We start from the raw sequence: 57,028 nt of genomic DNA, 5'->3' as shown, positions 1-57,028 counted from the left end.
AGCGTGGCATCACCCGGTGCAAGCAGATGCTCCCGCCGGACGTGTCCGAGTAGCGAGAGCCTTCCCCCGCGTCCGCTTACGGTGGCGTGGCTCCAGGAGGGTCACGAACCGGAGCGGACCGGAGGCTCGCGCGACGTCAGCGCGCGGAGCAACGACTACTCAATCGGGTTGCAGCCCGGGATGCAGTGACGCACGTTGATGAGCGTCTTCGTCCCGGCGATGTTCGACTGACAGGCCGCGTACAGCGTGGCCGGCTGGCCCGCAACGCGCGTCGTGCCGCACTTCGGGGCGCAGGCCTGCACGTTCTCCGTCCAGTAGAGGAGCGAGTCGCCGCTCGCGCAGACCGGCGGAATGCCGATGCCCTGCTCCACGCTGCTCACGGGGGCCTGCGTCTCGGCGGCCTCCGAGGTGGGCTCGCCGCCTCCACAGGCCAGGAGGGACAAGGAGAAGCAGGCGGTCAGCGCGACGAGGATACGGGGAGCCTTCATCGGAAACTCCAGGGCCAGAGGTGGAACTCCCGCATCATGCCCAAGGCCCGAATTCCGGTGAAGCTCCCTCCACGTCCGTAATCTGCTGACACATGTATCGGCTGTATCAATTCGGACGCGCCCGGAAGTCGCCTCCCGAGCGCCGGGCTCGCTCACCCGCCGACAGACGTCGTGGGCTTCGCGTCGCGCGACAGCCTGGCGTGCACCTGCGAGAGCAGCTCGTAGGAGCGCAGTCGCGCCGTGTGGTCGAAAATCTGCGCGGTGATCATCAACTCATCCGGCTGCGTCTCGGCGATGAAGGAGCGCAGTCCCTCGCCCACCTGCTCCGGGTCTCCGACGATGGAGCAGGCCAGCATGGATTCGACCTCCGCCAGCTCATACTCGGTGATGCGCCCGTCCATCGTCTCCACGGGTGCGGGGAGCTGGCCCGGCCGGCCGCGCCGCAGGTTGACGAAGGCCTGCAGCAGCGACGTGAAGAGGTGCTGGGCCTGGGCCTCGGTGTCGGCGGCGAAGACGTTGAGGCCCAGCATGGCGTAGGGCTTCTGGAGCACCTCGGACGGACGGAACTGGCTGCGGTACAGACGCAGCGCCGTCATCATCTGCTGCGGCGCGAAGTGCGAGGCGAACGCGAAGGGCAGTCCCATGGCGGCGGCGAGCTGCGCGCTGAAGAGGCTGGAGCCCAAGAGCCACAGCGGCACCTTCAGGCCCATGCCTGGCACCGCGCGCACGGCCTGGTGAGGCTCCGGCTCCCGGAAGTAGGCCTGCAGCTCCGCGACGTCCTGGGGGAACGCGTCGGAGGAGTCCACGCGACTGCGCCGCAGGGCGGAGGCGGTGCGCTGGTCCGTGCCGGGAGCGCGGCCCAGGCCCAGGTCGATGCGGCCGGGGTACAGGGTCTCCAGCGTGCCGAACTGCTCGGCGATGACGAGCGGCGAGTGGTTGGGGAGCATGATGCCGCCGGCCCCCACGCGGATGGTGGAGGTGCCCTGCGCGACATGGCCGATGACGACGGCGGTGGCCGCGCTGGCGATGCCCGTCATGTTGTGGTGCTCGGCGAGCCAGAAGCGCTGAAAGCCCCAGCGCTCCGCGTGGCGAGCCAGGTCCAGCGTGGAGCGCAGGGCGTCGCCGGCGTCGCTGCCCTGGCGGATGGGGGAGAGGTCGAGAACGGAGAAGGGAATCATCGAGGGACCCCAGGGCATGCACGCGGAACGGAGGACGGGCCCGTCCCGTCCCGGGCGGCACCACCCCCGGCGTCCCAGCGTTAACCGGGGGCACCCGGGAGCGCACGGGAAACGCGGGAGGGCTCGGACGCTCCCTCGCGGATTGGGGCGCTCCCGGGCGGCGACAGGGCGCCCGGCCCGGTAGACTCTCCCGGTGTCCATGCGCGAGTTCAGTCAGCGGGAAGTGGTGGAGCAGCTTCAGTCCCTGGGCGTCCGCGAGGGAGGCGTGCTCCTGGTCCACACGTCCTTCAAGGCGGTGCGGCCCGTCGAGGGAGGCCCTCTCGGGCTGATTGGCGCCTTGCGCGCGGCGGTGGGCTCGGGAGGCACGCTGGTCATGCCCACGATGACCGACGGGGAGACGGTGTTCGACCCGGTGTCCACGCCGACCACGGACATGGGCATCACCGCGGAGCTGTTCTGGCGACAACCCGGAGTCACCCGCAGCACGCACCCGGGAGGCTCGTTCGCCGCCGAGGGCCCCCACGCGGCGGACATCTGCCGACCGCAGCCCCTCGCCCCGCCGCATGGCCCCGACAGTCCGGTGGGCCGGGTGCATGAGCTGGGCGGCCAGGTCCTGCTGCTCGGCGTGACGCACTCGGAGAACACGACGCTGCACCTGGCGGAGGCGCTGGCGAACGTCCCCTACTCCATCTCCCATCCGTGTGTCGTCGAGGTCGACGGAGTGGTGGGCACGGTGATGATTCCCGAGACGGACCACTGCTGCCAGGGCTTCCGGATCGCCGACGACTGGCTCCGGGCCCGAAGCCTCCAGCATGAAGGACCGGTGGGTCATGCACCCGCGCGCCTGTTCGACTCCCGCGCGCTCGTGCCCCTCGCGGTGGACCGGCTCACCGTGGCGCCGCTCACGTTCCTCTGTTCTCCGGACAACGGCTGCGAGGAGTGCGACGCGGCGCGGGCGAGCGTCACCGGCGTCGCGACCTGACCGCGCGGCGAAAGCGTCGGCTGGCGAAAGGCATCTGGGACTCCAGGGCCGAACTGAGCACCGGAGATCAACCCGGGTGTCGCTGGAACAACGGGCTTTCGGGCGCGCGCGAAATGCCCGTGCCTTGTGTGCGCGCAGTGCCTCAATAGCAGCGCGCTTTGAAGCGCGTCAGCAATTGGGGGACGGGATGAACAAGACTCACGGGCATGTCGGCTGGGTATTCCTCGCCGCGGCGCTGGCCACCTCGCAGGGGGCCTGCTCGAAAAGCAAGGACAATGGCGACTCGGTCAATCAGAACCAGACACAGGAGGGCCCCGCGGACCAGGGGCCGGACCTGCCGCGTCTGACGGGAGGAGACGCGACGAAGGGTCAGCAGGTGTTCCGCTTCGAGACCTTCGGCAACGAGGGCTTCTGGACCGACGCGGCGCGACTGCCCGCGGGAATCGTCGCCGCGAAGCTCACGCCGGTGCAGGCGCTGCAAGCGGGCCTGAGCGTCAACGTGGACGCGCTGGACGCCGCCACGAAGACGGCGGTGGCGAACGAACTGGCCGCCCAGGGCACCAGCGGGCCGCTGCTCAATGACCCGGCCACCACGCTGGCGCTGCTCAACGCCAACGCGGTGATTGGCGTCGTGGTCAAGGACAGCAACGGCGATGGCAAGCTGGACGTCGCCACCGGTGACAAGGTCGGCGTGAGCTGCGCGCTGTGCCACGCCATCACCGATGGCTCGGTGGTGAAGTCTCCGAACAACCTGGGGGGCGGCTCCATCGGCAAGCAGGTCGACGGGCCGACGCCGCACAACCTCAACGTCGGTGGCATCTTCGCACTCGCCGCCAACACGCGCGCGTTCTTCCCGCTCCTCCAGGTGAAGTTCGCCGCCTTCGGGAACAAGTCCATTGGCCGGGCGCCGTCGGACCAGGGACTCACCGAGACGTCCACCGAGGCGCAGGTCGATGCGCTCGTGGGCAACCCGGCCTTCTATCCGCTGGGGACCTTCGATGACGCGCCGGACGGCACGGGCGCGCAGCAGCACATCGCGCCCTTCTTCCGGACGGACCTGGCGGCGCCCTGGGGAACTCCCGGCGACATCGCCCGGCTCGAGAACTTCGACAACCTCGTCTACACGGTGCTGTTGGACCCGACGAGCCTGGTGACGCCGGAGGGGCGAGCGTTCCTCCGGGCCCTGCTCGACGAGGCCGCGGGCAACGAGTTGGCGGATGACTACCTCACCATCCTCAAGGACACCCAGGTCCGAGGAAAGGGAGGCGTGGTGGGCGAGGGCTTCCCCTACATCACCGCGACACAAGTCACCGCGGACAAGGCGGGGACGGAAGAGGCCCCGGTGGGCCTGCGGGTGAGCGAGGACGCGTTGAGGGACTTGAATGCGTACACCGACGGCCTCGCGGCGCCGGCACCGGGGGCCTTCGACGCCACCCTGGCCGCGCGCGGCAAGGAGCAGTTCGCCGCGCGGTGCACCCGCTGCCACAACGTGGCCCAGAGCAAGCGCGTCCCGTCCTTCATCGTGCCGATGAAGTCCATCTTCCCGGGCTACAACCCCACGGTGCTCGCGGAGCGTCCCGCCGAGGCCGGGGTGCGCCCCATCGCCTTCGACCCCATCCAGAATGACCCGTCCACCATCTTCGACGACAAGACCGTCGTCGTGGATGCCAGCCGCCGGGGCGAGCCGCGTGGCTCCGCCATGCCGCTGCTGCTCGACCTGGGGAGGAAGGACCGCTTCCTCCATGACAGCTCCGTGGTGGGGCTGACGTCGCTGGTGGACCCCATGCGCGGTGACAAGGCGCCCCATCCCTTCTACGTGCCGGATGCGGCGCAGCGCACGGAGCTGGTGGAGTTCCTGAAGAGCCTGTAGCCGACATGGCGAGGAGGACTCAGTCCTCCTCCAGGTCCTTCTTCAAGCGGGCCAACAGGCTCACCGCCTCGGCGGCATAGGGGGAGATCCACCGGTCGTGGATCTCCTTGAAGGGCGCGGCGTTGAGGTAGTTCCATCGCTTGCGCCCCTCTCGCACGGCAATCACCAGGCCCGCGCGCTCCAGCACGCCCAGGTGCTGCATCACCGTGCACCGGTCCAGGGACGCCGCGAAGTGCTCGCAGAGGTCGCCCGTCGTCCGCGGCGCGGTCTTCAGCAAGTCCAGCATCGCCCGCCTCCGCGCGTCCGCCAGCGCCTTGAAGATCTGGTCGTCCTGGGCTTCCCGTGACATGTTATAGAAGTATAACATGTCGTTCGACGAAACCCCAGCGGGAGGAAGCTCCATGGAGCCGAAGTTCCAGGTGCAGTTGAAGATCCAGAAGCCGGTGGCCGAGGTCTTCGACGCGGTCATCAACCCCAAGAAGTTGAGCGGGTACTTCGTGCAGGCCGCCAGCGCGCCCATGGTGGAGGGCACGACGGTGAAGTGGCGGTTCGCGGAGGTGCCGGGCGAGCACGACGTCGTCATCCGCACCGTGGCGAAGGACGAGCGCATCGCCTTCGAGTGGGAGGCCGCGGGCGGTGGCTACAACACCCTGGTGGAGATGCTGTTCAAGCCCATCGACGAGCGGAACACGCTGGTCCAGATTCGCGAGTCCGGCTGGAAGACGGACGCGAAGGGCATCGAGGCGTCCTACGACAACTGTGGTGGCTGGATGCACATGATGCTGTGTCTCAAGGGCTACCTCGAGTTCGGCATCAACCTGCGCGCGGGCGGCGCCTTCTGAAGAAGCCCCCCGAGCTGCCTTCGCCCCGAGCTACAGCGAGGGCAGCACCGGCGCGTCCTTGAGGCGAGGCGCGCGCAAGTCCTTGGGGGACAGCAACGGCTCGGACACCGGCCAGGGGATGGCGAGGTCCGGGTCGTTCCACGCGATGCAGCGCTCCGTCTCCGGCGCGTACAGCGTCGTGCACTTGTAGTGGAAGTCGGCGGTGTCGCTCGTCACGCAGAAGCCGTGGGCGAAGCCGGGCGGAATCCAGAGCTGTCGGCGGTTCTCCCCGGACAGCTCCACCGCCACCCACTGGCCGAAGGTTGGCGAGCCGCGCCGGACGTCGAGCGCGACGTCGTACACGCTCCCCGCGAACACCTGCACCAGCTTCCCCTGCCCTCGCGGCTCCTGGAAGTGCAGTCCGCGCAGCGTTCCCCGCGCCGAGCGCGAATAGTTGTCCTGCACGAAGGGCCCGGGGATGCCCACGTCCGCGTAGCGCTTCTCGTGGAACAGCTCCATGAAGAAGCCCCGGTCGTCACCGAAGACCTTCGGCTCCACCAGCAACAGGTCCGGAATCTCCAGCGGCGTCACCTTCATGACACCGCGCCCCGGTTCTCCGCGACGGACATCAGATATTGCCCGTACTCGTTCTTCCGCATCGGCTCCGCCAGCGTCACCAGTTGCTTCGCGTCGATGTAGCCCATCCGGTACGCAATCTCCTCGGGGCACGACACCTTGAGGCCCTGGCGCCGCTCGATGATCTCGATGAAGTTGGACGCCTCCATCAACGAGCTGTGCGTCCCCGTGTCCAGCCACGCGTACCCACGCCCCATCAGCTCCACGTCGAGCTGTCCGCGACGCAGGTACTCGGCGTTCACGTCGGTGATCTCCAGCTCGCCCCGCTTGCTCGGCTTGAGCGCGGCGGCGATGTCGAGCACCTGGTTGTCGTAGAAGTACAGCCCGGTGACGGCGTAGTTCGACTTCGGCTTGAGCGGCTTCTCTTCCAGGCTCACCGCGCGGTTGTTCGCGTCCAGCTCCACCACGCCGTACCGCTCCGGGTCCTTCACGTAGTACCCGAACACGGTGGCGCCCGCCGTGCGCTTCGCGGCCTCGCGCACCAGCCTGCTGAGTCCGTGCCCGTAGAAGATGTTGTCGCCCAGGACGAGCGACACGGGGTCCTCGCCGACGAAGTCGCGGCCGATGACGAACGCCTGCGCCAGTCCCTCCGGCCGGGGCTGCTCCGCGTACTCGAAGCGCATGCCCCACTGGGTGCCGTCCTCCAGCAGCTCCCGGAAGCGCGGCAGGTCCTGCGGCGTGGAGATGATGAGCACGTCGCGGATGCCCGCCAGCATCAGCGTGCTGAGCGGGTAGTAGATCATCGGCTTGTCGTGCACCGGCAGCAGTTGCTTGCTGACCACCCGGGTCAGTGGGTACAGCCGCGTGCCCGAGCCGCCTGCGAGGATGATGCCCTTCATGTCCACCTCTCGACGTCAGTGCCCGCGCGCGGCCTTCCACGTCGCGTGGAAGCGCGTCAGCGACTCGGTCAGTTCCAGGGGTTTCGCCGCCAGCTCCGCACGGACCTTGTCCGTCTTGAGCCCGCCCTTCAGCGGACGGGGACTGGGCAGCTTCAGCTCCGCCATGCGCGTGGGGACGATGAGCTTCGCGTCGAACCCGAACACCTCGCACAGCGCCCGTCCGTAGGCCACGCGGTCGACGACGGTGCCGCCGCACGTATTCCACACGCCCCCGAGCTTGCGCTCCCCCAACTCCACCAGCATCGCCGCCACGTTGTCCGCGAGGCTGGGCGAGACAACCTGGTCCTCGAACAGCCGCGCGGGCTGCCCCTTCTCCAGATTCGTCACCAGCCACGCGCCGAAGTTGAGCCGCCCCTCCACCGGAGGCCAGCCATACACCACCGCCGTCCGGGCGATGGCGCAGCCGGGCGCGAGCACCCGCGCCGCCTGCTCACCCATGTGCTTCGTCACCGCGTAGACGCCGCGCGGGTTGGGAGTCGCGGCTTCGTCGTAGGGGCCCGCCTCGCCATCGAAGACGTAGTCAGTGGACACGTGCACCAGGTGCGCGCCGGCCTTGCGAGCCCCACGCGCCACCGCCGCCGTCGCATCCACATTGCCGGCGTAGGCCGCCTCCGGGTCCTTCTCGCAGGCGTCCACCTCCGTCATGGAGGCGCAGTGGATGACGACCTCGGGCGCGGCGGCCTCCAGCGCGCCGGCGACGTCCGCCTCGCGCGTCAGGTCCACGGACACGTAGCCGTACTCGCCGCCCGTGCGCCGGGGCCCTCGGCCCAGTCCCACTACCGTGTGGCCCTGCTTCTCCAGCAGCACACAGGCGCGGCTGCCCACCAGACCGTTGGAGCCCGTGACGAGCACGCGCATGTCACGCCCTCCCCTGGAGACGGCCTCGGTACTGCGTCTCGAAGTACTGCCGATATTCGCCGCTCATCACCCGCTGCCACCACGCGGGGTGGTCCACGTACCAGCGCACCGTCTCCGCCAGCCCCTGTTCGAATGTATGCGCGGGCGTCCAGCCCAGCTCCGCGCGAATCTTCGACGGGTCGATGGCGTAGCGCCGGTCATGTCCTGGCCGGTCCTTCACGTACTGGATGAGCGACTCCGGCTTGCCCACCAGCCCGAGGATGGCCTTCACGATGTCGATGTTGCGCCGCTCCGCCCCGCCGCCGATGTTGTACACCTCGCCCGCGCTGCCCTGCTCCAGCGCACGCAGCAACGCCTGACAGTGGTCCTCCACGTGCAGCCAGTCGCGCACGTTCGCGCCATCGCCGTAGACCGGCAGCGGCTTGTCGTGCAGCGCGTTGACCACCATGAGCGGAATCAACTTCTCCGGGAACTGGTAGCGCCCGTAGTTGTTCGAGCACCGCGTCACCACGACGTCCATTCCGAACGTGTGGTGGTACGCGAGCGCCACCAGGTCCGAGCTCGTCTTGCTGGCGGAGTACGGGCTGGAGGGCTGCAGCGGCGAGGACTCGGTGAAGGCGCCCGTGGGGCCCAGCGAGCCGTAGACCTCGTCCGTGGAGACCATGACGAAGCGCTTCACGCGCTGCGCGCGGCAGGCCTCCAACAGTCGCTGGGTGCCCAGCACGTTGGTGGTGATGAACACCTCCGGCCCCAGAATCGAGCGGTCCACGTGGCTCTCGGCGGCCAGGTGCAGCACGGCGTCGATGGCGTGCGTGGACAGCAATGGCTCCACCAGCGAGCGGTCGCTGGTGTCGCCTCGGACGAAGACGTGGCGAGGGTCGCCTTCGAGGTCCGACAGATTCTCCAGGTTGCCCGCGTAGGTGAGCAGGTCCAGGTTGACGACGGTCCACTCGGGTCGCTCGCGCCGCAGGTACCTCACGAGGTTGGAGCCGATGAAGCCACACCCTCCTGTCACCAATACGTTCATGTGCCGCGGGCCTCGAGTGCTCAGAGAGGGTGCCTGCGTATCGGAGGGGTCGTCGACGGTCAAGGCGCCAGGGGGCTCGGGCTTGTGTGCTCCCCCTCGCGGCGCTAAGGGAGCCGGGCGTGAGCGCATCCAGACACAGCCCCCTGGCGTCGGGCCCCCGGGCCGTCCACCAGTTCCTCCCACGGCTCGCCTGGGGAGACGCGGTGGGCAACCAGGTGCGTTACCTCCAGGGCCTCTTGCGGAGCTGGGGCTTCGCCTCGGAAATCTACGCCGAGGACTGGGATGACGCGTGCAAGGACCAGGTCCGGCACGTCCGCGAGCATGAGAAGCACGCCCGCCCGGACTCCGTGCTGCTGGTGCATCACAGCTTCCAGTCCCGACTGGTGCCGCTCATCGCCCGGGCGCCTGGTCGCAAGGTGCTCGTGTACCACAACGTGACGCCTGCCCGGCTGTTCGAGGGGTTCGAGCGCAAGGTCGCCGCCGCATGCGACGCGGCCCGGGACGAGTTGCTGGAGCTGCGGCCCCACGTCGAGCGGGCGTTCGCCTACTCGCGCTTCAGCGCCGAGGAGCTGGTGGCCGCGGGCTACGCGTCGGTGTCGACGCTGCCGTTCGCCATCGACTGGAGCGCCTTCGACACGGCGCCGGACCCTGGGTTGCTCGCGGAGCTGAGCGACGGCTGCGCCAACGTCCTCTTCGTCGGCAGGGCCGTGCCCAGCAAGAAGGTGGACGACGTGCTGCGCGTCTTCACCGCGTACCAGCGGCTGTACCAGCCTCGCAGCCGGCTCGTCGTCGCCGGGTATCTGCATCGGGATGGCGCGTATGGCGCGTACCTGCACGGACTCAAGGAGGTGCTCGGCGCGGAGCGCGTCCTGTTCCTGGGTCGGGTGAGCGCGGCGCAGCTCTCCGCGTGCTTCGCCACCGCGTCCGCGTATCTCTCCATGAGCCGGCACGAAGGCTTTGGCGTGCCCTTGCTGGAGGCGATGTACCGGAACGTGCCCGTCGTCGCCTACGGCGCGGCGGCCGTGCCGGAGACGATGGGCGGCGCGGGGCTCGCGACGCTGTCGGACGACCCGGCGGAGGTCGCGGAGCTGCTCGCGGTGTTGGACCGGAGCCCAGGCCTGCGAGCGCAGGTGCTGGAGGCCCAGCGGGCACGGCTCCAGGCGCTCTCGCAAGCGCGCGTGGCCGAGCAGGTCCGTGAGGCATTCGAGGCCATGCTGACCACGCCTTCGACTCAGGCGCCCGCTTCCATGGCTTCGCGCGGGCACGTCACCGTGGAGCTGGTGTGCCCGGGATACACCGTGCGCCCCGAGGAAGCGGCGTCTCGGCTGGCGCGTCAGCTGGCGGAGCGACTGCCCGGTGCGCGAGTCCTCGCGCTCCGACCTCGCGGTGCCGAAGCGTCGCTGGAGAGCGGCCCCGAGCAGGTGGATGGAGTGGCCGTGTGGCACTTCACGCCAGACCAACCCGTGGGCCGAGGACCTGGAGTGCCGCCGGGCTCCTCTTCGCTGGAGACCGCGGTGCGCGTGTCACCGGCGGCGGTCATCTTGGTGGGGGTGGATTCGCTCTCGGCCCAGGCGCTCATGCCGCACGTCGGCGCGAGGGCCTTGGGGACGTATATGGCCGAGCATCCATCGACGGTGCTGGAGCCCGCGCGCCGTCACCTGGGTGACAGGCTGGTGATGCTGGAGCCGTCACGCCCCGACGAGGCCGTCATGACGCTGTTGGAAGGACTCTCTTTCGTTCGAGGTGACGCACGTGCGCGCTGAGGACTTGTTGACCCGTGCTCCCTCGCCCGAGGCCGTGGCGAAGGAGACCCAGAAGCTGCCCGAGCCCACCGCTGAAGCACGCGAGGCCCTGCGCCAGACGCTGGAGGCCTCCGCGCGGCCCGCCACTTCGACGCCCTGGCCCGCGCTGCTGCAAGAGGCTCGCGGGAAGATGGACAGTCGCTACGCCGGGCCGGTGACGTCCCACCGTGGCGGCTTGTCGGGCCTGGCGCTCGTGCTCGCGAAGCGGGCCTTTCGTCTCGCCTTCCAGCCGTTCATCAACGAGACGCTCCGCAAGCAGGTGGAGTTCAACGAGTCCATCCTGGATGCGCTCGCCACCATCCATGACGTCCAGCGTGAGCACGCGCGCACCCAGGCCACCTGGCGGCAGGACGTGGAGCGCCGTCTCGCGCGCATGGAGGAGACAGCGCGGAGCCTCGCCACCCATGAGGCCGCTGGCGGGGTAACCCCAGCCTCGTCGACGACGAAGCGCACGGAGCAGCAGTCGCCCTCACCGAAGACGGACCGCAAGGCCTCATCCTCGCCTCACGCCTCGCAGGGGGCGGTCAGCTCCGCCGCGTCCACGCATGCCTCGCGGGAGACGGACGGCGCGGATACATCGTCACGGGCCCCACGACGACAAGGCGCGAGCAACGAGGCTCCCGAGCGTCCCCCTGGGCCATCGGGTGGCCCCTCCCGTCGCCGCTCCAGTCGGCGATAGCCATTCTTTTAGAGGTCTCCGTGCGCATCTGCCTGGTCTCCAGAGAGCTGTCCCCCTTCCTCGGAGGCGACATCGGCACATATGCGGCGCTGATGAGTCGCGCGCTCGCCGATGCGGGCCATGAGGTGCATGTCCTCACCGCGCCGCACGCGGGCCTCGAACGCGCCGCCACGCTGTGGCCCGGCATCCAGGTGCACGCGGTCCACTCGGAGATGGACTCGGCCTTCGCTGGCGCCTTTCCCTTCGCGCAGATGCGACACGCCATGGATGTCTATTCGTCCCTGCGCGAGCTGCACGCACGTCACGCCTTCGACTTCATCGAGTTCCCCGAGCGCGACTTCGAGGGCTACTTCGCCCTGAGGGCCCGACGCACGCTGGGCCACTTCTCCTCCGCCGTGCTCGCGGTGCGGCTGCACACGCCCACCCGCGAGCTTCGGGCGCTCAACGGCTCCGCCTCGTTGGATATGGACCTGGCCCGTTGGGAGTACATGGAGGACACCTCCATCCGCGAAGCGGACCTGGTCCTGTCGCCCACCCACGCCCTGCTTGACCAGGTGCGTTCGCGGCTGAAGCTGGAGACCCGGGGTGTCGTCATTCCCCACCCCTTCCCTCACGACGTCTCGAAGAGTCCCGCGCACGCGGAGCAAGGCCGACCGCAGGTCTTGTACTTCGGCCCGCTGGAGCACCGGCAGGGCGTCCACCTCCTCGTCGATGCGATGCAGATGCTCTTCGCGCGGGGCATCAACGCGACGCTCCTGCTCATCGGTGAAGACACTCCGACGGGGCCGGCGGGTCGCTCCATGCGCGCCTCGCTGGAGCGCCGTATCTCTCCCATGTGGCGCGAGCGCATCGAGTTCGAGTTCGCGCGCTCCACTCCCGGGCTCGCCGTCGCCCTCGCGGACGCCACCGCGTGCTGCTTCCCCGCGCTGTGGGAGAACTTCCCCCACCGATGCCTGGAGGCCATGTCCGCCGGCGCGCTCGTCGTGGGCGGCAACGCGGGCGGCATGGCGGAGCTCATCGAGGATGGTCGCAGCGGCCTGCTCTTCCGCGCGGGAGACGTGGCCCATCTGGCGGACACCTTGGAGATGGCGCTGACGCACCCCACGCCGCGCGAGACGGCGCGCCGCGAGGCCCCTGCCCGCATCGCCGGGTACTGCGCTCCCGCGAGCATCGTGAAGCAGGTGGAAGCCGCCGTGGAGTCCGTGGCGGACATGCGCCACCGCGTGCTTCCCACGCGCGTCAAGCCGAGGTCCGACACGCCACTCGTGTCGGTGCTCGTGCCCTACTTCAACATGGGGCACTACCTGCCGGAGACACTGCGCTCCATCCGCGCGCAGACCTTCACCGACTACGAGATTGTCCTCGTGGACGACGGCTCCACCGACGCGGAGAGCATCGAGATGCTCGAGCGGGTCCGCGCTCCGGACCTGCGCATCATCCGCCAGCGCAACGGCGGACTGAGCGCGGCCCGCAACACGGGGCTGAAGCACGCCCGCGGCCACTACGTCCTGCCCCTGGACCCGGACGACCTCATCGCTCCAACGTTCCTGGAGAAGACCGTCGCGGTGATGGAGGGCACGCCGGGGCTGGGCTACGCCACGTCGCAGGTGAACTACTTCGTCGACGACGCCACCCGCGTGACGGGCGGCTGGGTGCCGTGGGGCATGGAGCGCGATGCCCTCTGGGTGGCCAACGTGGCCTCCACCTGCACCGCGCTGATGGAGCGTCGACTCGTCGAGGAGGTCGGCGGCTACGACGAGTGGCTCACCGGGTTCGAGGACTGGGACGTCTTCTGCTCACTCGCGGAGCGGGGGCTCGAAGGCTCTGTCATCCCCGAGAGCCTGTTCTACTACCGCGTGCGGCTGGACTCGATGACACGCACGTCGCTCGTCTCCGAGCGCGATGGGCTGTTGGCCTACCTGAACCAGAAGCACCCGGGACTCTCGCGACATCCCGAGCGCGCGGTTCGCATCCTCCGAGGAGAGGCCCGCAAGCAGGAGGCACGGCTCCTCGCCCAGGCAGCGGCGGCCATCCCCCGGCCCTTGCTCACCCGAGTCGTGGACCGGCTCAACGGCACGCTCAAGCGCATGGACTTCGTCCACCACACGCTGCGCGGCGCCGTCTCGTGGGTGGTGGGCTCGAACGGGGACGCGCGGCCCCTGCGGCATCAGCTCGCGGACCGGCTGAGCGGCAAGTCCCGGACCGACCGCTGAACGGCATCCCCGCCGTGGTGCCCGACTCGCGAGGCGGGCACCACGACGACTTCCGTCACGGGAGCGAAGCGCGGCTCAGCGGCGCCCCATGCCCAGCTTGCTGGTGGTCTTCACCACCTGCTTCACGGTGGGGTGGACCACCGGCATCGCCTTGAGTGTGCGGTTGAGCAGGTCCACCAGCGCGTAGCGCGTGGGCCGTTCCTCCGCGCCCTCCGGCGTCAGGCCACTGGCCGCGCGCTTGAGGAGCCGGTGCATCATCGGCAGGCGCTTCAGCGTGGAGTTGAGGGTATCCACCACGCCATAGCGCAGCGGCACCTCGTCACCCGCCGCCACCGCCATGGGCGCCGCGGACGCTCCGTGGGGAGGCGAGGCCAGGAGCATGAAAGCCGCCAGTTGGACGCCCGAGGGCAACGGGCGCGGGAGGTTCTGGTGGAGCTGGAAGACCAGCTCCTGATGCCGTCGCGGGTTGACGCCGGAGATCATCGACCCCTTGCGCCGCCGGTAATGGAAGTGGAGCGCGTTGGTGACGAGGAAGCGGTGCCCCGCATGCGCCAGGCGCAGGTAGAGGTCCCAGTCCTCGTAGCTCGTCATCTCCTCCGTGTAGCGCAGGTGCTCGAACACCGAGCGGCGCATGAGCGACGTGGCGCAGGCCAACCGGTTGGCCACCATGCCCAGCGAGGGACAGTCCCCGATGAAGAGGGCGTAGTCGATGAAGCGCCGCTGCGCCCGGCCCTCGTCGGAGTCGAAGTAGCCCGTGGCGGGCACCACCACGTCGAACTCCCGGTGGTTCTCCAGCGCCTCCACCGCCATGCGGATGAAGGTGGGGCTGATGCAGTCGTCCGCGTCCAGCGGGAGGATGTAGTCCCCCGTCGCCGCGCGCAGGCCGATGTTGCGCGAGGCGGGCAGGCCCCGGTTCATCGCGTTGCGGATGAGCTTCACGCCGCTGGCGCCGGAGGCGGTGGCCTCCTCGATGCGGTTGAGCACCTCGTGGTCGAACGCGCCCGTCGAGGCGTCATCCACGATGATGACTTCAATCTCCGGGTAGTTGCTGTCGGCGATGCTCGCCAGCGTCTCCGGGAGGAAGCGCCCCAGGTTGTGGTTGGTGATGAGGACGCTGACGAGAGGCGGGGCGCCATTCGAGGCCAGCCGGGCCGTCGCGGGCTGCTCGCGGGCGGTCTCCCAGTACGGAGGTTGCGCGGTCCACTCCACCGGCAGCAGCGCCGGAGTACGCCACGCGCGCTCCAGGGCGTCGACGAGCCCTTCGACCGAGCCGCCGTACGTGTAGCAGTTCACCCCGTCCTTGAAGGGGCTCCCCGGCGCGAACGCGACACACGCGCCGTTGAGCACCAGCGTGGCACCCGCGCCGGAGGCCTCGTAGGCGGTGAGGTTGAGCGACTCGTAGTCGGAGGAGATGACGACGATGCCGTGCCGCATCAGCGCGTCGCGGTCCTTGCTCGGACCGGTGAACAGGAAGCGAGAGCGCAGGTCCTCCGGAATCATCCCCTGGACGTACGCGAGGTAGGCCGCGCTGGCGGTATGGCAGGCCAGGACCGCGTTGCCTCGGTACTCCGGGAAGCGGCGCATGAACCCAGCCGCGCCCCGGACGAACACATCGGTGCGCTTGATCTGCTGAATCTTGGTGACGAAGAGCAGGTCCGGCTCGCCTTGCGTGCGCGGCGGCACCGGGGCCGCCTTCGTGGCCACGGGTGGAAACTCCCGCACCACCTTGTCCAGCCACGTCGAAGGGAAGCCGTAGAACGAGCAGTTCAGCTCGGCGACGCCAGGGATGTGGGCGATGACCAAGTCCGCGTCGAGCAGCGCCTTGCGCTCCAGTTCGAACTGCCCCATGTGCTCCCAGTTCAGCAACTGGCGCTCGAAAGGCGCCAGCATCCCGCCCGTCGAGTGCAGTCGAACCACCACCCGCGCGCCCTCCAGGCCACAGCCGAGCAGCTTCTCCTGGATGGTGCAGAAGGCCCAGCCTCGGTAGTCCGGGAACTCGATGACGTCGAAGCGAGTTCCGGCCTCCTCCAGCCGGCGCAGCTCCAGCAGCAGTTCCATCGACTGGGCGTGGCAGACGGTGTCGGTGAACGCCCCAGGCGGAGGATAGACACCGCCCTCGTCGAAGCTCGTGTCCCACTCGCGGCGGGCCGGGGCGACGTGCGCCTTCACCCTGTTCTGGAAGTGACGCTCCACCTCACGCGGCTTCACCGTCGTGTGCGAGGGGAACAGCACGTGGAACTCCACGCCGTCCCCGCGTCGGAGCGAGTCCTCGATGAGGTTGTGGAGGACGCGGCCGATACCGCCCGGGGTGAAGGGGTAGATCTCGTCCGTGACGAGACAGACTCGGCGCGGACTCATGACTGGACGAACTCCTCGAGGACCTTGATCGCCTCGAAGGTGAGGGCCCGCTCGTAGTCCACCATCATCTCCGTGAGTTCCCCGGGCGAGCGCTCGCGCAGCGCCACCATCCGCTCGATGGCCGCGGCGACCACCTCCACGGAGTCCACGCCCGAGACTTGCGCGAGCTTCTGGAAGGGATGCGAGTCCAGCTCGCCCAGGCTGAGCGGCCCGTAGATACACGGCACGCGCAGCGCGAGCGCCTCCAGTCCCGTCATCGGCTGGCATTCCGACAGGGAGGCATTGAGGACGATGTCGCAGCGGCGCACCAGGTCGAACAGCTCCGTGCGGCTGGGGCGCGCGACCTGATGGATGCGGCGGCGGCTCTTAATGACGTCCGGCAGCCGGTAGCTCGCCGTGACGTAGATGTCGTCGATGCGCGAGGACGCCTGGCAGGCGAAGAGGTTGGTGAAGAAGTTCTTCCGCCAGTCGTTGGGCGTGGGGATGAGCGCGGCGCGAGTGAGGCGGCGCGTCGGAGCGATGCGCTCGGCCTCCGACAGCCTGGGAGGCAGGTTGAGCACCGTCTTCGGAAAGACCTCCGGGGCCAGCAGGTGCATGCCCGGCTTCACGGTCGCCAGCGCGTCGATGACGCCACGGCGCCGCAGGTCGATGAGCTGCGCGAAGCAGTCCAGCTCGAACGAGTAATGGAACTGCGCCGACGAGCCATGCCACAGCGCGAGGATGCGCACCGACGCGCCCAGCACCCGGCGCAGCAACACCACGAAGTCACGCGCGTTGGACGAGTAGCCGTGGAGGATGACCTGGCGGCACCCGCTGCGCTCGACGAGTTCAATCGCCGCGCGCAGCTCGCGCTCATCCAGCACGCGCTCGGAGGTGATGGCCAGCTTCTGTCCCGGCAGGTAGCCAGCGGCGGCGCGGATGCCGTGCCAGTCCTGATGGAACACATGCATCAGCTTGCTGAACTGGGGCAGTTCCGCGGACCAGCGCGTGTCCAGCGAGGCGTTGAGGATGAAGCCGGGGACGGAATGTGGCGGCGCCGCATGCGGGGTCGGAGCGTCCGGGAACGGCGCGCGTGAGGCCCGGAGGCGGGCGAGGTCGTCGGACAGGCCCTGGAGCCGCTGACGGCGAGCGAAGCGCTCGGACTCCGCCGCCAGGCGCTCGGTCAGCTCCACCACCTTCGCCTCGCTGCTCGCGACGGGCGCGGTCATCGACTTGTTGGCCCGGGCCGCCCACTCCAGCAGCCGAGGCATGGCGCGCGCGTGCAGCGCCTCCAGCGTCAGCGGCTGGGACTCGTCGCGCGGAGCCTCGGGCCCCAAGAGCTGGAAGTAGCGCCGGCCCTGCCCCGCGTGGCGCTTGAGGACGTAGACGTCGTTCGTCTCCACCAGGCCGGGGCCGTGGTGCAGGTCCCACCCTTCCGGCAGCAGGTCCGCGAAGGCGTGCAGCCAGGAGCCCGGATGACACGCGGGGTCCCACACGCTGGTCGGCATCAGCGGGTTCTCCACCAGCACCAGCATGCCGCCAGGCAGCACCAGCTGCCCCATGGTCTCCAGCAGCGCGGTGATGCGCTCGCTCGGGTTGTGCACGAGCGTGGAGACGGAGAAGACGACGTCGAAGCGCCGGGCCCCCACCGCGGTGAGCGGGTCATCCCCACAGAAGATGCGCTCCTCCACGGGGCGCAGCGACGCGGGAGGCTCCAGGCGCAGCGGCTCCGTCATCGACTCCGAGATGTCGTACCCGTGGTAGCGCACATGGGAGAGCTGGGAGAGGTACGTCGCGTGCTGGCCGAAGCCACAGCCGAACTCCAGCACGGACAGGGGGCGGTCCAACCGGCGCTGTTCGGAGCGGATGAGCGCGGTCAACACGCGTTCCTGCTGACCGTACGCGGCGTTGCCCTGCCCCTCGCGGACCCGCACCAGCTCCCGGTAGGAGTGGCCGCTGGTCGTCTTCCAGAAATGGAGACTGTCGCTCATCTGGGCCGCGTCCCCATTCGGGCCCTCTCTCTTGATATCTTTGTACATGTGCCGATGTGAATGACGCCGCCTGCATGGACCGAAGAGGGTTGCCAGCGGGATTTTCCGCAGCATCGCAACCATTCCCATGCCTGGCGGCAGTCAGGCAAGGGACGTGCTGTAAGTGAAGAGTAAAAGCGCCCAGGGAGGACCTTGGACGCATTGGCGATTTCCGCATTCTCGGCTATCCGCCCGCCCCCTTGCCAGCCGAGCGGGCCCCGAGTGACCTCCGTCAATCGGCGGCCGAGCGGGCCGCTCCAACCTCCCGCGTCAGCAAGTGCGCCATCATCTGGTCCACCTGCTGCTCCCAGGTGGTGCGCCGCACGCGCTCGGCGGCGCGGGCTCCCAGGCGGGTGCGCAGGTCGGCGTCCAGCACCGCCATCCGCAGACGCGCCAGCACGGAGGCAGGCGTTGGCGCGGCCAGCAAGCAGTTGCCTCCATCCTCCAGCAGCCAGTGATTGGCGGGATTGTCGTTGGTCACCACCGCCATGCCGCACGCCATCATCTCCAGCGGCAGGTAGGACGGGTGTCGGGTGAACATGAAGCACAGTCCCACATCGCACTCGCGATAGAGCGCCGCCGTGCGCTCCGCGGGGAGCACGCCCAGGTTCGTCACCAGGCCCCGAACGCCGTAGGACTCCGGATGCCACTCGGCGCCCGCGGTGAGAATCTCCACCGCCGGGCCCAGCTCGTGCTTGAGCCGCGTCAGCGCCGCGAGCCCCAGCTCGAACCCGTTCCGCTCGTTGCCCGGGCGCCCGTAGAAGAAGACCCGCACGGGCCCCCTGCGCGCGGGGCGCCGCGCATGGAAGAGCGCGCCGTCCACCGCGGGCTCGAAGGCGAAGCCGTCCATGCCGTGCAGCGCGCGCACCGTGTCGCGAAGGCCCGGGGTGTTGAAGATGCCCTGGAAGCCGAGCTGGTACGTCTGCTCCGCCAGCGCGGACTGGGTGCCCGCCGCGAAGAACATGGGCTCGTAGTCCTGGACGAAGTACGCGCGCACGCCCGCGCTCGGGTGGCGCAGCACCTGGTACACGGACGTCCAGTAGGTGGCGATGGCCAAATCGCACGCGGGCAGCCGCGCCAGGTCCGCCGCGCCGGAGAGGACGCGGAAGGCCCCCGCCGCCTCCGGGAAGACGGTGGCCGCGCGCGCCTCGAAGTCGCCGGGGCTGGCGCCGGGCTTGTCGTAGACGACGAAGTCGCTGCGCACGCCGTGGCGGCGGTGCATCAAGTCCGCGAAGCGGAACAGCGTGTGGATGCCCGCGTAGACGTGGCCGAAGGCGGGGATGAACCAGGAGGCCGTGCGCACCTCGCCGCGAGAGCGCAGGGCCGCCAGCGCCACCGGGGCCGAGGCGCGCGATTCGGCCGCCTGCTCCGGCGTGAAGTCCAGCTCGCCCAGGTGCTCCACCAGGTGGCGCTGGGCGAGCGCCCGGGCCTCCATCGCCGCGTCCTGGGCGCTGGGCACGTCATGAGTCAACGTGCGCAGGGCCAGCGTCTCGCCCGTCTCCGCGTGCTGGCGCAGCGTGCAGTCGGTGCCGAGCAGCGAGAGGTTGGGGTTGTAGAAGGGGTCGCCCTTCTCGCCCAGCCACGGGCGATAGGAGACATACGAGCGCCAGTAGTCGGACTCCGGCACGGCGTCCGCGCGCCGGCTGGCGGACTCGTGGTGGATGAGCCGCGCGTGCGGCGTGTACACCACCCGCAGCCCGCGCTGGTTCAACCGCAGGCCGATGTCCACGTCACTGCCGCACACCTGGAAGCGCTCGTCGAAGCCGCCCAGGCTCTCGAAGAGGTCTCTCCTGAAGATGACGCACGCGCTGGTGACGGACAGCCAGTTGCGCGTCCACTCCGTGTGGCCGAACGGCGTGGAGATGGGGCCATCCGGCAGGCGCCAGAAGGGATGTCCCGCCATGCCGGTGATTCCCACCACCGCGCCCGCGTGCTGCACCGTCCCCTCGGGGAAGAGCAGCTTGCATCCCACGGCTCCGACTTCCGGACGCTGGGCCTGCGACACCAGCTCCTCCAGCCAGCCGGGGTCCACCACTTCCATGTCGTTGTTGAGGAAGAGGAGCAGCTCGCCCGTGGCCTGCTTCGCCGCCCAGTTGTTGATGGCCGGGTAGTTGAAGGGAAAGTCCCACGTCAGCTTCACCAGCCGGGAGTCTTGCAGCCGCTCCAGCAGGGCGAAGGTCTCCGGCTTCACGCTGTTGTTGGAGACGAGCAACACCTCGAAGTGGGGATAGGTGGTGCGCGAAAGCAACCCCGGCACCAGCAGCTCCAGCAGGTCCGGCCGGTCCTTGAACGGGACGATGATGGAGACCTTCGGCGTGCCCTTCACCGGGTAGCGCACCCGGAACCTGTCGGGCGCGGGGCTCGTCACCTCGGCCGACTCCGCCTTGCGTGACAGGTGCTCGCGCAGCGCCCGCTCCCCCGCGTCCGTCGCCCCGGCGAGTCCCGCCGACGCGCTGGAGAGCAGCTCCGGATTCGCGCGCCCGTGGTAGAGCACCTTCGCCACATGGCCGATGCCGCGCGCGCCTTCGCTCAGCCGCAGCATCAGGTCGAAGTCCCACGCGCCGGCGAACCCGTCGCGCACGCCGCCCACCTCGTCCAGCAGGCGCTTGCGAGCGACGAGGAGGTGGCGGACGTAGTTCACCGAGCGCAGCAGGTCCGGAGACCAGTCCGGCTTGAAGAAGGGCGCGGTGCGCCGTCCTTGCGCGTCCAGCCGGTCCTCATCGCTGTAGACGACGTCGAGCGAGGGCTCCGCCGAGGTGGCCCGCACCACCTCCGCCAACGCATGCGGCGCCAGCGTGTCGCCACAGTCCAGGAAGCCCACCCACTCGCCCGTCGCCACGGCCAGTCCCGCGTTCATCGCCCGGGCGACGTCCCCGCCCCGCCCCAGCGAGACGATACGAATGCGCGAGTCCCGCGCCGCCGCCTCGCGCAACATCGCCGCGACATGCGGGGCCGTGCTGGCGTCATCGACCAGCACCCATTCCCAGTCGAGATGCACCTGCGCTCGCACGGAGTCCGCGCACTCGCGGAAGAAGGACTCGGGCGTGTCGGACACGGGCGTGATGAGCGACACCCGGGGTCGGGTGGGCAGCGAGGTCAGCGCCTCGCGCGCCGCTTCGATGTCCCCGGGCTCCCGACGTGAACACCAGCCCTCGTAGTCGCCCAGCGCCGGAGGCTGGGGCGGAGGCGTGCGAGTCCCCAGCACGCTCGCGAGCGCCAGCACCGCCTGCTCGTTGAAGCGCGTCTGCCGGCGAAACAGCTCCGTCCACAGCGGAGCTCCCGCGCGCAGCGTCCGGGACATCGCCTCCGGCCGCAGCGGGTCATTGCGCTCGCACAGGTCCGCCACCCACTTCGCGCCGGTGGCCTCATCCGGAGCACGCGGACCGGCAGCGGCGACGACGGCCTCCACCATGGCGGTGTTCCATTCGGCCTGTCCCCGCAGCAGCCCCTCCAGCATGGGCCCCGCCGCGGAGAGGTACGAGCGCTTGGCGGCCTCCACCACCGAGCCCAGCGCGCCCCCTCGGTGCGAGCGCGCCACCTTCCAGCGCGTCGGGTCCGCCTTGGGCTCGAGCTGCGCGCGCGCCCACGACGACAGGTCCTCGCCCAGCCCCAGGCTCCGGTGCACCGTCAGGTACTCCAGCACCCGCAGCACGGCCTTGTTGAAGTCCGCCTGGGGCCGGAGCGACTCGACGTGGAAGGGCTGCAGCCCCTCGATGAAGGCGCGCTTGGTGGCCGTCACCACCTTGCCCAGCCGGGCGGCACGGTGGGAGTCCGGCACGACGAACTCGTGCGGCACCGCCCAACGCGCGGCCTCCTGGAGAGGGGTCAGCGCATGCGCGCCGTCCGGACGCGCGCGGTGGAGTTGCGCCGTCAAGAGTCGCAGCGCGCCCTCCAGCGCCGTCACTTCCTCACAAGCCTCGGGCAGACAGGGGCGACGCGAGTCCAGCAGCGCGCGCACCACGGCCACCATCCGGGCCAGGTCCCCCGCCCCAGGCGCCGCATCGGGCGCCTGCGCGTCACCGGCGAGCTTCTCCAGCACTGTCTTCACCGCCGTACCGCCTCTCTCGTTCACGTGCCGGCCGCACGGCTACTCCCCCTCGCGATGCGAGTCCTCCGCCCTGCTCAGGGATGACCCACGCCCGCGAGCACGGGCGCCACGGCCACTGGGACGGGCTCCACCACCCAGTGGTGCACAGGTCGGAACACCCCTCGCTCCGCCACGGAAGAACTCACCACGAAGGTGCAAGTCTCACGGGAAATGCCCCCTTTCGTGCGCGCCGTCACCTCGCACACGTAGGTGCCCGCCAGCAGCCCCAGGCGCTCCAGCACGAAGCGCACCCGCCCCGAGGCCGGCAGCTCCCTGGGCAGCGGCACCGACTCCACCCGGGTGCTCGTCTCGTACAGCGCGCGTCCCTCCAGCGTCTGGAGCGACACCTCGAACACCAGGTCCTCGCACAGCCCCTTCGCGGAGAAGTCCACGCAGGCCTCGACGGAGGCCTCGGGCGTCAGGTTGGGGACCACCTCGCCGGAGGGGCCCACCAGCTTCAGGCCGGAGAGGCGCACGGGCGCATCCGCGCCGGGCACGTTCACCTGGGGCAGCGCGCCACCGTCCTCCGTCAACGCCGGAGGGGTGAAGACCACGGACTGGGCCTCCGCCAGGGCGATGGCCTGCTTGTACTCGGCCACGACTTCCGACGGACGGCCCACGCGGCGGATGTAGCCGCCGTCGATCCACGCGGCCTCGTCACACCAACGCTCCACGGTGCTCAAGTCGTGGGTGACCAGGACGATGGTCTTCCCGCGCTTCTTGAACTCCGTCATCTTCGCCATGCTCTTCTTGCTGAAGTGCTCGTCGCCCACGGCGAGAATCTCGTCGACGATGAGGATGTCCGGGTCCACGTGCGTGGCCACCGCGAACGCCAACCGCATGTACATGCCGCTGGAGTACGTCCGCACCGGCTCGTCGATGAACTCGCCCAGCTCGCTGAAGGCGATGATGTCATCCATCCGCTCACGGACCTCCGCGCGCGACATGCCGAGGATGATGCCGTTGATGAGGATGTTCTCCCGCCCGGAGAAGTCCGGATGGAACCCCGCGCCCAAATCCAGCAGCGCGGAGATGCGGCCGTTGATCTCCATGTGGCCGGAGGTCGGCGCGTAGATGCCGGTGATGAGCTTGAGCAGGGTGCTCTTGCCGGAGCCGTTGCGGCCGATGATGGCGACCGTCTTGCCTCGGGGGATGTTCAGGGTGATGCCGCGCAGGGCGGTGATGAGTCCACCTTCCCGGGGCTGGCGCTTGCCGCGCAACCACCGCAGCAGCTCGGACTTGAAGGTCGTGTATTCGCCCCGGATGGTCCTCTTCCGGAAGCTCTTCACGACATCGCGCATGACAATGGCGTCGAGGGGTTCCTGCATGGCGACGGCTCAGATGGACTCCGCGAACTCCTCGCGGCGGGATTCGAAGAGGATCGAGGCGCCCCAGAGCAGCGCCAGCGAAAAGGCGGCCAGCGCCGCCAGGGGCCAGGGGTCCGGAAACCGGTGCTCGTAGAAGATGGCCTGGTAGGAGAGCATCAAGCTGGACATCGGGTTCGCCACCAACACCACCGAGCGCACGCGCTCATCGAGGATGGTGGACGCCTGGTAGAGCACCGGCGTGATGAAGAACCACATCGTCAGGAGGTTGCCGACGATGTGCTGCAAGTCGCGAAACGTGACGTTGATGGCGGCCAGGATGTACGTCATCGCCAGCGTGAAGGTGAGCTGGATGATGACCACCACCGGAAAGGCGATGACGTGCCAGGTGGGGTACTGGCCGTGGAACAACCCCAGGCCCAGCATCAGCGGCAGGGACAGCAGGTAGTTGCTGAGGTTGGTCAGCACCACCGTCGTGGGCAGCACCTGTGCCGGGAAGCGCACCTTCGTCATCAAGTCGCGCCGCTCGCTGATGGCGCTCGCGCCCGCACCCAGGGACGTGGAGAACCAGATCCACGGCAAGAGCCCCACGAACATGAAGTACGAGTAGTGGGGGGTGTTCGCCCGCATCATCACGGTGAACAGCAGCGAGTACACCAGCATGTTCAGCGTGGGATTCAGGAACGTCCAAAGGAAGCCCAGGAACGAGCCGCGGTAGCGCGCCTTGAGCTCACGCTGGACGAGACTGAGGAGCAGGCCCCGGTATTGGTACAGTTCTCGGACGAGGCGAATCATGAAGGGGCCCTTCTATAGCAAGGCCCGAGTGCGTGCGAGGCAAGCCGATGCCGCTCGCTCCCATCGCCTCCACGACGCAACCAGACTGTCCGCCCGTCACCCAGGCGGGCCCGACACGCTCGCCAGCACTCCCGCCCTCCAGGGCAAGGAAGCGTTGTTCCAAGCGCGCCGCCCTGCGGGCTCGCCGAGGACAAGACAGTCATGCATGTGATTGCGCCAAAACAAAAAGGCCCCCTGGTTTCCCAGGGGGCCTTCGTATTGGAGCGGGAAAAGGGATTTGAACCCTCGACCCTCGCCTTGGCAAGGCGATGCTCTACCGCTGAGCTATTCCCGCATCAGATACCGCGACTTCCCTCTCGTCCGCGCCCCGTGTCGGCGCCGCGTCCGAAGTGAGGTGGGGTATACAGAGGCCCTCCGAACACGTCAAACACTTTTCGCAGCCTGCGTTTCATCCCCTCGCTTCGCGAGCATGGCGAGGAACGCGCGGAAGTAGACGACGGCGCTCCAGACCGAGAACGCGCCGGACAAGTAGACGAGCACCTTGCCCACGAGGTTGTAGTCCACCGGCGTGCTGAACGAGCCGAGCGACAACGGGTGCACGTAGTGAACGCAGAGTGAAATGATGCCCACGAGCTGGAGGGAGGTCTTCCACTTCCCCTCCTGGCCGGCGGCGATGACCATGCCCTCGCTCGCGGCGATGGTGCGCAGGCCGCTGACGATGAGCTCACGCGCGAGCAGGACGATGACGACCCACGCGGCGATGCGCCCCAGCCGCACCATCATCACCAGCGCGGCCATGGCGATGAGCTTGTCGGCCAGCGGATCCATGAACTTGCCGACCACGGTGATGATGTTCCACTTGCGCGCCAGGTAGCCATCCACCACGTCGGTGATGGAGGCGACGGCGAAGACGAGGCCCGCGAAGAGGGAGCTGAGCGGGTCGGCGTCGTAGAGGAACCAGACGAAGGGAGGGATGAGGAGGATGCGCCCCAACGTGAGCATGTTGGGGAGGTTCCAGAACTCCTGCACCAGCAGGCTCGGCTTGCGCTCCGCGCGACGGCGCGCCCGCTCCTCCTTCTTGCGCTGCTTCCGGGTCGCTCGGTCCGTGGCCATGGCGCGCTCTTCTAGCGAACCCCGAGGGCGATCAGGGCAAAACCTTCGCCCCCCAGCTCCACCGCGGTGCGCAGCGACTCGCCCGAGGGGGACTTGAGCAGGGGCACCACCCGGGGCGTGAGGTTGCCCTGCCATCCCACCAGGTGCGTCAGGGGCACCGTCACCGGTGCATCCTGGCGCACCAGCACCGAGCGCAGCGGCCCCGGCAGGCTGAGCAGCACCTGACCCTGGCCCCGCAGGTGGACCAGGTCCAGGTCCGGGGCGATGTCCGACGGCACCCGGCCGTTCTCGAACATCACCGGCTCCTCGAAGGCGAAGACGTTCTCATCCCGGAAGTAGGCAGAGTCCTCACCCAGGTCCACCGCCAGGAAGATGCGCTTGTCGGCCGGCTCCAGGTGGAGAACCCCGCGCCCGCGCGCCCGGACCATCCGCGACGGCCCGTCACCAAACGGCTTGTCCGTCGCCCTTCCCCGGAAGCGCTTCATCTCCGGCTGGAAGGTCACCTGTCCCTGGAGCGCCACCACCCCGTCCAACCGGGTCAGGATCTCCCCCTCCACCGCCACGCTGAAGCGCCCCTCGCCGAGCACGAAGGGACGTCCCCCGCGCTCGTCGTCCAGGGACAGCGAGGGCGCCAGCTCCGACAAGAGCGGCGCGGTGGAGGACACGGCCTCCGGGCGAGGCGCGGCCTTCGGCGACGGCGCGGCGACGGCGGCCTCGGGGCTTCGCGCGGCGACCTTGGTGAGCTGCAACTTCGTGAGCGGCACCGGGGTGGGCACGGTGGCCGCGTCCCGGGGAGCCTCTTCACGGGGGCTCGGCGCGGCGGCGGGAGGCGGCTCCTCCGCCAAATCCACCGTCTCCTCGGGCGCGGCGGTGAGCACCGGGCCGCCATCACCGTCACCGTCGCGGTCGCCCAGCGCGCTGGGACCCTCGTCCTCCGCGAAGCGGATCTCCTCTTCCTTCGGTGCCGTGGCCACGGCGGCGGGCGGCGGCCGGGCCACCTCGCGAGCAGGGGGCGCGGGGGGCTCTGGCCGCGCGGGAGGCGGCACGGGCGCGGGCGTGGGTCGGGAGTAGTTCTCCCCGGCGATGGCGCGCGACATCTTGTCCGCCATCTGGTCGCTGCCCGCGAGCAGGAAGTGCTCTCGCGCGCGGCCATACTCGCCCATCTGCGCCAGGGCGAGGCCCAGGTAGTTCTGGGCCTTCTGGTGCTCGGGGGACAAGTCGGTGGCGGTCTCGAACTCACGCACCGCGCGCTGCAGCGCGTTCGTCTTCAGATAGACCAGGCCCAGGTTGACCCGCAGCGTCGGGTCCACCGGGTTGTCGCGCACCAGCATCTCGTAGAGCTCCGCCGCCCTGTCGAACAGGCCGAGCTTGAAGTAGCAGAGCCCCAGGAGGTTCTGCGCCTTCTCGTTGCGGGGTTGGAGCTGGTGGGCGCGCTCCAGGAACTCCTTCGACTCGATGACCTTGTTGGCGGCCAGCAGCTCGCCACCGCGCTGGAGCTGCTGGAGGAACTCGTCGTCAGCGGGGCTCGTCTCCGCCCGCCCCTTCACGCGCGTCGTCATTCTGGGATGTGGGCTCGCGGGGACCGCTCTCGGCGGGCCGCTCGCGCTCCTTGTAGTGGTAGTAGAGCTGGAGCACCTTGCGGACGTACCCCTGCGTCTCCTCGTAGGGGGGCACCTTGCCGCCGTAGCGCTTCACCGCGTCTGGCCCCGCGTTGTAGGCGGCAATCATCTTCACCATGTCGCCCTCGAACATGTTGGCGAGCACGCGAAGGTAGCGCACGCCGCCCTCGATGTTGTCGCGCTCGTCGAAGATGTCCTTCACATACATGTCCGACGCCGTGGCCGGCATCAACTGCATCAGTCCGCTGGCGCCCTTGTGGCTGAGGGCGTTCTTATTGAAGTTGCTCTCCGCGTGCATGATGGCGCGCACCAGCGCCGTGGGGATGCGGTAGCGCAGTGCCGCCGCGGCGATGTGCGGGTCCAGGTCCGGCGGCGTGTTCTTGCGGCCCACCGCCGGCGAGCTCTTCGCGGGCGCCTGGGCGAACGAGCCCTTCATCTTCTTCGCCGCCTTGGAGCCGGAGGGCGGCACGTTCGTGTAGACGATGGTCCCGTCCTTCTCCACGTAGCGGTAGATGGACTCGGACGCCCCCGCCCACAGCGGGAAGGCCAGCACGGCGAAGAGGCTGAGCGCGGGAATGGCACGCATATCGGCCCCCGAACCTTAGACACACGGAGGAAAGTCCTCAAGAAAACGCCTTGTTTCCGGCACTTACAGTCGTTAAGGCTGTCCGCCATGCCCCATCGGTTCGACTTTCTCGTCCTGGGAGGAGGCGTCGCGGGCCTCTCGTTCGCCCTCCAGGCGGCCAGGCACGGCACCGTGGCCGTGCTGACCAAGCGTGAGCGCGGAGAGAGCAACACGGCCTATGCCCAGGGGGGCATCGCCAGTGTGCTCGCGCCCACTGACAGCTTCGACGCCCACATCGAGGACACCCTCGTGGCCGGCGCGGGCCTGTGCCACCGGGACGCGGTGGAGGTGACGGTGAGGGAGGGGCCGGAGCGCGTCCAGGAGCTGGTGACGCTCGGCGCGGAGTTCAACCGGCAGACCTCCGGCGAGTTTGATTTGACGCGCGAGGGAGGCCACTCCGCGCGCCGCATCATCCACTCGGGCGACATCACCGGACGCGAGGTGCAGCGCGCCCTCCTGGCCCGGTGCGACGCGACGCCCAACATCACCTTCTTCCCCAACACGGCCGCCATCGACCTCATCCTGGACCGGCGTCAGCCCCGGCCCGGCACCACCCGGTGCGTGGGGGCGTACGCGCTGCTGGAGGATGGGAGCATCGAGCGCTTCCTGGCGAAGGTGACGGTGCTGGCCACCGGCGGCGCGGGCAAGGTGTACCTGTACACGTCCAACCCGGATGTGGCGACGGGTGACGGCGTGGCCATGGCGTACCGCGCGGGCGCGCAGGTGGCGAACATGGAGTTCTACCAGTTCCACCCCACCTGCCTGTACCACCCGGAGGCCAAGAGCTTCCTCATCAGCGAGGCGCTGCGCGGCGAGGGCGGCAAGCTCAAGCTCAAGGGCGGGCAGACCTTCATGGAGCGCTACCACCCGCTGGGCGCGCTCGCGCCGCGCGACGTGGTGGCGCGCGCCATCGACGCGGAGATGAAGCGCACCGGCGACGAGTGCGTGTACCTGGACATGACGCACATGGGCCGGGCCTTCCTCACCGAGCGCTTCCCCAACATCTACGCCACCTGCAAGGCGTTCAACATCGACATGGCGGTGCAGCCCATCCCCGTCGTCCCCGCGGCCCACTACCAGTGCGGCGGCGTGGTGACGGACCTGTACGGGCGCACGTCCGTGCCGGGCCTGTACGCCATCGGCGAGGTGTCCTGCACGGGCCTGCACGGCGCCAACCGGCTCGCGTCCAACTCGCTGCTGGAGGGACTGGTGTTCGGCCAGCGCGCCGTGCAAATCGCCCAGGAGGAGATGGCCTCCCTGTCCACGCCGGGCGAGGACCCACCGGCGTGGGACGCAGGCAGCGCGGTGGAGTCCGACGAGAGCGTCGTCGTCAGCCACAACTGGGACGAGATTCGCCGCCTCATGTGGAACTACGTCGGCATCGTCCGCACGGACAAGCGGCTGATGCGCGCGCGGCGCCGGCTGGAGCTCCTGCGCGAGGAGATTCGCGACTACTACTGGCGCTTCAAGGTGACTCGCGACGTCATCGAGCTGCGCAACATCGCCGACGTTGCGTTGCTCATCGTCGACTGCGCCAGCCGCCGCAAGGAGAGCCGCGGCCTGCACTTCACGCTCGACTATCCGCACCCCGACGACCACCACTGGTTGCGTGACACCACCCTCTCCCGGGAGCTGTGAGCGACATGTCCTCCGGACCGCGACACATCCTCGATGCCCCCGGCTCGGGCCCTGAACAGCGCGGAGGGGGCCACCCGTTCGGCACCCCGCCGCCGCCCCAGGCGCCCCAGCCCAAGCCCTGGGTCTGCTACGCCATCATCGGCATCTGCGTCGTGGTGTTCGGCCTGGAGGAGGCCGGCCAGCTCCCGTCGTTCGCCTCACGACAGCTTCCGGTGGGGGCGCTGTACGGCCCCGCGGTGCAGGGCGGGCAGTACTGGCGGCTGCTCGGCGCGGCCTTCGAGCACGGCGGCATCCTCCACCTCGTGTTCAACATGTCCGTGGTGGTGACGCTGGGCTTCACGCTGGAGCGGGGCATCGGCAGCGTGCGCTTCCTGGGGTTGTCGCTCGTCACCGCGCTGGGCGCGTCCACCTTCTCGCTGCTGTTCAACTTCGACACGCCCATGGTGGGCGCGTCGGGGATGATTCTGGGGTGGGCGGGCGCCATGCTGCCCATCGCCACGCGCCAGGGCCGCAGGGAGCTGGGCATCTGGCTGGTGCAGGTGGCCGTGCTCAGCCTGCTGCCCTTCGTGAGCTGGTCCGGACACCTGGGCGGCTTCCTCTTCGGCCTGCCCTGCGGCGTGGCGCTGCGGCAGGGCCGGCAGGTGTACGCGCTCGCGCTGCCCATCATCCTGTTCCTCACGGCGCTGGTGGCCCTCTACGCGGCCCACCCCGAGCGGCGCGGAGCCTTCTGACATGGGCGACGTGCGCAGCATCTGCGTCTTCTGCGGCTCGCGTCCGGGCGCTCGGCCCGAGTACACCGAGGCGGCGAAGGCCCTGGGCACCGAGCTGGGGCGGCGCGGACTGACGCTCGTCTACGGCGGGGCGAGCGTGGGACTCATGGGCACCATGGCCGCCGCCACCCTGGCCTCGGGCGGCAAGGTGGTGGGCGTGCTGCCGCACTTCATGGGCGCGCGGGAGATTGCCCACCTGGGCCTCACGGAGCTCGTCCGGGTGGACTCCATGCACGAGCGCAAGGCGTTGATGGCCGAGCGCTCGGACGCGTTCGTCGCCCTGCCCGGCGGCTTCGGCACGCTGGACGAGCTCTTCGAAATCATCACCTGGGCGCAACTGGGCCTGCACGAGAAGCCCATGGGACTGCTCGACACGCGCGGCTTCTTCCAGCCCCTCGTCACCCTGGCCCGACACATGGCCAACGAGGGCTTCGTCCCCGTGGAGCAGGCCCTGCCCTTCGCGGTGAGCGAGTCACCCTCGGAGCTGGTGGACCGGCTGCTGGCCGGCCCCACGCTCACGGTGACGGAGAAGTGGCTCAAGCGCCCCGAGCAGACGTAAGCCCGGGGCCGCGAGCGACTACTGCGCGGACACCTTCATCTCCGCCTGTCCCAACGACGAGGCGAGGCGGAACGTCACCTTCTCCGTGCCAGGGGGGATGACGGGCTGCCCGCTGGCCATCACCGTGGGGAACTGCACCTCATAGCCGACCCAGAAGACGCTGGTGTACGGGTAGTAGGCGCGCATCTCCAGGTCCGCGCGGCCCAGCCGGCGGATGCGCACCGGCGTCACCTCGCCCGCGGGCGTCACCAGCGCCATGCGCCAGATGCTCTTCTTGTAGTCGAAGTCGAGGTACCGGACGTCGTTGACGTGTACGCCCAGGAAGAACTCGTGCACCTGGGCGGCCTCGGCGCGCTCCTCGGCGAGCAGCGCCTCCACCTTGGGAGGCGGCAACACCTGGAAGGCCGCCTGGCGCCGCACCCGCGCCTCGCGGAACGGCAGCGACTGCAGCGTCACCCCTGAGAAGAGTCGGGTGTCGAAGCCGTCGTAGATTTCCTGCTGGCCCGAGTACTTGTCGAGCAAGGCCCGGTAGGCCGCTTCCGCGTTCTCGTCATGCAGCGTGGGAGCCTGCTCGCCAACGGCGGGAGGCATGGTGGAGCAGCCGGACAACATGCCCAGCAGCGCTCCCGTGGCGAGAAGCTTCTTCACGGAATGAAGTCCTTGCGGGTGAACAGCGTGGTGAGTCGGTGGCCCGCGGCCTCCACCGCCTCGCGTCCCCCCTCCAGTCGGTCCACCAGGGCGAACGCCCCGAGCACCGTCAGTCCCTCGGACTTCGCCCGCTCAATCGCCTTGAGCGTGGAGCCGCCCGTCGTCACGACATCCTCGACGATGGCCACCTTCGCGCCCGCGCCCAGCCCGCTCAGGCCCTCAATCCACTGGCCGGTGCCGTGGCCCTTGGGCTCCTTGCGGACGATGAACGCGGCCAGCGGATACCCGGACAGATAGCCGGTGAGGCTCACCGCGGACGCGAGCGGATCCGCGCCCAGCGTCAGCCCGCCCGCACCCACCGCCTCGGGCGCCTCGCGGCGGATGGCGTCCAGGAAGAGCCGGCCGATGAGGAAGTGTCCCTCGGCCAGGAGCGCGGTGCGCTTACAGTCGATGTAGAAGTCCGACTCCTTGCCGGACGAAAGCACCACCCGGCGGCGCTCGAAGGAGCGCTCGGTGAGCAGCTCCAGCAACCGGGCCCTGTCGCGGGCGAACACGTCGGACATCACTTCAACCCCTCCAGGTACGCCACCAGCTCGGAGGAGTACCGCAGTTGCATCAACAGCTCCGCTCGGCGCGATTCATCCAGCGAGGTGAACACGTCCGCCAGCAGCGAGAGTTCCTGGTTGATGGTCCCCAGCCGCTGCGACACGTCCGCCGCCAGCTCGTCGGCGTCGATCTCCTCTTCCACGCCCTCGGGTGCCAGCTCGTCATCGGTGGCGAGCGCCTTGGCGAGCATGTCGGCCACGGCCGCGCTCAACCGGCCCTGGGCCTCCAACTGGTCGCGCTTGGCCTCCAGCACCTCGGGGCCCACCGGCGTGGCGTGGATGGCCTCCGCCAGCGACATGAGGAGCGCGTCCTCGTCCGACAGGTCCGTGTGAACGCGCGCCTGCACCGCGTCCCGCTTGAGGAAGCGCAGCGCCGCCACGCGCCGGAAGCCGCACACCAGCTGGTAGCTCTCTCCTCCACCACGGGGCCGCACGTCCACCGGGAACAACTGCCCCAGCCGCGCGATATCCGTGGCCAGCCCGGACACGTCACCCTCGGGACGCAGCCGGTAGGCCGACTCGTCCTCGAGCCGCTCCAGCGGCATCAACACCGTCACCACGCGACCAGCGAGGCGCTCCTCCGGCGCGGCCAGCAGCTCCGGCCCAGACTCTTCGTCCTCGTCCTCGTCCTCGGACGCACCGGACTCCGACTCGGAGGAAGCACTCGAGTCAGCGGCGTCGGACCGGGTCTCGGCGGACAAGGCACCCGCCTCGGGGACCTCGGGACGCGCTCCCTCGGGAGACGCATCCGGCTCCGAAGCGGACTCCTGCCCGGAGCCCTCCTCGCGCCGCGACTCCTCGGGGACACCCGGCTCCGACGCGGACTTCACCTGCGACTCTTCCGACGCACCCACCGACGACTCCATGGCCCGCTCGGGCTCACCCGTGGCGGGTGCTCCTTCGGCGACGACTCCCTGAGACTCCACCGAGCCTCCTTCCGGGGACGTGCCGCCCGCATGCGTCGCGGTGACAGGGGATGACTCCCCTTCCCCACCTTCGGCATGCGTCGGCTCCCGCGGCGCGGAGTCCTGGGACCCTCCGTCACCCCGCGCCGAAACAGCCTCGGGCGTGGACGACGAGCCACCTTCCGGAGAACCCGGCATCCCTTCCTCTCCGTCAACCCTGTGCTCGGCGTCCATGGTGGAACCCCTGGTCTGCCCACTCTCGCGCCACCGACTCCGGCGGCGCGGGAAGCGAGCTCTAGCGGGTCTTCTTCTTCACCACGACCTTCTTCTTGGCGCCAGCACCCAACGCGAAGGGCGTTGGCGGCTCGGCAGAAGCAGGCTCCACGGGCGGGGCGACCGGACGCGGCTCTACCCGGGGGGGCGGAGGCGGCGGCAGCGGCTTGCTCGCGGGACGGGCGGGCATGGTGACGGTCGGCGCCGGCGCCGGACGCGTCGTCGCCACGGGGGCCGTGGGACGCGCGGGAGGAGGCGTGGTCGGACGCGCGGGGGGAGCGCTCGGGCGGGCGGGCGCGGTGGACGGACGCGTCACCGGAGCGGCCGGACGGGCCACCACGGGGCGCTGCGACGGCAGGCGGCCGGGCTCCACGTCACCCATGTCGACACGGCCGCGGAAGCTGGCGCCGTCCACGATGATGACGCGAGGGGCGTGGATGTCGCCCACCATGCGACCCTCACGGGTCAGCTCCACGCTCTCCGTGGCGTTGATGTTGCCCACCACCACGCCGCTGACGATGGCGTTGCGCACCGCCACGTTCGCCTTCACCACGCCCGACGGCTCGACGATGAGGGTACGGCTGAGCGTCAGCTCGCCCTCCACGCGGCCCCGGACGGTGAGGTCCTCATCGCCCGTCAACCGACCGCTGATGAGGATGGAAGGCCCCACCACGGTGTTGTTGACGTCGTTGCTACCGCTCAACTCCTTCGGGGTGGCCACGAATCAGCGCTCCTTCATGTCCATGTCGACGTTGCCCTTGAAGGAGGCACCATCGGCGATGAGGATGCGGGGCGCCTTGATGTCGCCCACCACGCGGCAGTCCGTCTTCAGCTCGACCTTGTCGCTGGCGACGATGTTGCCCGTCACCCGGCCGGCGATCTCCACGTTCTGCGTCTCGATGTCCGCCTCGACGACGCCACTTCCCTCGACGTAGAGGCTTTCCTTGAGGGAGATCTTCCCCTTCACGGTGCCCTGGATGACCAGGTCCTCGTCGCCGGAAATCTCTCCGTCGATGACGATGCTCGAACCAATGACCGTATTCGCCATGAGTGTTGTCCGCCCTCTAGAAAGGTGTGTGCCGCGCCGTCAGCGCCGCGGCGTGAGCTTCAGATGTCGTCTGGCAGCCGGACGTCCATCTCGATGGAGCCGTTGAACACGGCGCCATCCTCGATGACGATGCGAGGCGCCTTGATGTCGCCGGCCACCTTGGCCGAAGCGTTGATGGCCACTCGAGTCGAGGCGTCGATGTTGCCGCTCGCCTCGCCGTTGATGGTCAACTCCTCGGCGCGGATGTCCGCCTGCACCTTGCCGGTGCTCTCGATGGTGAGGTGGTTCTTCAGGGCAATCTGCCCCTCCACCCGTCCTTCGATGACAAGGTCCCCTCCGCCCGTGAGGTTCCCCTTGATGACGATGCCCTTACCGATGATGCCCGTTTCACCCGTTGCCATGCGGTGACCTCACCCAGAGCCCGCTCCTTCCGAGGAGCCGAGCGCTTTGATTATGTCAGAGATGCGCGGAGATCCAGCCGGAGATATCCCGGAACACCTCGGCGCGCCCCACCTCGTTGAGCGGCTCGTGCCGCATGCCGGGGTACTCCTTGAACTTCTTGTCCGCCGAGCCCGCCGTCTCGAAGAACTCCCGCGCCGCCGCCGGCGCCGCCACCCCGTCGTCCGCTCCGCAGAGCACGAACAGCGGGACTTGAATCTTCGGCGCCAAGAGCATCGCCTCCGCCTGGGCCTGGGTGGATTCAATGAACCAGCGAGGCGTGGCGATGGTCAGGTAGAGCGGGTCCTCCCGGGTGGCGCGCTGCACCTCCGGGTCCGCGGTGAGCTGCTCGACCTTCAGTCCCGACGACAAGCCCAGCCAAGGCACCAGTGAACCCACCGCGCGTGCCGCCATCACCTTCACGGCGGGCGGAGTCAACGCCAGCTTGAAGTAGGGGCCTGACATCACCAGCCCGGACAGGCCCTCCACCTTGCGGCCACCGGCCCAGTGCGCCGCCATCAGCCCGCCGTGGCTGTGGCCGAGCGCGAAGGTCTTCTTGCCACCGGCGGCAGCGCGCACCCGCTCCCAGAAGACCTCCAGGTCGTCCACGTAGTACTGCCACTTCTCGCTGTACGCGCGCCGGCCCTCGGCGCGGCCGTGGCCCCGGTAGTCGAAGCCGTGCACCGCGAAGCCGTCCGCCAGCAGCGCGTCCGTCACGTACTGATAGCGGCCGAAGTGGTCGCCATAGCCGTGCACCACCGCGACATGCGCTCGCGGCTCCGCGTCCGGAAGGTGCGTCTTCCAGAACAGCCGCGTTCCATCCCGGCCAGTGAAATAGCCCTCGTCGTGGCGAGCCATAGGCCCAGCAACTTAGCGGCCCGCCGCACCCATGGATAGCGCCTTGAGCTTGCGCTCCAGCGCCTCCCGCTGCCCGGGGGGCTCGGCGGACTCGGGGTCCAACGACAACACCTCCAGCGCCCGGCGCCATGCACCCGCGGCATCCGCGCTCCGAGCCGCGCGCTGGTAGGCGTCCCCCAGGTGCTCGAGGATGACCGGCTCGTCCGGCGCCAGCGACGACGCGCGCTCCAGCGCCTCCACCGCGCGCGGGTAGTCCCCCCGCCGGAAGTAGACCCAGCCCAGGGAATCCAGGAAGGCGCCGTTGTCGGGACGCAGCTCCAGCGCGCGGAGCACCAGCCGCTCCGCCTCGTCCAAGTCCCGGCCCGTCTGCGCCAGCAGGTAGCCCAGGAAGTTGAGGGCGGCGGCATGGTCCGGTTCGACTTCCAGCACGGCCCGCATGCGCGCCTGCGCCCCGACCAGGTCCCCCTGGCGCTCGAAGGCGGCGCCCTGCACGTACAAGAGGGCCTGGTCCTTCGGCGCGCGCGTCACGGCCTCGCGAAGCAGGGCCAGGGCCTCCGCGCCCCGGTTCTGGCGCTGGAGCGTGCCGGCGAGCGCGTCATACAGCGCGGCGGAGGAGCCCCGCGCCAACCCCTCCTTCAGCACGGACTCGGCTCGCGCGGACGCCCCGCTGCGCTCCAGCGCGCGGGCGTACTGGGCACGGACCTCCAGGTCCGACGGAGCCTCCTGGAGCGCGGAGCGCAAGAGCGCGAGGGCCCGGGGGTGCTGCCCCGCGAGCGACAGGCACCGGGCGCGGCGCACGCGGGCATCGGCGAAGACGTCGGAGCTCTCGGGCACTCCCTCGAAGGCCTCCGCCGCTTCGGCGAAGCGCCGCAGCCGCTCGTGCACCAGGCCCGCGTAGTAGGCCAGCCGGGGCTCGTCGCCGCTGGCCGCGCGGGCGGACTCCAGCACCTCCACGGCGGCCGAGGGTTCGCGCTCGGCCAGGTAGCTGAAGGCCACCCGCACCGCCGTCTCGGGCTCGCCGGAGAGCGACAGGAGCCGGTCGAAGTAGGCCCGGGCCCGCACCACGGAGCCCGCCTTCAGCGCCGAGCGGCCCGCGGCCATCAACACCTCCTGGCTGTCCGGCTCGCGCTCCAGGGCCCGGGCCAGCGTCTCCTCCGCGCGCCCGGGCCGCCCCGTCTCTTCGTAGAGCTTCGCCAGCGTGCCCAGCACCTCCACGTCACCGGGGTCCCTCGAGGCGGCCTCCGTCAGCAGGCGCTCGGCCCGGTGCGTGTCACCGCGCTCGGCCAGGGCCAGCCCCAGACGTCGATAGCCCGAGGCCTCGCCCGGCAGCGCCCGCGCGAGGGACTCCACCACCTTCACCGCCTCGCCCGAGGCGCCGGACTCCATGTAGAGCTGCGCGAGGACGAGGTAGGCCTCTGGCTCGCGGGGCTTGAGGGCGATGGCCCGGCGCAGGTGCAGGCGCGCTCGGGTGAAGCGGCCCGACTCCAGCAGCACGCGGCCCAGCAGGACGTGGGCCGGGTAGTACGCGGAGGAGCGCTCCACCGCGCGGCGCAGCTCCTGCTCCGCCTTGTCCAAGTCCCCCAGCCGGGCGTACTCCTCCGCCAGCCGGGTGAGCAGCAGCGGGTGGCCGTCATCCGTGGCCAGGGCCAGCCGCAGCGCATCCACGGCGCCGCGATGGTCCCCCGCATGGTGCAGCAGCCGCGAGCGCAGGTACTGGGAGTAGCTCGCGGACGAGGAGAACGCCCCCTCGTCGGAAGCCGCCGCGTCGTCCATGGCCTCGCGCATCGCCTCGCGGTCCACGCGCGGGCGCTTGGACGGAGGGGCCGCCGCGAGGGCTCCGGGCCCCCACAGGGCGACAAGCAGCACGACGGCGAGGAGGCGAGAGGGGCTCACGCGAGACGAAGTCTAGCGCGGCCCCGGCCCGCGTGCAGGTGCCTCAGCTCGCCGCGGGGGGCGGCGCGCCCAGCTTCTCCAGCAGCTTCTCCACCGGGTCGCTGTCCTGGCTCACGTCCGCCACCGCCGAGCGGTACTCGGTGTCCGTCGCCTTCTCCACATCCGGCATCAGCCGGCCGATGACGTTGCGCGCCGCCTCCGCGTTGCACTCGGGCAGGACGACGACGAAGACGCCTCCGCCCAGGTGGGAGATGGCATCCGGATGACGCACCCGCTTGCGAATGACGTCCGCGATGTTGGCGGGCACCGGATCCACCGGACGGTCCGGCCGGAGCACCGCCAGGCTCAGGGCCCGGTGGTAGCGGCGGCTGCGCGCCAGCTCCTGCTCCAGCCGCATCAGCAGGCCACGCCGGTCATGCAGGCCCGTGGCCGGGTCGCTGCCCGTGCGACGCTGGAGCGACGAGCCTTCCTGGTTCTCACGCTCACCCTGACGCAGCTTGAGCGCGCGGTCCGTGCGGTTGAGCAGCTCCACCGCGTTGAACGGCTTGCTCATGTAGTCCACGGCGCCCAGGTTGAGCGCGCGGACCTTCTCCGCGACGCCCTGGTGCGCGGACAGCAGGATGACGGGGATGTGCGCCGTGTCGGACGACGACTTCAGCGCCATGGCCGCGTCCAGGCCGTCCAGCTTGGGCAGGAAGACGTCCATGACAATCAGGTCCGGCCGCTGGGCACGCGCCCGGGCCAGGCCCTCCGCGCCGTCGCGCGCCACCTCCACGCGGTACTTCGAGCGCAGCACCTCCGACAGCACGGCGGCGATCTCCGGCTCGTCCTCCACCACCAGGACGCGCGGCTGCTCGTGCACGTTGGTCGCCGCGACGGGCGGACGCGGATTGCGCGGCGCCTCCTGCGCGAGCGGCAGCGTGAAGACGAAGAGGCAGCCATGCTCCGGCGGGCTCTCCGCCCAGATCTCCCCGCCGTGCAGCTCCACGAACTCCTTGCAGATGGCGAGCCCCAGCCCCGTGCCCTTGCCACCGTGCCGGTAGCGGTCGAACACCAGGTGCAGCTCGTCCTGGGGGATGCCGACGCCGTCGTCCTGCACGCAGACCTTGGCCGCGTCACCGTCCGGACGACCCAGGCGGCGGGTGGACACCACGACTTCGCCCGCGTCCCGCGCATGGTGGATGGCGTTGGTGATGAGGTTCTGCAGCACCTCGTGCAGCTTCACCTCGTCGCCGATGAGCATCAGGCTGTCGGGGCAGTCCGCGCGCAACGACACGCCGCGCTCGGCGGCCAGAATCTCCAGCTCGTTGACGGCGTCGCGGCACAGCTGCGCCACGTCCAGCACGCGCGGTTCGATGGACAGCCGCGCCGCCTCGCCCTTGCCCTTCTCCAGCAGCGATTCGACGAGGCCGAGGATCTTCTTGCCCTGGCGAATCATCGCCTCGGCGGACTGCTTCTGCTGGGACTCCAGCGGTCCCTCCAGGAGGAGCCGGCCATGGCCCAGCAGCACCTGGAGCGGGGCTCGCAGGTCGTGGCTCACCACCGCGATGATCTCATCCTTGAGGCGGTTGAGTTCCTTGAGCCGGCGGTTGGCCTCGAGCAGCTCGTGGTAGCGCTCCACGTAGGCCATCTCCAGGTCTTCGCGCTTCTTCTTCACCGCGGTGTGGAGCCGCGCGTTGCGGATGGAGTTGGCCAGCACGCCGGCCACGGCCTGGGTGAACTCCTGCTCGTCGCGCCCGAAGGACGCGTCCATGCGCGAGACGCGTAAGAACAGCGCGCCCAACAGGTCGTCCTGACAGATGAGCGGCTGCACCAGGATGGACTTCACGCCCAGCGGCACGAGCGACGTGCGCACCTCCGCCATCAGTGGATCCCTCTGCGCCTCCTCGATGAGCACCGGCTCCCGCGTCTCCAGGGCGCGGCGCAGCTCCGGATAGCGCGCCACCTCGATGTCCAGTTGCACGAGGCTCGGGTCCTCCTGCGTCGCCACCACCCTGCCCGTGCGGGCATGGCTTCCCTCCACCAGCACCACCGAGCACCGGTCCGTCCCGGTGACACGCCCCACCTTGTCCACGGCGATGCGGAGGATCTCCTCCAGCTCCAGCGAGCTGGTGGCCGCCTGGGTGATCTCCAGCAGCATCCCCATGCGCAGGCGGACGCGCTCCTCCCTGTCCCTCAACCGGCCCGCCCGCAACGCGGCCTCCAGCCGGGGTACGACTTCATCCGCGCCGCGAATCCAGTCGTCCACCGCCAGGCGCTTGAAGGCCTCCGCGGACCGGCTGCGGCCCAGGTCCACCAGCACCGGCAACCGCTGGAGGCGCTCCACCCGACGCAGGGACTCCAGCAGCTCCGCCGCGCGCTTCGCCGTCACCGACAGCAGGACGACCTCCGGCTGCAGCGCGTCCGCCACCTCGGCCAGCCCGCTCTCCCGCTCGGTCGACGCGCAGTGGTAGCCGCTCGCGGTCAGCCGCTCCATCAAGGCGTCGCCGGACTCCTTCCCGGCCACCACCAGAACGCGTCCACGCTGATCCGCCTGCATCTCGACTCTCACAGTGAACCTCGCGCCGACGAATCCCGGACCGGGACTCGATGGGGAGGCTGCAAAAACCCGTTGAGTGCGTAAGGGTTCATGGTTCGGATCCCGATCATGCCGCTGATCACGTCCGTGGGCCAGAGCGGCGCACATCCGGAGACGGCGGTAACTGTGAGTGGTACCGCGGAGGCGTCATGCCCATCGTGGCTTTCCCGCAGGCACGGCGAAGGTGCTCCGGGCGGGCGCCGGGGGAAATGGGCGCGCAAAACAGCGCAGGCGGCAGAACCTTCCCAGGCCCACCGCGCACGAGCACCGGTCGCCCGGTCGGGCGCCGTCCATTCAAGCATCCTGCCGGCCGTCATCGCTTGCTCCCACCCGGTTCCGTGTTGCCCTGGCTTCGCGGATTTACCTGACCTCCGCGCACGGACACCCGGCCGCTATCACGTCACGAGCCCGTCAAGGGCGGCAATCGACGCGGACGGGGGTTCCGGGGGCGTTTCGGAGGGGGATGATGCCGGGAATGGTGCGAGCGAGATAGAGTGCGGCGCCATGCTCCACCCCTCCGTGACTCGGCGTGCATGGCGCACCGCCCTCGTACTCGTCTCCGGCCTGGCCACCGCTTGCGGCAATGACCCACCGCCGCCCACGCCGGATCCCCCCCAGGTCAACCTGACGGTCCCCGAGGGGAACCTCGCGGGGACGGCCCTCCCGCTCATCGTCAACGTGTCCGGCTGCGAGAAGGTCGCCACGCTGAACCTGTACGACCGGACCACCTTCCTGAAGGCGTTCCCGTACGCGAGCGGGGCCACCACGGTGGAGCTGGCGGCCGCCGATATCCCCTACGCCAACCCGCTGGTGGGAATCGCCGCCAGCCTGTCGCTCACCGCGGAGGTGGTGTGCGATGACGGGCGGAAGAACACGTCCCTGCCCCAGCCCGCCACGTTCTTCCCCGTGGCCCGGGCGGTGGATGATCCCCAGGGCCTCCAAGTCTATTCCACCCCGCTGGCCATCGACGGCACCGGCAGCCAGATGACGTTCCTGAGCTGCGCCAAGACGACCACGGGCGGCCTGGAGACGATGTACCGCCACAACTCGGCGGGTGGAGGGGCCACCGTGCTCCAGTCCCCCACCGTCTGCAATGCGTCCACGGTCATCACCCCGCGCAACCCGACCTCTCGCAAGCGGTGGGTCTGGACGCCGGGCTACGGCGCGTTCGCCCTCGCCGACGACTTCAAGGTTTCGTCGCGCACGCCCATCGACGTCGCGGTCAACGACTTGTCCGTGATGCCCAATGGTGACGCCATCATCCGCACCCGGACGGGCATCATCCAACGCGTCTCCCACGCCACCACGGACGGCCTGGGTATCGGCGTCACCCGGTGGGCCTACAAGCGGGACATCTCCGTCAACGACCCCATCGGCCAGCTCCTGGTGACGGGCACCGGCAAGGTGCTGGTCGCCAGCCATATCGCCTACAGCGGGAACCGCGCGGACGTCGTCGTCGAGGAGCTGGATGCCGAAACGAACGCGGCGAACGGGACGCGAATCTCGGAGGTCGTGGTCAAGGAGATCCTCAACGCCAACGCCGCCACACCGCTTCCGGTGGGCTCTTTCAGCCCGGATGGCAGCATCCTGTACCTGGGCTTCGCCCTGCCCGAGAACAAGTCGCAGGTCATCGCGTGCATCTCGAACCTGCCGGGCTGCAACGGCGGCGCATCGAGGTGGGCCACGGACGTGCTCACCGGCCAGGTGACGCAGATCTCCACCTACGCCAACGGCAACCGCGTCGCCGCCGCGACGACCCAGCGCGTGTGGCTGCTGGACAACGCCACGGGCGTCATCCGCAACCGGGAGAACCGCTCGGTGGACGCCAACGGCGCGCTCCACGTGAAGTACCTGCTGCCGGCGCCCGCCCCTTCGACGGACCTGTTCTTCCTCAACGGGCCCGAAGCCCAGGGACAGACGGTGACGCTGCCGGTGGAGCTGGTGGGCGTGGACCAGACAGCGGGCAGCGTGGCCGAGGGCCGGGAGCTGTTCCGCTACCAGGTGCCCGTCTCCATGGGCGCCGCCTTCGACGACACGAACCGGCTCTGGATGCGCACGGGGCTCAAGCTGCTCCAGCTCCAGCCGTCGTCGCAGTATCGCAGCGCCCGGCCGTAGCGGCCTTCGAACTCGCGCCGGGCGGACTCAGGGCCGCTCGGCGACGAGGAGCGCTTCGACGTTGCCAGCGGGCCCCGGCACGGGGGAGTCCATCAATCCGCGCACGGTGAGGCCCTGCTCGCGCACGAAGGCCGTCACGGTGTCGATGGCATCCTGGCGCGCGACGGCGTCCCGCACGACGCCCCCCTTGCCCACCCGGTCTGGCCCCACCTCGAACTGGGGCTTCACCAGCGCGGCCAGCAGCCCGCCCGGCTCCAGGAAGCGCAGCACGGAGGGCAGCACCTGGGTGAGCGAGATGAAGCTCACGTCGATGACGATGACGCCCACCTTCTCCGGCAGGTCCTCGTCCGTCAGGTAGCGCGCGTTGACGCGCTCACGCGAGCGCACCCGGTCATCCTTCCGGAGCTTCTCGTGGAGCTGGCCGTACCCCACGTCGATGGCGTGGACCCGCACCGCGCCATGCTGGAGCAGGCAGTCGGTGAAGCCTCCCGTGCTCGCGCCGATGTCGGCGGCCACCTTGCCTCGCACGTCGAGGTTGAAGTGGTCGATGGCCCCCTTCAGCTTCAGTCCCCCGCGAGAGACGTACGGCAGCACCTCGCCCTTGAGGCGCAGCTCGGCCTCCACGGGAATCAGGGAGCCGGGCTTGTCCACGCGCTGGTCATCCACCACCACCAGCCCGGCGAGGATGAGCGCCTGGGCCTTGGTGCGCGACTCGGCCAGTCCACGCTCCACCACCAGCACGTCCACCCGCTCCTTGCGAGGCTTCACGGTTCGCTCCTCCCCAGCAGCGCCAGCGCGGCCCGCCGGAGGCCCGCCGCGTCCAGCCCGAGCTCCGCGCGCTGCACCCGCGCGTCTCCATGGGGAACGAAGGCGTCCGGCATGCCCAGCACCCGCACCCGCGCGGCGACACCGCGCTCCGCGTAGAGCTCCAGCACCGCGCTGCCCAGGCCCCCTCGCGCCGTCCCCTCCTCCGCCACGACGACGGGGCCGTGGGAGGCGGCCTCCAGCAGCGCCACCTCGTCCAGTGGCGAGAGGCCCCGCGCGTCGAGCACGCTCCAACGAGGCTCGTGCCTCGCGGCCTCCAGCGCGGCCAGCCCCAGTGGACCCAGCGTCACCAACGTCAACTCCGGGCGCTCGGCGCGCACGAGCCACCGGGCTCCCCGCACCGGCGCGTCCTCCACCCGGACCTCGGGCGGCAGCGCGGGCAGCGTGCCCCGGGGGAAGCGGAGCACGGAGGGATGCGGCGCGTGAAGCGCGGTGGCGAGCATGGGGCCGAAGTCCTCCCCCACCACGGGCGCCCACAACGCGAGCCCCGGGAGCGGACGCAGCGACGCCACGTCATACGTTCCCTGGTGCGTGGCGCCATCCGCGCCCACCAGTCCCGCGCGGTCCACCGCGAAGACGACGGGCAGGCCCGGCAGACACACGTCGTGGATGATCTGGTCGTACGCGCGCTGCAGGAACGTGGAGTAGATGCAGCACACGGGACGCGCACCCGCGGCGGCGAGCCCCGCGCAGAAGGTGACGGCGTGCTGTTCGGCGATGCCCACGTCATGGACGCGGTCCGGGAAGCGCGCCTTGAGGGCATTGAGCGCGGAGCCCTCCAGCATCGCCGGCGTCACCGCCACGACGCGCGAGTCCCGCGCCATCGCCTCCTCGAGCGCCGAGGCGAGTGCCTCGCTGTACGTGCGGTGGCCGCCGCGCGAGCGCACCAGCTTGCCGTCGCGCCACTCGTACGGGCCCATCGCATGGCCGCGCGTCTGCGCGTCCGCCTCCGCGGGAGGGAAGCCCTTGCCCTTGAGAGTGAGCGCGTGGACCACCACCGGACGGGACGACGCGCGGGCCTCTCGAAGCGCATGCATCAGCGCGCCCAGGTCATGCCCTTCCACCGGTCCGAGGTAGGTGAAGCCCAGTCCCTGGAAGAAGTCGCGAGCGCCTCGGGTGCGCAACAGCGAGGGAATCGCGCCCACGTTGGCGCTGATGGACATCTGGTTGTCGTTGAGCACCACGACGAGCGGCAGGTGACTGCCTCCCGCGTTGTTGAGGCCCTCGAAAGTCAGACCTCCGGTGAGGCCTCCATCCCCGAGCACCGCCACCACGTGGCCCCGGTGGCCCATCATCCTGCGGCCCTCCAGCAGCCCCAGCGCCGCCGACACGGCCGTGCACGAGTGCCCCGCCAGCAGCGCGTCATGCGGACTCTCACGGGGGTCCAGGAAGGGCGCCACGCCGCCGGCCTGCCGCAGCGTGTGCATCTGCTCGCGCCGCCCGGTGAGCAGCTTGTGCGCGTACGTCTGGTGGCCCACGTCGAAGAGGAGGGCGTCGGTGGGCGAGTGGAAGACTCGGTGCAGCGCGACGATGAGCTCCACCGCGCCCAGGGAGGCGCCCAGGTGGCCGCCCACCCTCCCGCAGATGGAGATGATGTCCTCGCGGAGCTCCTCGCAGAGCCGTGGCAGCTCCGCTTCGGGAAGCGCCCGCATGTCTGTCGGTGAGGCGATGCGTTCCAGCAACCTCGGCATCAGGACTTCCGCTCCACCACATAGCGCGCGAGCGCCGCCAGCGGGCCATCCTCACCCTCGAGCGGGCGCACCGCCTCCACCGCCAGTGCCACCTGCTCCTCCGCCATGCGGCGAGAGGCCTCCAGCCCCACCACCGCGGGGAACGTGTGGCGTCCGGCCTCCGCGTCCGCGCCCGCCGGCTTGCCGAGCTGCTCCTGCGTGGCCGTCACATCCAGCACGTCGTCCGCTATCTGGAAGGCCAGCCCCACCGCTTCTCCGTAGAGCTGCGCGCGGACGAGCGCCTCCGCATCCCCGCCACCGGCCAGCGTGCCCATGCGACACGCCGCGCGGATGAGCGCCCCCGTCTTCATCCGGTGCAGCCGCACCAGGTAGTCCAGGACGGCGGGACGGTCCTCGGCGGTGTCCAGCACCTGACCGCCCACCATGCCCACGGCCCCCGAGGCCACCGCCAGCTCCCGGCACAGCGCGCCCCGCACGGGCTCCGGCCCGTCCGCGAGCATCGCGAAGGCCTCCGTCAGCAGCGCGTCGCCGGAGAGGATGGCCATCGCCTCGCCGTACACCTTGTGGTTGGTGGGCTTTCCGCGACGGAAGTCGTCGTCGTCCATGGCCGGCAGGTCGTCATGCACCAGCGAGTACGTGTGGACGTATTCGAGGGCACACGCCGCGTCACCGGACAGGGGCGATATCAGCGAGGCGCGCGCCACCGTGTCCGCGAAGGTGAGGCACAACACGGGCCGCAGGCGCTTGCCTCCCGCGAGCAGCGAGTAGCGCATGGCCTCCACCAGCCTCGGAGGCGCGCCAGAGGAAGCGAGCCGCTCCACGCGCTCGAGCAACAGCGATTCCACCCGCGCGTGCTGGGTGCGCAGGAACGTATCCAGGTCGAAGTGGGCCATGGGTCGGTGCTCCTTGCGCCGGTGAGATACTAGGGAGCGGGCGGAGGCACCAGCTCACGAATGCGCCGGACGAGCTTGTCCGTGTCCAGGGGCTTGACGAAATAGTCCGCGGCGCCGACCTCGCGACCGCGCCGCTTGTCCTCGGAGTCTCCCCGCCCGCTGATGAAGATGATGGGGATGTCCCGGAAGTGCTCGTTCTTCTTCACCGCCTTGCACAGCTCGAAGCCATCAATCCAGGACATGTTGACGTCCAGGAGGATGGCCTGGGGACGGTGGAGTTGCAGCGAGGCGATGAGCCGCAGGCCGTTGGCCGCGAGCGTCACCTCGAAACCCTCGTCCTCGAGGGCCGCGGCGAGCAGCTCCCGCGTGTCGCGGTCATCGTCGACGATGGTGATTTTCGGCTTCGACATGCCGGTGTGCGCGTCCCGCACGACCTAGAACGGGACGTCATCCTCGGGAGGAGGCCGGGGTGCGGGCGCCCGGGGAGCCGCCTGGGCGGCGGGACGAGCTGACACCGACAGCGGTGCCACCACGTCGTTGCCGTCCTCATCCTGGAGCAGTTGTTCGATGCGCTGCTCCGCTTCCGTCAGCAGCTTCTCACCCCGGCGTACCAGCCGGATGCCTTCCTCGAACGCCTTGAGCGAATCCTCCAGTGACAGATTGCCGCTCTCCAGCCGGCCCACCGTCTCCTCGAGCCGGGACACGACGTCCCCGTACTGGCCAGGAACCTCGCCCTCCGCCGCCTTGTCCGCCTTGGACGCCTTGTCCGCCTTCGCCACAGCCTTCCACCTCCCCGTTCGGGGCGCGGGACTCTAGAGGGTGGCCCGTTAGCAGTCCACCGGCCCTTTCACCAACGTGACAGTGGCTTCGACTTCTTCACATCCGCCCAGCGTCTTCGCCCCGTTCGCCGCGAGTTTGATGCCCAGGCGCTCTCCCACCTCGACGTCCGCCGCGGAACGCACCACCCCACCGTCGCGTTGACGGAACACCACCGAATAGCCGCGCGACATCACCTTCAGCGGGCTCATCGCGTCCAGTCGACCCTCCAGAGTCTGGAAACGCCGCTGCGCATCCGCCAGCGTCCCCTGCTGGAGCGCCCGCAGCCGCGCCTGGTGCGCCGCCAGGCGGGCATGCTCGCGGGAGACGAGCGCCGTCGGCGAGGCCCGCTCCAACCCGAGCCGCGCCGTCGCCAGCGTCGCCTGCCTTGTCGCCACCCCCGCGCGCGCCGCCTCCGACAGTCGCCGGGCCAGCTTCAGCAGATGCGCGCGCTGCTCACCCAACCGGGCCTGGGGACGCGCCCGCTGCAGGCGCTCCGTCAAGGCCCGCAGCGACTCGCGTTGCTCGCGCACGGCGGGCCGCAGCACGCGCATCATCGCCTCCACCTGCTCGGACAGGTGCAGTCGCTGGCGGTTGAGCGCCCGCCTCGGGTCATCCAGACGGGAGGCGAGCTGTCCCTGGCGCTCGCGAAGCTCCAGCACCCGGCGCTCCATGGCCCGCCGCAGCCGCCCCGCCTGCGTCGCGAGCGACAGCTCCAGGTCCGCGAGCACGGGGGCCAGCCGCTCCGCCGCCGCGCTGGGGGTGGCCGCCCGCCAGTCCGCCACGAAGTCGGCGATGGTGAAGTCAATCTCGTGGCCGATGGCCGACACCACCGGCACGGGCGAGGCGAAGATGGCGCGCGCCACCTCCTCCTCGTTGAACGTCCACAGGTCCTCCACCGAGCCACCGCCGCGCGTCACCACGATGACGTCCACGTCGGCGCGCGCAAGCCGCGCAATCGCCCGGGCGACCTCCGGCGCGGAGCCCTCGCCCTGCACGCGCGCGTCCGCCAGCAGCACGCTCAACCGGGGGTTGCGCGAGTGCAGCACGCGCAGGAAGTCCTGGAGCGCCGCGCCCGTGCGGCTCGTCACCACGCCGATGCGCTGGGGCAGGAAGGGCAACGGCCGCGGAGGCCGCACGCGGCGGTCACCGATGAGCCCCTCGGCCGCCAGACGCGCCTTGAGCTGCTCGAAGGCGAGCGCCAGCGCGCCCTCCCCCACCGGCTCCAACCGCGTGACGATGAGGCTGTAGCGCCCCTGCGGCTCGTACAGGTCGACACTGCCCTCGGCCACCACCTCCATGCCGTCGCGCAGCGCGAAGCGCATCCGCCCCGCGAGCGACGCCCACACCTTGGCGTCGATGGACGCGACGGAGTCCTTCAGCGAGAAGTACCAGTGCCCTCGCGCGTTGGCGCCGCGAAAGCCCGTCACCTCACCGCGCACCAGCACGCGCGCGAAACGCGACTCCAGCGTCTGCTTGAGCTGACGCGTCAGCTCCGCCACGGAGAGCACCGAGCGCTCGGGCTTGGGCGGCGCGGCGGGGGCGCCATCCAGCGGCCCCAGCAGCCCCGTGCCGTCAGCGTCCACCGGAGGCGACTTCCTCGGCATCGCCACCACGCGCGGCGCCGACGGAGGCACCGCCGAGGACGCGGATGCGGAAGAGGAACCGAACAGGTCCCCCTGGAAACCCAACGTGACGGGCGGCGGTGACTCGCCGCCCGCGCCCTTGCGCTTCTTCATCGCGAGAGCTTCTCGACCCAGGACTTCGCCTTGTCGTGGTACTCGTCATCCGGCGGCGTCATGGCCACCACGTCCTTGAACTTGGGCAGCGCGTCCTCCGGGCTGCCGTCCTTCAGGGAGTAGGCCAGGAGGTAGAGCTCCCGCCCCTTCGTCTTCAGCTCGCTGATGATGTTCGCCGCGCCCGCATGACTCGGGTCGGCCTGGAGCGTGCGCCGCGCGAACTCCATGGCGCGAGCCCACTGCCCCGCGGCCTTCGCCGAGCTGGCGCTCTTGTAGAAGATGGTCGCCGCGCGGGTGCCCGCGTTGCGCGCCATCTTGCTGGTGCGCCCGTCGGTGATGTCCTTGTCCAGCGCCAGCAGCTTCTGGAGCCCCTTCGCGTCCAGGTCCTCCAGGCGCTTGTAGAGCGTGCTGAACTCCGACATCTGCGCGAGCAGCTTCTTGCACTGCGGATTCTTCGACATGCACGCGTTGAGGATGGCCACGGCGCCGGACATGTCTCCGTCGCGGAAGCGCTCCACCGCGGGCTCCCAGGGCTTGGGCGCCGGGCCCGTCGGAATCACGCGGGGCGTGTCGCGAATGGTGATGGCCTGCACGGCCTGCTCGTTGATGAGCTTGGCGTCGCGGTGCTCCGGGAAGGCCTTGATGACGTCGTCGGTGATGGCCTTCGCGGAGTCGATCTGCCCGGTGTCCATCGCCGTGCGCGCCTCGCGGGTGCGCTTGTCGGCCAGCTCCGACAGCTCCCGCTTCGCCGCGTTCACCTGCTCGTAGAGGAACTGGCTCTCACCCGCCTTGGCCAGCGAGGCGGAGGCCTTGCCCAGCTCGTTCTTCGCCAGCGCGGCGCGTGCATCCGTGAGGCGCCCCTGCACGGGAATCTCACGCTCGGCGTGCTGGAGATAGTCCTTCACTCCGGGGTAGTCGGGCGCCGAGGCGGACAGCTCCTCGAGCTTCGCCTTGGCCTCCACCCACTTGCCCTCGCGCACCAGGTTCTTCGCGTCCTGGAAGATGGTGCTCAGCTCCTTGCGGACGGATTCCGCCTGGCCCTTCCGGGCGAGCAGCGCCTCCTGCTCCTTCACCACGCGCATGCGCGCGATGCCCAGGCCGGCGAAGAGCACCACCACCACGCCGCCCGCGAGCAGCTTCAGCCGCATCTTCTTGCGCTGGACCTCGGGGTCCGGCGGCGCCATGGCGGAGGAACGCGCGCTGCGCACGCGGCCACCCTCCACGCGAGGCGGCGGACGGGCCGGCGACGAGCCACGGCTGGTGGACGCGGAGGACGCGCTTGCCGTACGTCCTCGCGACGGAGTGGCCACCATCATCGTGGAGTTGACCACGTCCTCGAAGCGAAGCTCCGTGTCGCCCAGGGTGATGACGTCCCCGTTGGCCAGGGGCGTCTCCTCGCCAATGGCCTCGCCATTGACGAGCGTTCCGTTGCCGGAGCCCAGGTCGCTCACCATCCACGCCGCACCCGCCTTGCGCACCATGACGTGCTTGCGCGACACGGACGTGTCGGGGATGCAGATGGGGTTGTCCGCGGCGCGGCCAATGACGTACTCGCCGTCCTCCAGCGAGAACTCTTCACCTGACTTGGGCCCCGCGACGCAGATGAGTCGGGGGGAGGCCGATGCGGGGGCAGCGGAGACGGGAGACGTCCTGCGGGCAGCGGGGCGAGCTCCTGTCCCGCCCGAGGGCGTCCCGGAAGGAGGCCTGCGACGAGCAGGAGGGGAACCGTTAGACATGGCGAATCACCGACTTCCTGAAGAGAGAGCACCAGCTCAGAGCTCGTGCTCGAACGCCTTTTCCTGGGCCAGATTGTGGCAGCGATGCTCGGTGGTAGGGAAGCGTCTGCTCACTTCTTGCAGCGCCGCCCGAGCCTTCCTCGCGCTCCGGAACTGCACACTCCGGTGGAATTCAAGCATGAGCTGGGCACATTGGTGGTCCAGCTCGGCGGAGACCTGGGAGAGCTGGTAGCGCACGTCCTGATACAGGTCCGGCTTCGGGTCCATGGCCTCCAGGGTCAGCCACGCGAAGCGGAACTGCTGCCAGGCCCGGAAGAGGTTCTCCGCCCCCACCCCCCTGGTGTCGAAGAACCGCCTGCCCGTGGAGGCATAATCCCGAGCCTGCGCGAGCAGTTGCTCTGGGGGCAGCTCCGGCACGGGGATGACCTCCAGCCGCAGGTTCCAGACCCGCCAGGTCTCGTTCCCGGGGGGGTTGCGCACATTGTCGAAGACGAAGCTGTTCAGCTCCCCGCGCTTGAGCGTCCTGGCGGGGAGGATGTGCTCCAGTTCGCGCTCGGCGGTGGCGGTGGTATCCGGGGGGACCCAGCCGAGATTCACGCCATTGAGGGACAGGGACACCTCCTCCTTGGAGATGCCGCTGGCCTGGTAGTGCAGCAGGGCCACCGCGCGGGTGGGAGCGACGAACTGGAAGTCGAAGGACTTCTGGTCGGTGTGCTCCCAGCGCACGCCCTCTCCCAGACCGAACGAGTCGGGCACGTTCTCGACGCCCAGGGTCAGCGGCTCCACCCCCTGCCCGCCCGAGGCCACGCCGCCTGGCAGGAACACGAAGGCCAGCGCGCTGCCCGCCAACCCCAGGATGAAGAGCGTCACGGTGCTCGTCAGGAGCTTGCGGGCCAGCGGCAATCCGCGCCACCACAGCCAGAGCTGTCCGGCGCGCGTGCCCGCGAGCTCCCGACGCTTGCGCGCCCGGTCCGCCGCGGTGGGTCCCGTGGGAGCGGGAGCGGAGGTGACTTTCGTCGTCTCCGATACGAGCGCTGGCGGCGGGGAGGCCGGCGCGAGCGCCAGGGGGGCTGGCACCGGCGCCTCGGTCCCCGGGGCTCGGGTCCGAATCGGCCGGGTGGCGTCAGCGTCGACGGTGGACTCTTCCAGCAGGAGCCCGAGGTCGGCGAGCGTGGGCAGCGCCAGCTCCGTGCGTTCCTCCCGCTCCTCGGCGAACGGCTCGATGAGCCCCGGAGGCATCGCGGTGGCGACAGGAGGCACCCGGATGGACAGGGCCACCTCGGTGCGCTCCTCCTCGGCGGGCTCCATCACCGGCGGGCCTGGAAGCATCGCGAGGCGATCGGCCGTGAGGGCCACCTCGGTGCGCTCCTCCACCAGGGGCTCCAGGACCGGAAGGCTCGGCGCCACGGGCGCGACGAGCGGGCGCTTTCCGCTCGGCGGGGCCAGCGCGGGGAAGTCGTCAGCCAGCACCGGCACCGGGCGTGGCGCCACGGGCGCGACGAGCGGGCGCTTTCCGCTCGGTGGAGCCAGCGCGGGGAAGTCGTCGGCCAGCACTGGCACCAGACGCGGCGCCACGGGCGCGACGAGCGGCACCTCGCCCGTGGGGAGGTACTGTTGCTCCAGTCCACCCGGAGGCGGCGGGGCCTGTGGGTTGCGGCGGATGGGACGCGTGGCGTCCTCGTCCCCATCCGGGGGCACCCACAGGAAGGTGAACTCCACCGGGCCCACGGCGATGCGGTCCCCATCCCGCAGGAGCTGCTCGCCCTTCAGCACGCTCCCGTTGAGGGCCGTCCCGTTGGAGCTGCCCATGTCCTGCGTGAAGTACTGCCCGCCCCGCAGGATGATTCGGGCATGCAGACGGGAGACGCCATGGTCATGCAACACCAGGTCGTTCTCCGACGTCCGACCGATATTCACCTCGGCCTGCTCGAAGACGAGCTCCCTGCCCTGCTGGAGCCCCTTGGTGATGGAGAGGAGGATCGGCAGAGGACCATCCCCTACGCGAGCTCACCGAAGAAGAACTGGAACACGATGGGCCCGAAGAGCACCATGAACACCGTCGGGAAGATGCAGGCGATGAGCGGGAAGAGCATCTTCACCGGGGCCTCGCCGGCCAGCTTCTCCGCGCGCTGCGTGCGGTCGATGCGCATCTGCGTGGACTGGATGCGAAGCACCTTGCCCAAGCTCGTGCCCATCTTGTCCGCCTGGATGAGCGCGGTGACGAACGTCGTCAGCGGCGGCAGGTCCACGCGCACAATCATGCTCTTGAGGCCTTCTTCGCGCGTCTTGCCCATCTTGAGCTGCTTGAGCACCAGCTGCAGCTCCTCGCGAAGCGGGCCCGTCTTGCCCTTCTCCACCACCTTGGCCAGCGCGGCGGTGAAGTCCAGACCCGCCTCCACCGACAGCGTCAGGAGGTCCAGGTTGTACGGCAGCGCGCGGCTGATGAGCAGGTGGCGCTTCTTCACCTGGTCGTTCAGCCAGAGCATCGGGTAGTACATCCCGAAGAGCAGGAACAGGATGGACCAGACCAGGTTCTGTCCCGTGCCGTTGAGGATGAAGAGGCCCATCAGCAGGCCCACCACGGCGCTCACTTCCTGGAGCGCCATCATGTCCTCGGGCTTGTAGCCCTGGGGCTCACCGGCCTTGATGAGGTTGCGGCGCGACTTCGCCTCGTAGCCCGGCCAGATGAAGCGGCGGTTCATGGCACCCAGGCGGCGGATGGCCACCGAGCCGAAGCCCTTCATGCCGCCCTGGGACTCGTCGCGCACTTCCGACAGGAAGCGCTCGAAGAGCACCTGATACAGACCGAGTCCGAGGAAGCCGATGGCTCCCGCGAAGAGCAGCGCGGAGCTGCCGACCAACACTTGCGTCAGGATGTCCACGGAGCACCCCTCAAATATCGATGTTGACGATGCGGCGGATGATGAGGATGCCCAGCACTTCCATGATCGCGATGATCACCACGAGGATCCACCCGAAGAAGTGGTTCATCATGGGCTCCATCAGGTCCGGCCGCATGTAGTTGAGCACCATGCCCAGCACGCCGGGCATGGCCGCCACGATCCACCCCTGCAGCTTGCCCTGCGACGTGAGGGCGTCGATCTTGCCCTCCAGGCGGAAGCGCTCGCGAATCACGTTGGACATGGTCTCGAACATCTCCGCCATGTTGCCGCCCAGCTGGCGCGAGATGTTGGTGGACACCACCACCAGCTCCAGGTCGTCGCTGCCCACGCGCTTGCCCATGTTGACGAGCGCCTCTTCCAGCGGGACACCCAGCTTCACTTCCTTCACGAACAGGCCGAACTCCTGCGACAGCGGCGCCATCGCCTCGCGCGCCACGTGCTCGATGGCCTGCGGGAAGGTGAGACCGGCCTTGAACGCGTTGGCCATCGCCTGCAGCGCGTCCACCAACTGGACGTTGAACTTCTTGATGCGCCGCTTGCGGTAGTGCTTGACCATCAACATCGGCAGGAAGAAGCCGAACACCGTGGCCACGACGGCCAGGATGGGGTTGAAGATGATGTAGGACAGGATGCCCAGCAAGCACATGCACGCGATGTTGAGGACCAACATCTGGCGCGCATCGATGAAGAGGAACATGTCGCTCAAGTCGTTCATCGACTTGGCGACGTAGCGCTCCTGGTACTGCTCATACGCCTTCGAGAGGACGCTGAAGATCACCAGGCTGAAGAAGAAGACCGAGCCTGTGACGAGGAGGAGGACGATTCCGGCAAGCATGGGCGCGCTTCCCTGGGGGTGAGGGCGGCGTGGCGCCGACTACTGGGCGCCAGCGGCGGCGGCCTTCTCGCTGCCGCCCTTGATGATCTGGATGATCTCCCGGCGCTTGGCTTCCAGCACGCGGGTACGCTCACCGGACAGCAGGGTGCTGATGGTGGCGCGGCCGCGCTCCTCGATGAGGTCGACGTCGTCCTCGTTGCGCAAGCTGAGCGTCAGCGCGCCGAGCTCCGCGGCCAGCACGAGGATTTCCGCCTCTTCCGGCAGCACCATCAGCGACACGTTGTTGTAGTCGCGCTGGCCTTCCGGGATGAGGTTGACGTTGGTGGTACCGGTGATCTTTCCGGTCGCCACCACGATGATGTTCTGCAGCAGCGTCACGCCGACGTTCTCGTCCGTCTGCGGATCGCGGAACGTGCCGATGATGTCCACGTGGTCATTGGGGCGAATCCAGCCGCCGACGGCGGTGGTGTTCTTCGCCTCGATGGTCATCGCGCGCATCTTCTTCTGCACCTTCGAGGACAGGCGCTCGGCGGCCTTGGTCGTCTCGAACTGGCTCCACAGCAGCGGATCACCCGCCTGCAGGGCCACGAGCACCTTCTGGTTCACGACGTAGGACGCCGAGTCAGGACGAACCACCGACGAGGTGACGAACTGCTCCGGCACCGAGCGCTGGGAGATCATCTCGAAGGTGATGACGGTGCCTTCGGGGACGTCCTGGGCCGCGACCACCACGGGTACCAGGTTCCAGCCGCGGCGCACGTCGGCTTCCTTCTTCTTGATGGCGGAATACGCGATGACACCGGCCAGAAGGCCGAGTACGAGCGCGACGACGAGCGGGGTCTTGCCCTTCAGCATGGTTCAGGAACCTCCAAAACGGGGGGGCGCCGTTCGGCGGCGAAGGCGTTCGAGGGTGTAGAAATCTAGAAAGGCGCACCTTGCGCCGATGGCGCGGGATGTTAGCCGTGCGATACAGCAGGTGTCAAAACCACCTCCCGCGACAGCACCGAATCCCGCGCCATCCCTGTCGAAATCAGCGGTTGCGTCAGAGGTCCGCGAGCGCCTCGCGGTCCTCGTCGGTCAACCCGTTGTATTCGGTGATGCTGTAGATGGCGTCCTGGACGACGTCGGCTTCATCCTCGTTGTCGATGGTCTTCCCGTTCAGCAGGCGCAGAAGCTCCTGGATGTCGGGGTCCGTGGAGACGGGGCCCAGGGCGAAGGTACCGTCCTGCTCGGAGGGGCCCCGCGCCTCGTTGAGGCAGTAGAGGTAGAACGGAACGACGTAGAGTTCTTCCTCGGTACCGCCGTCCGTGCCCGCATCGATGCCGCCGGAGCCGATACCGGTGGGAGGCAGGTTGATGCGAACGCGGTCCATCAAGATGCCGTTCTGGATTCGGCTGGGCGCCGTGTTCAGCATGATGAGGCCCGGCTCGAAGGTCATCATCACCGGCGCGCCGGAGGTGTTGCGCAGCGGCACGCAGACCAGCACCGCGGGGCCCGTGCCCACCGGCGCCACCCCGTTGCCGCAGTCCTTGGTGGCATCGTTCGCGCCGTACAGCGGCCCGACAATTTCCACGCCAGGGGGCAAGCTGAGGGTGGTGCCCACGGGAGTCCCCGGGTCCTCACCGAAGCCGGGCCGCTCCTTGTTCACCCCCGCGTCGAAGGTGATGGGGCCGCCGTCCGTCCTTCCTCCGCCGTCGCCGTCATCGTCGTCGCTGCAGGCCAACACCCCTGCCCCTACCGCCGCCGCGACGACCATCCACTTCCAGGCCGCATGCGCCATTGCGCGCTCCTTGTCCTCGTCGTTGATGCGAAAGCGACCCCTCCGGCCTTGGGCCACCGCGTCATGAGGTGGTCCGAGACTGGCTGACTCCCGGGGTCGTCGGCAACACCGGTGTGCATCATCGGACGAGTCAGGGAGTTGGCGACGGAGACAATTGCTCGATGGGCGACGCAGGGGGCTTCGCCGGAGGGGGCAGGTCCGGGTTGTAGAGGCCGCGCAGCACCAATTCCCGCTCGCGATCATCAAGCATCAGCGCGGGCTCCCCTCCTCGGAGACCGACCATGCGGAGGCTGAAGCCCACGCCGTCCGGCGTCACGTGCACCCACAGCGCGCCTGGAATGAGCGGCGCGGGACGCGACTCCTCCGACTCCAGCCACATCATCTGGACGGGCACGGCACGGAACGCACGGGTGCGGAACTGCTCGTGGTTCGGCCCCGCCACCTCGAGCGCCTTGCGCCAGGACGCTTCATCCGTGGGCGCCTCGCCGTGCGACTGGAGCTCCTGCACCATCGACAGGTGGACCCGCCGCGCCACCCGCAGGAGGGACAGGTTCGCCACTTCTTCCGAGCGCGTCTCCTTGAGCGGGCGCCCATCCCCCGCGCCCACCGCGCCCACCACGGACACCAGCACGGTGGCCGAGGCCCAGAGCGGCGCGGACTTCCCCCGCGCCAGGCCCCAGACGAGGCGCAGCCCGCTCACCACCGCCAGCAGACCACCGGCGAGCAACGTCCAGCGCGGCGGCGGGCCGGAGTGGAACGACTGGCTCAGGACCTGGGCCAGGTGCCGCCACTCAGGAAGCGAGACGGCGATGACGCCCGCCGCCATCGCGAGGAACACGACCGCGTGAAGCAACCGCAACACCAGGGACGACGGCGCCCCCACTTCGCTCCGGGTCGTCACGGGAACGGCAGGTTCAGCACGAAATAAAAGGAGTCGTAGTAGATCTGGTACGAGCGCATGAACAGGTCGATGACGTTCGACTGGACGTCATCCGTCCAGCGGACCTTGACCGACGCGCCGATGACGAGCGCGACGACCAGCACCCAGTTCAGGATGGAGTATTCGACCATGGCCTGCCCACGTCGGGAGGCGCGGAGGCGCTGCGTCTTGGGGAAGTTCATGGGGCTTTCTCCGAATCGGCGGGGTCCTTGGGGGCGTCCATCGCCGGAAAGTCCGGGAAGACGCGGTCAGCGTACTCCAGGCGGATCTTGGGCGCGGAGGGGGGCGGTAGCACCATTCGAGGCTTGGCGTCGATACCGTACTCCGCCACCTCCATCGAATGGGCGATGCCCGGAATCTCCATTTTCGCCATCTGCATCAACGGAATCTCGCGGCTGATCCACATCCGCTTGATGACGGTCTTCTTCACCACCACCTCCACCGGAACGACTGTCACGGTGCCCGCCAGCGTCATCACCCGCATTTCCTTGCTGGTGCGCAAGACGGGCTTCATTCCCGCCGGCAGGGTGACCTTCGCGTCCTCCGGATCCACCACCTTGTCGTCCTTCTCCTGCTGGTCCATCTTCTTCAGGACGTGGCCCAGCGCCTCCTCCGAGTACTCCTGGGGACGGTCCGTGGCCCCGCCCACGAAGAGCCGGGAGATGGCGTCATAGCGGATCTGCTCGCCCTCGCGCGCCACCAGCATGCGCATCTGCATGAGGGGTGACTTCATGGCCGGATGCGTGCCCGCCTCCATCTCCACCCACACCGCGTCGCGGCCCTGCTTGTCCTTCTCCTCCCCCACCACCGCCATGCGCCAGTAGTAGATGCGCAGGCCCCCCGCGCCGCCGTCGAAGCGGTACGTCACCCAGTCGCCCACGCGCGCGCTCCGGGCGCCCCGGGACAGATGGGACATGACCTCACGCGCCGCGGGGCTCTCCTCCGCGCGCGCGGGCGCCGCCATCAGCACCACCGCGATGACGGCCCACGACGCCCTCATTTGCCCGCTCCCTTCGCCGCCTTCGCCTTCGTCTTCTGCTCCTGCTCATAGGCTTCGCGGCTCGCGCGCACCGCGTCGTTGTTGGGCACTCCGTCCGGACGGTCCGTGCCCACCCACGTCTGCATGACGGTCGACATCCCCTCGTCCACCTGGGCGAT

51 protein-coding genes and 1 tRNA gene (2 of these 52 cut by a window edge) are annotated in these 57,028 nt (G+C 69.5%); 11 read left to right on the top strand and 41 right to left on the bottom strand.

What is annotated here, in order from left to right:
• Nucleotides 1-53, top strand: partial view of a serine/threonine-protein kinase gene (locus G4D83_RS11980; RefSeq protein WP_163864854.1) — the 3' portion only. The gene continues 1,813 nt to the left of window position 1, outside the view; the window shows 53 of its 1,866 coding nt (coding positions 1,814-1,866); its start codon lies off the left edge, out of view; its stop codon occupies nt 51-53.
• Nucleotides 54-155: 102 nt separating this feature from the next.
• Here the strand turns inward: G4D83_RS11980 and G4D83_RS11975 are convergent, their stop codons facing one another.
• Entirely contained in the window at nt 156-488 is a 333-nt protein-coding gene (locus G4D83_RS11975; RefSeq protein ID WP_163864853.1) for a hypothetical protein, read from the bottom strand.
• A gap of 152 nt (nt 489-640) precedes the next feature.
• Entirely contained in the window at nt 641-1,666 is a 1,026-nt protein-coding gene (locus G4D83_RS11970; protein ID WP_163864852.1) for an LLM class flavin-dependent oxidoreductase, read from the bottom strand.
• Nucleotides 1,667-1,865: 199 nt separating this feature from the next.
• On the opposite strand from G4D83_RS11970, the gene G4D83_RS11965 reads away from it, so the two are divergent.
• Nucleotides 1,866-2,648 carry an AAC(3) family N-acetyltransferase gene (locus G4D83_RS11965; RefSeq protein WP_163864851.1) on the top strand — a complete coding sequence of 261 codons (783 nt, stop codon included), beginning with the start codon at nt 1,866-1,868 and terminating at the stop codon, nt 2,646-2,648.
• A gap of 187 nt (nt 2,649-2,835) precedes the next feature.
• Nucleotides 2,836-4,518 (top strand): hypothetical protein, encoded by a 1,683-nt coding sequence (locus G4D83_RS11960; protein WP_176436186.1) that lies wholly within the window; start codon nt 2,836-2,838, stop codon nt 4,516-4,518.
• Between the two features lie 19 nt (nt 4,519-4,537).
• Here the strand turns inward: G4D83_RS11960 and G4D83_RS11955 are convergent, their stop codons facing one another.
• On the bottom strand, nt 4,538-4,885 hold the full coding sequence (locus G4D83_RS11955) for an ArsR/SmtB family transcription factor (RefSeq protein ID WP_240356289.1): 348 nt from the start codon (nt 4,883-4,885) through the stop codon (nt 4,538-4,540).
• On the opposite strand from G4D83_RS11955, the gene G4D83_RS11950 reads away from it, so the two are divergent.
• Nucleotides 4,884-5,360, top strand: coding sequence for an SRPBCC domain-containing protein (locus G4D83_RS11950; protein WP_240356288.1), 477 nt, complete (start codon nt 4,884-4,886; stop codon nt 5,358-5,360). The two genes, G4D83_RS11955 and G4D83_RS11950, sit on opposite strands and share 2 nt — an antisense overlap.
• 30 nt (nt 5,361-5,390) lie before the next feature.
• On the opposite strand, the gene rfbC is transcribed toward G4D83_RS11950, so the two are convergent.
• From rfbC to rfbB, 4 genes are read right to left on the bottom strand one after another with little or no spacing between them, the layout of a single operon-like run.
• Nucleotides 5,391-5,936, bottom strand: a complete 546-nt coding sequence (gene rfbC / locus G4D83_RS11945; protein ID WP_163864850.1) for a dTDP-4-dehydrorhamnose 3,5-epimerase — start codon at nt 5,934-5,936, stop codon at nt 5,391-5,393.
• Nucleotides 5,933-6,814 (bottom strand): glucose-1-phosphate thymidylyltransferase RfbA, encoded by an 882-nt coding sequence (gene rfbA / locus G4D83_RS11940; protein ID WP_163864849.1) that lies wholly within the window; start codon nt 6,812-6,814, stop codon nt 5,933-5,935. The genes rfbC and rfbA overlap by 4 nt, the downstream gene beginning before the upstream one ends.
• 15 nt (nt 6,815-6,829) lie before the next feature.
• On the bottom strand, nt 6,830-7,732 hold the full coding sequence (locus G4D83_RS11935) for an SDR family oxidoreductase (RefSeq protein ID WP_163864848.1): 903 nt from the start codon (nt 7,730-7,732) through the stop codon (nt 6,830-6,832).
• Between the two features lies 1 nt (nt 7,733).
• Nucleotides 7,734-8,759: a dTDP-glucose 4,6-dehydratase gene (gene rfbB, locus G4D83_RS11930; RefSeq protein WP_163864847.1), complete on the bottom strand. Its 1,026-nt coding sequence runs from the start codon at nt 8,757-8,759 to the stop codon at nt 7,734-7,736.
• A gap of 119 nt (nt 8,760-8,878) precedes the next feature.
• Between rfbB and G4D83_RS11925 the strand changes: the two genes are divergently transcribed.
• From G4D83_RS11925 to G4D83_RS11915, 3 genes are read left to right on the top strand one after another with little or no spacing between them, the layout of a single operon-like run.
• Nucleotides 8,879-10,522 (top strand): glycosyltransferase, encoded by a 1,644-nt coding sequence (locus tag G4D83_RS11925; protein WP_420826629.1) that lies wholly within the window; start codon nt 8,879-8,881, stop codon nt 10,520-10,522.
• On the top strand, nt 10,512-11,240 hold the full coding sequence (locus tag G4D83_RS46020) for a hypothetical protein (RefSeq protein WP_240356287.1): 729 nt from the start codon (nt 10,512-10,514) through the stop codon (nt 11,238-11,240). Before G4D83_RS11925 ends, G4D83_RS46020 begins: the two co-directional genes overlap by 11 nt.
• Nucleotides 11,241-11,260: 20 nt before the next feature.
• Nucleotides 11,261-13,453, top strand: a complete 2,193-nt coding sequence (locus tag G4D83_RS11915) for a glycosyltransferase (RefSeq protein ID WP_240356286.1) — start codon at nt 11,261-11,263, stop codon at nt 13,451-13,453.
• Between the two features lie 75 nt (nt 13,454-13,528).
• Here G4D83_RS11915 and G4D83_RS11910 read toward each other — a convergent pair whose 3' ends face one another.
• From G4D83_RS11910 to G4D83_RS11870, 9 genes are all read right to left on the bottom strand, one after another.
• On the bottom strand, nt 13,529-15,811 hold the full coding sequence (locus G4D83_RS11910) for a glycosyltransferase (RefSeq protein WP_163864846.1): 2,283 nt from the start codon (nt 15,809-15,811) through the stop codon (nt 13,529-13,531).
• On the bottom strand, nt 15,808-17,781 hold the full coding sequence (locus G4D83_RS11905; RefSeq protein WP_163864845.1) for a class I SAM-dependent methyltransferase: 1,974 nt from the start codon (nt 17,779-17,781) through the stop codon (nt 15,808-15,810). Before G4D83_RS11905 ends, G4D83_RS11910 begins: the two co-directional genes overlap by 4 nt.
• A gap of 271 nt (nt 17,782-18,052) precedes the next feature.
• The gene (locus tag G4D83_RS11900; protein WP_275902363.1) at nt 18,053-21,892 is read right to left on the bottom strand and encodes a rhamnosyltransferase WsaF family glycosyltransferase; all 3,840 of its coding nucleotides are present in this window, start codon (nt 21,890-21,892) and stop codon (nt 18,053-18,055) included.
• A gap of 50 nt (nt 21,893-21,942) precedes the next feature.
• Nucleotides 21,943-23,235: an ABC transporter ATP-binding protein gene (locus G4D83_RS11895; protein WP_163864844.1), complete on the bottom strand. Its 1,293-nt coding sequence runs from the start codon at nt 23,233-23,235 to the stop codon at nt 21,943-21,945.
• A gap of 9 nt (nt 23,236-23,244) precedes the next feature.
• Nucleotides 23,245-24,027: an ABC transporter permease gene (locus G4D83_RS11890; protein ID WP_163864843.1), complete on the bottom strand. Its 783-nt coding sequence runs from the start codon at nt 24,025-24,027 to the stop codon at nt 23,245-23,247.
• Between the two features lie 259 nt (nt 24,028-24,286).
• Nucleotides 24,287-24,361 (bottom strand) — tRNA-Gly (locus G4D83_RS11885).
• A gap of 89 nt (nt 24,362-24,450) precedes the next feature.
• Nucleotides 24,451-25,140 (bottom strand): CDP-diacylglycerol--glycerol-3-phosphate 3-phosphatidyltransferase, encoded by a 690-nt coding sequence (gene pgsA / locus G4D83_RS11880; protein WP_163864842.1) that lies wholly within the window; start codon nt 25,138-25,140, stop codon nt 24,451-24,453.
• Nucleotides 25,141-25,151: 11 nt separating this feature from the next.
• Nucleotides 25,152-26,699 carry a tetratricopeptide repeat protein gene (locus G4D83_RS11875; RefSeq protein WP_163864841.1) on the bottom strand — a complete coding sequence of 516 codons (1,548 nt, stop codon included), beginning with the start codon at nt 26,697-26,699 and terminating at the stop codon, nt 25,152-25,154.
• Nucleotides 26,656-27,345, bottom strand: a complete 690-nt coding sequence (locus G4D83_RS11870; RefSeq protein ID WP_163864840.1) for a lytic transglycosylase domain-containing protein — start codon at nt 27,343-27,345, stop codon at nt 26,656-26,658. The genes G4D83_RS11875 and G4D83_RS11870 overlap by 44 nt, the downstream gene beginning before the upstream one ends.
• 87 nt (nt 27,346-27,432) lie before the next feature.
• On the opposite strand from G4D83_RS11870, the gene nadB reads away from it, so the two are divergent.
• The 3 genes from nadB to G4D83_RS11855 are packed head-to-tail and all read left to right on the top strand — an operon-like array spanning nt 27,433 to nt 30,351.
• Nucleotides 27,433-29,022, top strand: coding sequence for an L-aspartate oxidase (gene nadB / locus G4D83_RS11865; RefSeq protein ID WP_163864839.1), 1,590 nt, complete (start codon nt 27,433-27,435; stop codon nt 29,020-29,022).
• A 5-nt stretch (nt 29,023-29,027) separates the two neighbouring features.
• The gene (locus G4D83_RS11860) at nt 29,028-29,753 is read left to right on the top strand and encodes a rhomboid family intramembrane serine protease (RefSeq protein ID WP_205522617.1); all 726 of its coding nucleotides are present in this window, start codon (nt 29,028-29,030) and stop codon (nt 29,751-29,753) included.
• A gap of 1 nt (nt 29,754) precedes the next feature.
• Nucleotides 29,755-30,351: an LOG family protein gene (locus G4D83_RS11855; protein WP_163864838.1), complete on the top strand. Its 597-nt coding sequence runs from the start codon at nt 29,755-29,757 to the stop codon at nt 30,349-30,351.
• Between the two features lie 18 nt (nt 30,352-30,369).
• Here G4D83_RS11855 and G4D83_RS11850 read toward each other — a convergent pair whose 3' ends face one another.
• From G4D83_RS11850 to G4D83_RS11810, 9 genes are all read right to left on the bottom strand, one after another.
• Nucleotides 30,370-30,963 (bottom strand): hypothetical protein, encoded by a 594-nt coding sequence (locus tag G4D83_RS11850; protein WP_217911978.1) that lies wholly within the window; start codon nt 30,961-30,963, stop codon nt 30,370-30,372.
• A 32-nt stretch (nt 30,964-30,995) separates the two neighbouring features.
• Entirely contained in the window at nt 30,996-31,562 is a 567-nt protein-coding gene (pyrE, locus tag G4D83_RS11845) for an orotate phosphoribosyltransferase (protein ID WP_163864836.1), read from the bottom strand.
• The gene (locus tag G4D83_RS46790) at nt 31,562-32,530 is read right to left on the bottom strand and encodes a ParB/RepB/Spo0J family partition protein (protein ID WP_275902362.1); all 969 of its coding nucleotides are present in this window, start codon (nt 32,528-32,530) and stop codon (nt 31,562-31,564) included. The genes pyrE and G4D83_RS46790 overlap by 1 nt, the downstream gene beginning before the upstream one ends.
• Before the next feature lie 274 nt (nt 32,531-32,804).
• Nucleotides 32,805-33,503: a bactofilin BacP gene (gene bacP, locus G4D83_RS11835; protein WP_163864834.1), complete on the bottom strand. Its 699-nt coding sequence runs from the start codon at nt 33,501-33,503 to the stop codon at nt 32,805-32,807.
• 3 nt (nt 33,504-33,506) lie between these two features.
• Nucleotides 33,507-33,830, bottom strand: coding sequence for a bactofilin family protein (locus G4D83_RS11830; protein WP_002636698.1), 324 nt, complete (start codon nt 33,828-33,830; stop codon nt 33,507-33,509).
• A 59-nt stretch (nt 33,831-33,889) separates the two neighbouring features.
• On the bottom strand, nt 33,890-34,231 hold the full coding sequence (bacN, locus tag G4D83_RS11825) for a bactofilin BacN (RefSeq protein ID WP_141648417.1): 342 nt from the start codon (nt 34,229-34,231) through the stop codon (nt 33,890-33,892).
• 55 nt (nt 34,232-34,286) lie between these two features.
• On the bottom strand, nt 34,287-35,126 hold the full coding sequence (locus tag G4D83_RS11820) for an alpha/beta hydrolase (RefSeq protein ID WP_163864833.1): 840 nt from the start codon (nt 35,124-35,126) through the stop codon (nt 34,287-34,289).
• Nucleotides 35,127-35,138: 12 nt separating this feature from the next.
• Nucleotides 35,139-37,019: a tetratricopeptide repeat protein gene (locus G4D83_RS11815; protein WP_163864832.1), complete on the bottom strand. Its 1,881-nt coding sequence runs from the start codon at nt 37,017-37,019 to the stop codon at nt 35,139-35,141.
• 43 nt (nt 37,020-37,062) lie between these two features.
• The gene (locus G4D83_RS11810; RefSeq protein ID WP_163864831.1) at nt 37,063-39,558 is read right to left on the bottom strand and encodes an ATP-binding protein; all 2,496 of its coding nucleotides are present in this window, start codon (nt 39,556-39,558) and stop codon (nt 37,063-37,065) included.
• A 543-nt stretch (nt 39,559-40,101) separates the two neighbouring features.
• On the opposite strand from G4D83_RS11810, the gene G4D83_RS11805 reads away from it, so the two are divergent.
• Nucleotides 40,102-41,712, top strand: coding sequence for a hypothetical protein (locus tag G4D83_RS11805; RefSeq protein ID WP_163864830.1), 1,611 nt, complete (start codon nt 40,102-40,104; stop codon nt 41,710-41,712).
• Nucleotides 41,713-41,739: 27 nt separating this feature from the next.
• On the opposite strand, the gene G4D83_RS11800 is transcribed toward G4D83_RS11805, so the two are convergent.
• The 16 genes from G4D83_RS11800 to G4D83_RS11725 all read right to left on the bottom strand — a co-directional run.
• Nucleotides 41,740-42,480: a TlyA family RNA methyltransferase gene (locus tag G4D83_RS11800; RefSeq protein ID WP_163864829.1), complete on the bottom strand. Its 741-nt coding sequence runs from the start codon at nt 42,478-42,480 to the stop codon at nt 41,740-41,742.
• Entirely contained in the window at nt 42,477-44,228 is a 1,752-nt protein-coding gene (locus tag G4D83_RS11795) for a 1-deoxy-D-xylulose-5-phosphate synthase (protein ID WP_163864828.1), read from the bottom strand. Before G4D83_RS11795 ends, G4D83_RS11800 begins: the two co-directional genes overlap by 4 nt.
• Complete coding sequence (locus tag G4D83_RS11790) at nt 44,228-45,121, bottom strand: polyprenyl synthetase family protein (protein ID WP_163864827.1); 894 nt, start codon at nt 45,119-45,121, stop codon at nt 44,228-44,230. The genes G4D83_RS11795 and G4D83_RS11790 overlap by 1 nt, the downstream gene beginning before the upstream one ends.
• Nucleotides 45,122-45,150: 29 nt before the next feature.
• Complete coding sequence (locus G4D83_RS11785; RefSeq protein WP_163864826.1) at nt 45,151-45,531, bottom strand: response regulator; 381 nt, start codon at nt 45,529-45,531, stop codon at nt 45,151-45,153.
• A 24-nt stretch (nt 45,532-45,555) separates the two neighbouring features.
• Nucleotides 45,556-45,900, bottom strand: coding sequence for an exodeoxyribonuclease VII small subunit (gene xseB / locus G4D83_RS11780; RefSeq protein WP_163864825.1), 345 nt, complete (start codon nt 45,898-45,900; stop codon nt 45,556-45,558).
• A 48-nt stretch (nt 45,901-45,948) separates the two neighbouring features.
• Nucleotides 45,949-47,676: an exodeoxyribonuclease VII large subunit gene (xseA, locus tag G4D83_RS11775; RefSeq protein WP_163864824.1), complete on the bottom strand. Its 1,728-nt coding sequence runs from the start codon at nt 47,674-47,676 to the stop codon at nt 45,949-45,951.
• Nucleotides 47,673-49,412, bottom strand: a complete 1,740-nt coding sequence (locus G4D83_RS11770; protein ID WP_163864823.1) for an FHA domain-containing protein — start codon at nt 49,410-49,412, stop codon at nt 47,673-47,675. Before G4D83_RS11770 ends, xseA begins: the two co-directional genes overlap by 4 nt.
• Before the next feature lie 36 nt (nt 49,413-49,448).
• The gene (locus G4D83_RS46010) at nt 49,449-51,329 is read right to left on the bottom strand and encodes an FHA domain-containing protein (protein ID WP_240356285.1); all 1,881 of its coding nucleotides are present in this window, start codon (nt 51,327-51,329) and stop codon (nt 49,449-49,451) included.
• An 80-nt stretch (nt 51,330-51,409) separates the two neighbouring features.
• Complete coding sequence (locus G4D83_RS11760) at nt 51,410-52,294, bottom strand: type II secretion system F family protein (protein ID WP_163864822.1); 885 nt, start codon at nt 52,292-52,294, stop codon at nt 51,410-51,412.
• A 10-nt stretch (nt 52,295-52,304) separates the two neighbouring features.
• The gene (locus G4D83_RS11755; protein ID WP_163864821.1) at nt 52,305-53,150 is read right to left on the bottom strand and encodes a type II secretion system F family protein; all 846 of its coding nucleotides are present in this window, start codon (nt 53,148-53,150) and stop codon (nt 52,305-52,307) included.
• A 39-nt stretch (nt 53,151-53,189) separates the two neighbouring features.
• Nucleotides 53,190-54,005 carry a Flp pilus assembly protein CpaB gene (gene cpaB, locus G4D83_RS11750; protein WP_163864820.1) on the bottom strand — a complete coding sequence of 272 codons (816 nt, stop codon included), beginning with the start codon at nt 54,003-54,005 and terminating at the stop codon, nt 53,190-53,192.
• A gap of 187 nt (nt 54,006-54,192) precedes the next feature.
• A complete protein-coding gene (locus G4D83_RS11745) occupies nt 54,193-54,930 on the bottom strand; it encodes a hypothetical protein (protein ID WP_163864819.1) in 738 nt (245 codons plus the stop codon).
• A gap of 130 nt (nt 54,931-55,060) precedes the next feature.
• Nucleotides 55,061-55,831 carry a hypothetical protein gene (locus G4D83_RS11740; protein ID WP_163864818.1) on the bottom strand — a complete coding sequence of 257 codons (771 nt, stop codon included), beginning with the start codon at nt 55,829-55,831 and terminating at the stop codon, nt 55,061-55,063.
• A complete protein-coding gene (locus G4D83_RS11735; RefSeq protein ID WP_163864817.1) occupies nt 55,828-56,052 on the bottom strand; it encodes a hypothetical protein in 225 nt (74 codons plus the stop codon). Before G4D83_RS11735 ends, G4D83_RS11740 begins: the two co-directional genes overlap by 4 nt.
• Complete coding sequence (locus G4D83_RS11730; RefSeq protein ID WP_163864816.1) at nt 56,049-56,870, bottom strand: hypothetical protein; 822 nt, start codon at nt 56,868-56,870, stop codon at nt 56,049-56,051. The genes G4D83_RS11735 and G4D83_RS11730 overlap by 4 nt, the downstream gene beginning before the upstream one ends.
• Nucleotides 56,867-57,028, bottom strand: the 3' portion of a protein-coding gene (locus G4D83_RS11725; RefSeq protein ID WP_240356284.1) for a hypothetical protein. The gene runs 636 nt beyond the window's last position; 162 of the gene's 798 nt are visible here — the last part of the coding sequence; its start codon lies off the right edge, out of view — the gene reads right to left on this strand; it ends in the stop codon at nt 56,867-56,869. The genes G4D83_RS11730 and G4D83_RS11725 overlap by 4 nt, the downstream gene beginning before the upstream one ends.

It is taken from the genome of Myxococcus eversor, from assembly GCF_010894455.1.
Classification (GTDB): Bacteria; Myxococcota; Myxococcia; order Myxococcales; family Myxococcaceae; genus Myxococcus; species Myxococcus eversor.
The sequence above is the reverse complement of the archived record's forward strand: the minus strand, read 5'-3'. Positions and strand labels throughout refer to the sequence as shown.

Coding starts and splice junctions, on each gene's coding strand:
- pyrE (WP_163864836.1), bottom strand. CDS start 31,562: ATGTCCGACGTGTTCGCCCGCGACAGGGCCCGGTTGCTGGAGCTGCTC.
- G4D83_RS11975 (WP_163864853.1), bottom strand. CDS start 488: ATGAAGGCTCCCCGTATCCTCGTCGCGCTGACCGCCTGCTTCTCCTTG.
- G4D83_RS11830 (WP_002636698.1), bottom strand. CDS start 33,830: ATGGCGAATACGGTCATTGGTTCGAGCATCGTCATCGACGGAGAGATT.
- G4D83_RS11855 (WP_163864838.1), top strand. CDS start 29,755: ATGGGCGACGTGCGCAGCATCTGCGTCTTCTGCGGCTCGCGTCCGGGC.
- xseA (WP_163864824.1), bottom strand. CDS start 47,676: ATGAAGAAGCGCAAGGGCGCGGGCGGCGAGTCACCGCCGCCCGTCACG.
- G4D83_RS11970 (WP_163864852.1), bottom strand. CDS start 1,666: ATGATTCCCTTCTCCGTTCTCGACCTCTCCCCCATCCGCCAGGGCAGC.
- G4D83_RS11730 (WP_163864816.1), bottom strand. CDS start 56,870: ATGAGGGCGTCGTGGGCCGTCATCGCGGTGGTGCTGATGGCGGCGCCC.
- G4D83_RS11895 (WP_163864844.1), bottom strand. CDS start 23,235: ATGCAGGAACCCCTCGACGCCATTGTCATGCGCGATGTCGTGAAGAGC.
- G4D83_RS11785 (WP_163864826.1), bottom strand. CDS start 45,531: ATGTCGAAGCCGAAAATCACCATCGTCGACGATGACCGCGACACGCGG.
- G4D83_RS11850 (WP_217911978.1), bottom strand. CDS start 30,963: ATGTTGTCCGGCTGCTCCACCATGCCTCCCGCCGTTGGCGAGCAGGCT.
- pgsA (WP_163864842.1), bottom strand. CDS start 25,140: ATGGCCACGGACCGAGCGACCCGGAAGCAGCGCAAGAAGGAGGAGCGG.
- G4D83_RS11820 (WP_163864833.1), bottom strand. CDS start 35,126: ATGGCTCGCCACGACGAGGGCTATTTCACTGGCCGGGATGGAACGCGG.
- G4D83_RS11805 (WP_163864830.1), top strand. CDS start 40,102: ATGCTCCACCCCTCCGTGACTCGGCGTGCATGGCGCACCGCCCTCGTA.
- G4D83_RS11875 (WP_163864841.1), bottom strand. CDS start 26,699: ATGACGACGCGCGTGAAGGGGCGGGCGGAGACGAGCCCCGCTGACGAC.
- G4D83_RS11950 (WP_240356288.1), top strand. CDS start 4,884: ATGTCGTTCGACGAAACCCCAGCGGGAGGAAGCTCCATGGAGCCGAAG.
- G4D83_RS11955 (WP_240356289.1), bottom strand. CDS start 4,885: ATGTTATACTTCTATAACATGTCACGGGAAGCCCAGGACGACCAGATC.
- G4D83_RS11810 (WP_163864831.1), bottom strand. CDS start 39,558: ATGCAGGCGGATCAGCGTGGACGCGTTCTGGTGGTGGCCGGGAAGGAG.
- G4D83_RS11935 (WP_163864848.1), bottom strand. CDS start 7,732: ATGCGCGTGCTCGTCACGGGCTCCAACGGTCTGGTGGGCAGCCGCGCC.
- rfbC (WP_163864850.1), bottom strand. CDS start 5,936: ATGAAGGTGACGCCGCTGGAGATTCCGGACCTGTTGCTGGTGGAGCCG.
- G4D83_RS11870 (WP_163864840.1), bottom strand. CDS start 27,345: ATGCGTGCCATTCCCGCGCTCAGCCTCTTCGCCGTGCTGGCCTTCCCG.
- G4D83_RS11755 (WP_163864821.1), bottom strand. CDS start 53,150: ATGCTTGCCGGAATCGTCCTCCTCCTCGTCACAGGCTCGGTCTTCTTC.
- G4D83_RS11860 (WP_205522617.1), top strand. CDS start 29,028: ATGTCCTCCGGACCGCGACACATCCTCGATGCCCCCGGCTCGGGCCCT.
- nadB (WP_163864839.1), top strand. CDS start 27,433: ATGCCCCATCGGTTCGACTTTCTCGTCCTGGGAGGAGGCGTCGCGGGC.
- rfbA (WP_163864849.1), bottom strand. CDS start 6,814: ATGAAGGGCATCATCCTCGCAGGCGGCTCGGGCACGCGGCTGTACCCA.
- G4D83_RS11735 (WP_163864817.1), bottom strand. CDS start 56,052: ATGAACTTCCCCAAGACGCAGCGCCTCCGCGCCTCCCGACGTGGGCAG.
- bacN (WP_141648417.1), bottom strand. CDS start 34,231: ATGGCAACGGGTGAAACGGGCATCATCGGTAAGGGCATCGTCATCAAG.
- cpaB (WP_163864820.1), bottom strand. CDS start 54,005: ATGCTGAAGGGCAAGACCCCGCTCGTCGTCGCGCTCGTACTCGGCCTT.
- G4D83_RS11905 (WP_163864845.1), bottom strand. CDS start 17,781: ATGAGCGACAGTCTCCATTTCTGGAAGACGACCAGCGGCCACTCCTAC.
- G4D83_RS11790 (WP_163864827.1), bottom strand. CDS start 45,121: ATGGCCCACTTCGACCTGGATACGTTCCTGCGCACCCAGCACGCGCGG.
- rfbB (WP_163864847.1), bottom strand. CDS start 8,759: ATGAACGTATTGGTGACAGGAGGGTGTGGCTTCATCGGCTCCAACCTC.
- G4D83_RS11795 (WP_163864828.1), bottom strand. CDS start 44,228: ATGCCGAGGTTGCTGGAACGCATCGCCTCACCGACAGACATGCGGGCG.
- G4D83_RS11890 (WP_163864843.1), bottom strand. CDS start 24,027: ATGATTCGCCTCGTCCGAGAACTGTACCAATACCGGGGCCTGCTCCTC.
- G4D83_RS11960 (WP_176436186.1), top strand. CDS start 2,836: ATGAACAAGACTCACGGGCATGTCGGCTGGGTATTCCTCGCCGCGGCG.
- G4D83_RS11745 (WP_163864819.1), bottom strand. CDS start 54,930: ATGGCGCATGCGGCCTGGAAGTGGATGGTCGTCGCGGCGGCGGTAGGG.
- G4D83_RS11965 (WP_163864851.1), top strand. CDS start 1,866: ATGCGCGAGTTCAGTCAGCGGGAAGTGGTGGAGCAGCTTCAGTCCCTG.
- G4D83_RS11770 (WP_163864823.1), bottom strand. CDS start 49,412: ATGTCTAACGGTTCCCCTCCTGCTCGTCGCAGGCCTCCTTCCGGGACG.
- G4D83_RS11910 (WP_163864846.1), bottom strand. CDS start 15,811: ATGAGTCCGCGCCGAGTCTGTCTCGTCACGGACGAGATCTACCCCTTC.